Annotated in this window: 55 protein-coding genes (2 of these 55 only partly in view); 41 read left to right on the top strand and 14 right to left on the bottom strand. The window is 63.4% G+C overall.

Features of this window, described 5'->3' with window-relative positions; all coding sequences use genetic code 11:
• Together I6L38_RS17615 and I6L38_RS17610 are read right to left on the bottom strand one after the other, a co-directional pair.
• Window positions 1-108, bottom strand: the beginning of a protein-coding gene (locus I6L38_RS17615; RefSeq protein WP_213344129.1) for an NAD(P)H-dependent oxidoreductase. The gene continues 492 nt to the left of window position 1, outside the view; 108 of the gene's 600 nt are visible here — the first part of the coding sequence; the start codon lies at window positions 106-108; its stop codon lies beyond the left edge, outside the window.
• 56 nt (window positions 109-164) lie between these two features.
• On the bottom strand, window positions 165-1010 hold the full coding sequence (locus tag I6L38_RS17610; RefSeq protein WP_213344128.1) for a LysR family transcriptional regulator: 846 nt from the start codon (window positions 1008-1010) through the stop codon (window positions 165-167).
• A gap of 143 nt (window positions 1011-1153) precedes the next feature.
• On the opposite strand from I6L38_RS17610, the gene I6L38_RS17605 reads away from it, so the two are divergent.
• From I6L38_RS17605 to I6L38_RS17580, 6 genes are all read left to right on the top strand, one after another.
• The gene (locus I6L38_RS17605; protein WP_185450655.1) at window positions 1154-1876 is read left to right on the top strand and encodes an SDR family oxidoreductase; all 723 of its coding nucleotides are present in this window, start codon (window positions 1154-1156) and stop codon (window positions 1874-1876) included.
• Window positions 1877-1963: 87 nt separating this feature from the next.
• Window positions 1964-2287 (top strand): hypothetical protein, encoded by a 324-nt coding sequence (locus I6L38_RS17600; protein ID WP_005308010.1) that lies wholly within the window; start codon window positions 1964-1966, stop codon window positions 2285-2287.
• 47 nt (window positions 2288-2334) lie between these two features.
• Window positions 2335-2766 (top strand): DUF411 domain-containing protein, encoded by a 432-nt coding sequence (locus I6L38_RS17595; RefSeq protein ID WP_005308011.1) that lies wholly within the window; start codon window positions 2335-2337, stop codon window positions 2764-2766.
• A 224-nt stretch (window positions 2767-2990) separates the two neighbouring features.
• Window positions 2991-5144 carry a S9 family peptidase gene (locus I6L38_RS17590; RefSeq protein ID WP_216988793.1) on the top strand — a complete coding sequence of 718 codons (2154 nt, stop codon included), beginning with the start codon at window positions 2991-2993 and terminating at the stop codon, window positions 5142-5144.
• A gap of 415 nt (window positions 5145-5559) precedes the next feature.
• Window positions 5560-6531 (top strand): TAXI family TRAP transporter solute-binding subunit, encoded by a 972-nt coding sequence (locus I6L38_RS17585; protein WP_010635409.1) that lies wholly within the window; start codon window positions 5560-5562, stop codon window positions 6529-6531.
• Window positions 6532-6618: 87 nt separating this feature from the next.
• The gene (locus I6L38_RS17580; RefSeq protein ID WP_043170639.1) at window positions 6619-9180 is read left to right on the top strand and encodes a TRAP transporter permease; all 2562 of its coding nucleotides are present in this window, start codon (window positions 6619-6621) and stop codon (window positions 9178-9180) included.
• A 185-nt stretch (window positions 9181-9365) separates the two neighbouring features.
• Here I6L38_RS17580 and I6L38_RS17575 read toward each other — a convergent pair whose 3' ends face one another.
• Window positions 9366-9506 carry a hypothetical protein gene (locus I6L38_RS17575; RefSeq protein ID WP_010635406.1) on the bottom strand — a complete coding sequence of 47 codons (141 nt, stop codon included), beginning with the start codon at window positions 9504-9506 and terminating at the stop codon, window positions 9366-9368.
• Window positions 9507-9694: 188 nt separating this feature from the next.
• Here I6L38_RS17575 and I6L38_RS17570 point away from each other — a divergent pair, with 188 nt between their 5' ends.
• Window positions 9695-10321 (top strand): lysoplasmalogenase, encoded by a 627-nt coding sequence (locus tag I6L38_RS17570; protein WP_005308018.1) that lies wholly within the window; start codon window positions 9695-9697, stop codon window positions 10319-10321.
• A gap of 62 nt (window positions 10322-10383) precedes the next feature.
• Here the strand turns inward: I6L38_RS17570 and I6L38_RS17565 are convergent, their stop codons facing one another.
• Together I6L38_RS17565 and I6L38_RS17560 are read right to left on the bottom strand one after the other, a co-directional pair.
• Window positions 10384-11937 (bottom strand): DHA2 family efflux MFS transporter permease subunit, encoded by a 1554-nt coding sequence (locus I6L38_RS17565; RefSeq protein WP_017764707.1) that lies wholly within the window; start codon window positions 11935-11937, stop codon window positions 10384-10386.
• On the bottom strand, window positions 11937-12989 hold the full coding sequence (locus tag I6L38_RS17560) for an HlyD family secretion protein (protein WP_005308022.1): 1053 nt from the start codon (window positions 12987-12989) through the stop codon (window positions 11937-11939). The genes I6L38_RS17565 and I6L38_RS17560 overlap by 1 nt, the downstream gene beginning before the upstream one ends.
• A gap of 96 nt (window positions 12990-13085) precedes the next feature.
• Here I6L38_RS17560 and I6L38_RS17555 point away from each other — a divergent pair, with 96 nt between their 5' ends.
• Together I6L38_RS17555 and I6L38_RS17550 are read left to right on the top strand one after the other, a co-directional pair.
• A complete protein-coding gene (locus I6L38_RS17555) occupies window positions 13086-13988 on the top strand; it encodes a LysR family transcriptional regulator (protein ID WP_017785722.1) in 903 nt (300 codons plus the stop codon).
• 56 nt (window positions 13989-14044) lie between these two features.
• A complete protein-coding gene (locus I6L38_RS17550; protein ID WP_005308027.1) occupies window positions 14045-14359 on the top strand; it encodes a DUF2007 domain-containing protein in 315 nt (104 codons plus the stop codon).
• A 14-nt stretch (window positions 14360-14373) separates the two neighbouring features.
• On the opposite strand, the gene I6L38_RS17545 is transcribed toward I6L38_RS17550, so the two are convergent.
• Window positions 14374-15657 carry a dicarboxylate/amino acid:cation symporter gene (locus I6L38_RS17545; protein WP_026141205.1) on the bottom strand — a complete coding sequence of 428 codons (1284 nt, stop codon included), beginning with the start codon at window positions 15655-15657 and terminating at the stop codon, window positions 14374-14376.
• A 208-nt stretch (window positions 15658-15865) separates the two neighbouring features.
• On the opposite strand from I6L38_RS17545, the gene I6L38_RS17540 reads away from it, so the two are divergent.
• Together I6L38_RS17540 and I6L38_RS17535 are read left to right on the top strand one after the other, a co-directional pair.
• Complete coding sequence (locus I6L38_RS17540) at window positions 15866-16111, top strand: YecH family metal-binding protein (RefSeq protein WP_017764705.1); 246 nt, start codon at window positions 15866-15868, stop codon at window positions 16109-16111.
• Window positions 16112-16211: 100 nt separating this feature from the next.
• Window positions 16212-16811 (top strand): YhgN family NAAT transporter, encoded by a 600-nt coding sequence (locus I6L38_RS17535; RefSeq protein WP_010635400.1) that lies wholly within the window; start codon window positions 16212-16214, stop codon window positions 16809-16811.
• A 97-nt stretch (window positions 16812-16908) separates the two neighbouring features.
• On the opposite strand, the gene I6L38_RS17530 is transcribed toward I6L38_RS17535, so the two are convergent.
• On the bottom strand, window positions 16909-17877 hold the full coding sequence (locus I6L38_RS17530; protein ID WP_017764704.1) for a LysR substrate-binding domain-containing protein: 969 nt from the start codon (window positions 17875-17877) through the stop codon (window positions 16909-16911).
• 273 nt (window positions 17878-18150) lie between these two features.
• Between I6L38_RS17530 and tatA the strand changes: the two genes are divergently transcribed.
• From tatA to I6L38_RS17515, 3 genes are all read left to right on the top strand, one after another.
• Complete coding sequence (gene tatA, locus I6L38_RS17525) at window positions 18151-18312, top strand: twin-arginine translocase TatA/TatE family subunit (RefSeq protein ID WP_005308036.1); 162 nt, start codon at window positions 18151-18153, stop codon at window positions 18310-18312.
• Window positions 18313-18326: 14 nt separating this feature from the next.
• Window positions 18327-18629: a YfcZ/YiiS family protein gene (locus tag I6L38_RS17520; protein ID WP_010635398.1), complete on the top strand. Its 303-nt coding sequence runs from the start codon at window positions 18327-18329 to the stop codon at window positions 18627-18629.
• A gap of 213 nt (window positions 18630-18842) precedes the next feature.
• Window positions 18843-20267, top strand: a complete 1425-nt coding sequence (locus I6L38_RS17515) for a lytic transglycosylase F (protein WP_201882163.1) — start codon at window positions 18843-18845, stop codon at window positions 20265-20267.
• A gap of 7 nt (window positions 20268-20274) precedes the next feature.
• On the opposite strand, the gene I6L38_RS17510 is transcribed toward I6L38_RS17515, so the two are convergent.
• Window positions 20275-20421, bottom strand: a complete 147-nt coding sequence (locus I6L38_RS17510; RefSeq protein ID WP_005308040.1) for a hypothetical protein — start codon at window positions 20419-20421, stop codon at window positions 20275-20277.
• Window positions 20422-20498: 77 nt separating this feature from the next.
• On the opposite strand from I6L38_RS17510, the gene I6L38_RS17505 reads away from it, so the two are divergent.
• A complete protein-coding gene (locus tag I6L38_RS17505) occupies window positions 20499-21752 on the top strand; it encodes a phospholipase D family protein (RefSeq protein ID WP_201882161.1) in 1254 nt (417 codons plus the stop codon).
• 476 nt (window positions 21753-22228) lie between these two features.
• Here the strand turns inward: I6L38_RS17505 and I6L38_RS17500 are convergent, their stop codons facing one another.
• Entirely contained in the window at window positions 22229-23347 is a 1119-nt protein-coding gene (locus I6L38_RS17500) for a fatty acid desaturase (protein ID WP_139752476.1), read from the bottom strand.
• A 149-nt stretch (window positions 23348-23496) separates the two neighbouring features.
• Between I6L38_RS17500 and fabR the strand changes: the two genes are divergently transcribed.
• Both fabR and I6L38_RS17490 read left to right on the top strand, forming a co-directional pair.
• Window positions 23497-24117, top strand: coding sequence for an HTH-type transcriptional repressor FabR (fabR, locus tag I6L38_RS17495; RefSeq protein ID WP_005308043.1), 621 nt, complete (start codon window positions 23497-23499; stop codon window positions 24115-24117).
• 20 nt (window positions 24118-24137) lie between these two features.
• A complete protein-coding gene (locus tag I6L38_RS17490) occupies window positions 24138-24503 on the top strand; it encodes a YijD family membrane protein (protein WP_005308044.1) in 366 nt (121 codons plus the stop codon).
• A gap of 38 nt (window positions 24504-24541) precedes the next feature.
• Here I6L38_RS17490 and I6L38_RS17485 read toward each other — a convergent pair whose 3' ends face one another.
• Both I6L38_RS17485 and rsmD read right to left on the bottom strand, forming a co-directional pair.
• Window positions 24542-24853, bottom strand: coding sequence for a DUF1145 domain-containing protein (locus I6L38_RS17485; RefSeq protein ID WP_201882157.1), 312 nt, complete (start codon window positions 24851-24853; stop codon window positions 24542-24544).
• Window positions 24854-24974: 121 nt separating this feature from the next.
• Window positions 24975-25604, bottom strand: coding sequence for a 16S rRNA (guanine(966)-N(2))-methyltransferase RsmD (gene rsmD / locus I6L38_RS17480; RefSeq protein ID WP_201882155.1), 630 nt, complete (start codon window positions 25602-25604; stop codon window positions 24975-24977).
• A 110-nt stretch (window positions 25605-25714) separates the two neighbouring features.
• Between rsmD and ftsY the strand changes: the two genes are divergently transcribed.
• The 10 genes from ftsY (at window position 25715) to hutH (ending at window position 37815) form a co-directional block, all read left to right on the top strand.
• Window positions 25715-27616 (top strand): signal recognition particle-docking protein FtsY, encoded by a 1902-nt coding sequence (gene ftsY / locus I6L38_RS17475; RefSeq protein ID WP_201882152.1) that lies wholly within the window; start codon window positions 25715-25717, stop codon window positions 27614-27616.
• 90 nt (window positions 27617-27706) lie between these two features.
• Window positions 27707-28375: a cell division ATP-binding protein FtsE gene (ftsE, locus tag I6L38_RS17470; RefSeq protein WP_005308049.1), complete on the top strand. Its 669-nt coding sequence runs from the start codon at window positions 27707-27709 to the stop codon at window positions 28373-28375.
• Window positions 28375-29331, top strand: a complete 957-nt coding sequence (gene ftsX, locus I6L38_RS17465) for a permease-like cell division protein FtsX (RefSeq protein ID WP_005308051.1) — start codon at window positions 28375-28377, stop codon at window positions 29329-29331. The genes ftsE and ftsX overlap by 1 nt, the downstream gene beginning before the upstream one ends.
• Before the next feature lie 451 nt (window positions 29332-29782).
• Window positions 29783-30637, top strand: coding sequence for an RNA polymerase sigma factor RpoH (gene rpoH, locus I6L38_RS17460; protein ID WP_005308053.1), 855 nt, complete (start codon window positions 29783-29785; stop codon window positions 30635-30637).
• Window positions 30638-30834: 197 nt separating this feature from the next.
• Complete coding sequence (can, locus tag I6L38_RS17455; protein ID WP_043170644.1) at window positions 30835-31494, top strand: carbonate dehydratase; 660 nt, start codon at window positions 30835-30837, stop codon at window positions 31492-31494.
• 11 nt (window positions 31495-31505) lie between these two features.
• A complete protein-coding gene (hutC, locus tag I6L38_RS17450) occupies window positions 31506-32210 on the top strand; it encodes a histidine utilization repressor (RefSeq protein WP_017783162.1) in 705 nt (234 codons plus the stop codon).
• A gap of 155 nt (window positions 32211-32365) precedes the next feature.
• A complete protein-coding gene (gene hutI, locus I6L38_RS17445) occupies window positions 32366-33601 on the top strand; it encodes an imidazolonepropionase (RefSeq protein WP_005308059.1) in 1236 nt (411 codons plus the stop codon).
• Window positions 33594-34532: a formimidoylglutamase gene (gene hutG, locus I6L38_RS17440; protein WP_216988792.1), complete on the top strand. Its 939-nt coding sequence runs from the start codon at window positions 33594-33596 to the stop codon at window positions 34530-34532. The genes hutI and hutG overlap by 8 nt, the downstream gene beginning before the upstream one ends.
• Window positions 34533-34577: 45 nt before the next feature.
• Complete coding sequence (gene hutU / locus I6L38_RS17435; protein ID WP_216988791.1) at window positions 34578-36281, top strand: urocanate hydratase; 1704 nt, start codon at window positions 34578-34580, stop codon at window positions 36279-36281.
• A 1-nt stretch (window position 36282) separates the two neighbouring features.
• Window positions 36283-37815 carry a histidine ammonia-lyase gene (gene hutH, locus I6L38_RS17430; RefSeq protein ID WP_216988790.1) on the top strand — a complete coding sequence of 511 codons (1533 nt, stop codon included), beginning with the start codon at window positions 36283-36285 and terminating at the stop codon, window positions 37813-37815.
• Between the two features lie 73 nt (window positions 37816-37888).
• Here the strand turns inward: hutH and I6L38_RS17425 are convergent, their stop codons facing one another.
• Both I6L38_RS17425 and I6L38_RS17420 read right to left on the bottom strand, forming a co-directional pair.
• Window positions 37889-38986, bottom strand: coding sequence for a calcium:proton antiporter (locus I6L38_RS17425; protein ID WP_005308064.1), 1098 nt, complete (start codon window positions 38984-38986; stop codon window positions 37889-37891).
• 208 nt (window positions 38987-39194) lie between these two features.
• Window positions 39195-40730, bottom strand: coding sequence for an EAL domain-containing protein (locus I6L38_RS17420; protein WP_216988789.1), 1536 nt, complete (start codon window positions 40728-40730; stop codon window positions 39195-39197).
• A gap of 540 nt (window positions 40731-41270) precedes the next feature.
• On the opposite strand from I6L38_RS17420, the gene I6L38_RS17415 reads away from it, so the two are divergent.
• Window positions 41271-43199, top strand: a complete 1929-nt coding sequence (locus tag I6L38_RS17415; protein ID WP_216988788.1) for an RNase E specificity factor CsrD — start codon at window positions 41271-41273, stop codon at window positions 43197-43199.
• Window positions 43200-43288: 89 nt separating this feature from the next.
• Here I6L38_RS17415 and I6L38_RS17410 read toward each other — a convergent pair whose 3' ends face one another.
• Entirely contained in the window at window positions 43289-44236 is a 948-nt protein-coding gene (locus I6L38_RS17410) for a 1-aminocyclopropane-1-carboxylate deaminase/D-cysteine desulfhydrase (RefSeq protein WP_216988787.1), read from the bottom strand.
• Window positions 44237-44305: 69 nt separating this feature from the next.
• Here I6L38_RS17410 and mshI point away from each other — a divergent pair, with 69 nt between their 5' ends.
• The 13 genes from mshI to I6L38_RS17345 form a co-directional block, all read left to right on the top strand.
• Window positions 44306-45169 carry an MSHA fimbrial biogenesis protein MshI gene (mshI, locus tag I6L38_RS17405; protein WP_201882139.1) on the top strand — a complete coding sequence of 288 codons (864 nt, stop codon included), beginning with the start codon at window positions 44306-44308 and terminating at the stop codon, window positions 45167-45169.
• Window positions 45169-45762: a PilN domain-containing protein gene (locus I6L38_RS17400; RefSeq protein WP_201882136.1), complete on the top strand. Its 594-nt coding sequence runs from the start codon at window positions 45169-45171 to the stop codon at window positions 45760-45762. Before mshI ends, I6L38_RS17400 begins: the two co-directional genes overlap by 1 nt.
• Window positions 45762-46409 carry an MSHA biogenesis protein MshJ gene (locus I6L38_RS17395; RefSeq protein ID WP_201882134.1) on the top strand — a complete coding sequence of 216 codons (648 nt, stop codon included), beginning with the start codon at window positions 45762-45764 and terminating at the stop codon, window positions 46407-46409. Before I6L38_RS17400 ends, I6L38_RS17395 begins: the two co-directional genes overlap by 1 nt.
• Complete coding sequence (locus I6L38_RS17390; RefSeq protein WP_042049241.1) at window positions 46402-46728, top strand: MSHA biogenesis protein MshK; 327 nt, start codon at window positions 46402-46404, stop codon at window positions 46726-46728. The genes I6L38_RS17395 and I6L38_RS17390 overlap by 8 nt, the downstream gene beginning before the upstream one ends.
• A gap of 70 nt (window positions 46729-46798) precedes the next feature.
• Window positions 46799-48529 carry a pilus (MSHA type) biogenesis protein MshL gene (gene mshL / locus I6L38_RS17385; protein WP_099360337.1) on the top strand — a complete coding sequence of 577 codons (1731 nt, stop codon included), beginning with the start codon at window positions 46799-46801 and terminating at the stop codon, window positions 48527-48529.
• Between the two features lie 92 nt (window positions 48530-48621).
• Window positions 48622-49512 carry an MSHA fimbrial biogenesis protein MshM gene (gene mshM, locus I6L38_RS17380; protein ID WP_201882132.1) on the top strand — a complete coding sequence of 297 codons (891 nt, stop codon included), beginning with the start codon at window positions 48622-48624 and terminating at the stop codon, window positions 49510-49512.
• Window positions 49509-50618, top strand: a complete 1110-nt coding sequence (locus tag I6L38_RS17375; RefSeq protein WP_201882130.1) for a tetratricopeptide repeat protein — start codon at window positions 49509-49511, stop codon at window positions 50616-50618. The genes mshM and I6L38_RS17375 overlap by 4 nt, the downstream gene beginning before the upstream one ends.
• Window positions 50619-50650: 32 nt before the next feature.
• Window positions 50651-52360, top strand: a complete 1710-nt coding sequence (mshE, locus tag I6L38_RS17370) for an MSHA fimbrial ATPase MshE (RefSeq protein WP_017778493.1) — start codon at window positions 50651-50653, stop codon at window positions 52358-52360.
• Window positions 52361-52413: 53 nt separating this feature from the next.
• A complete protein-coding gene (gene mshG, locus I6L38_RS17365; RefSeq protein WP_010635376.1) occupies window positions 52414-53634 on the top strand; it encodes an MSHA fimbrial biogenesis protein MshG in 1221 nt (406 codons plus the stop codon).
• Window positions 53635-53753: 119 nt separating this feature from the next.
• On the top strand, window positions 53754-54215 hold the full coding sequence (locus I6L38_RS17360; RefSeq protein WP_216988786.1) for a hypothetical protein: 462 nt from the start codon (window positions 53754-53756) through the stop codon (window positions 54213-54215).
• Between the two features lie 77 nt (window positions 54216-54292).
• Window positions 54293-54964, top strand: coding sequence for an MSHA fimbrial major subunit MshB (gene mshB / locus I6L38_RS17355; protein ID WP_201882126.1), 672 nt, complete (start codon window positions 54293-54295; stop codon window positions 54962-54964).
• Between the two features lie 14 nt (window positions 54965-54978).
• Window positions 54979-55410, top strand: coding sequence for a prepilin-type N-terminal cleavage/methylation domain-containing protein (locus I6L38_RS17350; protein WP_095591860.1), 432 nt, complete (start codon window positions 54979-54981; stop codon window positions 55408-55410).
• Between the two features lie 57 nt (window positions 55411-55467).
• A protein-coding gene (locus I6L38_RS17345) for a prepilin-type N-terminal cleavage/methylation domain-containing protein (protein WP_095591861.1) crosses the window boundary here: on the top strand, window positions 55468-55659 show its 5' end (the start). 306 nt of this gene lie beyond the right edge of the window; 192 of the gene's 498 nt are visible here — the first part of the coding sequence; the start codon lies at window positions 55468-55470; the stop codon falls past the right edge of the window.

Genomic DNA, 55659 nt, shown 5'->3' with positions numbered 1-55659 from the left:
GTCGTGCAGGGTGATGCCCTCCAGCCCGTCGATGGCCTGCAGCAGCTGCTTGTTGGCCCGGGAGCTCTGCAGCGCCGGGTGTGAGAAGATGACCAGAATGCGTTTCATGGGGTCCTGACCTGAAGAGGAGTGGATGCCGGCAAAAGATGCATTGCGCAGCGACGTTAGCAAGAAGCGCAGTGGCCCGCCAGCTCCGGGATCAGCTCGCGCAGCGCCGGATTGAGGGTCTGGTGGGCGGGATAGCAGAGGCCGATGCGCCGGAACATCCGGGGCCCGCTCACGGGCACGGTGCACAGCCCCGCCTCGTCCTCCACCAGCCCGTCCGGCAGGAAGCTGATGCCGATCCCGGCCAGTACCAGCGCCATCACCAGCCCCTTGCTCTCTGCCTTGGCCACCAGATTGAGGGTGAGCCGATCACAGGCCAGCAGGCCTATGGTCTGCTGATGGGCCTCGCAGGGTGGGCACTCAATAAAATCATAATGTTGTAGCTCGGCCAGTTCGAGTTGCCGGCGGCCGGCGAGGGGATGGTCGCGGCGCACGCACAAGACATAATCCTCCTCCCACAGCGGCAGAAAGATCTCGTCCTCCCGGCGCAGAGCATCCAGGGTCAGCCGACAGTCGGCAGGCGTTCCGTAATCGGAGAGGGTGAGATCCAGCTCGGGCAGCACCGCCTGCACCTGCTGCAGCAATCCCGCCAGCCGGCGCCGGCTCAGGTCCGGCATGATGGCAAGATTGAGCCGCGCACGCGTCGCCTTCTGGCGAAACAGCTCGGGCAGCCGGCGCGCTTCCTCCACCAGCTTGACCGCGTGGGGATAGAGGTAGTGGGCCGGATCCTTCGCCTCCACCCCCTTCTTGCCCCGAATGAACAGGCTGTCACCCAGGGTCTCTTCCAGCTGACGCAGCCCCGCCGAGAGGGAGGGCTGGCTGACGTGGCAGCGTTCGGCCGCCGCCGTGATGTTCTTCTCTTCATAGATGGCGATGAAGAAGCGCAGCAGTCTCAGATCCAGCATAAGCCCAACCATAGTTTTTTCAGATGATAACCAGCGGAAAACAATATTTATCACTGATGGATGCAGTGACTATAGTGATCCCGTTCCGTGCTGGCCAGCCGCTTGTTTGCTCAAACCGACTCTTGAATCAGAAGGAAAACATCATGTCCAAGCCTCTCGTCGTGATCACCGGTGCCTCCGCCGGGATCGGTGCCGCCATCGCCAGCGCCTTCTCGGCCGCCGGCCATCCGCTGCTGCTGCTGGCCCGCCGGGTCGAGCCCATGCAGGCGCTGGGCCTGCCCGATACCCTCTGCATCGGGGTCGACGTGACCGACACCGCCGCCATGAAGGCCGCCATCCAGCAGGCCGAGGCGCAATTCGGTCCGGTCGGCTGCCTGGTCAACAATGCCGGCGTCATGCTGCTGGGCCAGGCCGACGTGCAGGACCCGGCCGAGTGGCAGCAGATGCTCAACATCAACGTGATGGGGGTGTTGAACGGTGTTCACGCCGTGCTGGCCGGGATGAAGGCGCGCCGCAGCGGCACCATCATCAACATCAGCTCCATCGCCGGTCGCAAGACCTTCCCGAACCATGCCGCCTACTGCGCCACCAAGTTCGCGGTGCACGCCCTGACCGAGAACATCCGGGAAGAGGTGGCCGATGTCGGCGTGCGGATGGTGACCATAGCCCCAGGCGCGGTGGAGACCGAGCTGCTCAGCCATACCACGGACGAGAGCATCAAGGCGGGCTACCACGACTGGAAGGATCAGATGGGCGGTGTCATCGCACCCGAGGTGATCGCCGAGGCCGTGCTCTATGCATGGAACCAGCCGGCCAATGTCTGCGTGCGCGAGATCGTGCTGGCGGCCACCCGTCAGCAACCTTGATGTAGGCTGACTGGAAGAGGGGGAGGGCTTGACCCTCCCCCTGGGCCAGGGGTTACCATAGGCCACCTTTCGTCAATGAGTCGTCTCATGGTTCTGACCCGTCGCCAACTCGCTCGCGCCCGCCGCTGGCTCCCCCTGTGGAGTCTGCTGATGGTGCTGATGTCGTTTGGCAGCAGGGCGGCGACCGATCTCTGTACCCTGACGCCTCATTGCAGCCAGAGCGAACGCACCCTGGAAAAAGCCATGCCCTGCGGCAGCTTCACCTCGGCGCTCGCCATGACGGTGCTCAGCAGTGACAGCTTGACGGTTGCCATGCTGGAGCCCGACGCCCCGGATTTCATCTCCCCTTCCCAGTTCATGCCGGATGTCCCGACCGACCGGCTGGAGCGTCCTCCCCGCACCCTGGCTTGAATCTGACCCCCGTTCCCGGGCATGTTTCATTCAATCTGAGGTGAGTTATGTACAAATCCCTGCTACTGGCCGTGCTGGCCGGTACCGTCAGCTTTTCTGCTCTCGCGGCCGAGAAGATGACCGTCTACAAATCCAAGTACTGCGGCTGCTGCCAGGCCTGGAACAAGCACATGGAAGAGAATGGCTTCGAGCTCGAGGTCATCGAAACCGAACAGCTTGCACCGGTCAAACAGCAGTACGGCATCACTCCGCAGCTGGCCTCCTGCCACACCGGCGTGGTCAACGGCTATGTGATCGAGGGACACGTGCCCGCCGCCGATGTGCAGAAACTGCTCAAGGAAAAACCGGCGATCCGCGGCCTGACCATTCCGGGCATGCCCCAGAGTGCGCCGGGCATGGATATTCCGGGTCAGCCCTATCAGGTGCTGAGCATCAGCAATGAGGGCGCGACCAGGGTCTGGTCGAGCTACCCCGGCTGATGAAGGCTGGCCGTGAGCAGACACACTTCCATCATGTGAGGCACACCTGAGCGAGCCCGTGTCGCTCACGGTCAGGTATGGGGGCCGCCATCGCGAGATGGCGGCCCTTTTACATCCCGGCGCGGGAGAACTTGCAACTGAAGGCGACAAGGGGCAGATTGGTCCCCTGTCCAAGGAGCCAAGGCTCAGGTCCGCCAACCCTTTTAAAGCGCAAAGGATGCGACATGTTCACCTTTTCCCGAGGGCTTCTGCTGCTGGCTTGCCTGGCCGCCGTTCCCTGTTCATATGCCAATGATGAGTCCGCCATGCCCACACGCGACACCCAGATCCAGCCTCCCGTGGCCGCCAAACACCCCCATACCCTGAAAAAACACGGGGATACCCGGGTCGACAACTACTACTGGCTGCGCGATGACGAGCGCCAGAAACCCGAGGTGCTGGCCTACCTGGAGGCTGAAAACGCCTACACCGACGCCATGCTCAAACCGGTCAAGCCGCTGCGTGACCAGCTCTATCAGGAGATGGTGGCCCGTATTCCCCAGCAGGACGAGTCGGTGCCCTATGTGAAGAACGGCTATCGCTACCAGACCCGCTACGAGCCGGGCAAGGAGTACGCCATCTATTCACGCAGCAAGCTGGGTGAAGAGGCTACAAGCCTGCTGCTGGACGGCAACCAGCGCGCCGAGGGCCACGAGTTCTACGCCCTGGGGGCGCTCGAGGTGAGCCGCAACAACCGCTGGCTGGCGGTGGCGGAAGATTTCCTCTCCCGCCGCCAGTACCAGATCCAGTTCTTCGATCTGGAGAGCGGCAAGTGGGCCGCCGACACGCTTCCGAATACCTCCGGCAATCTGGTGTGGGCCAACGACAGCAAGACGGTGTTCTACGTGCGCAAGCACCCCAAGACCCTGCTGCCCTACCAGGTCTATCGCCACGAACTGGGTACGGATCCCGCCAAGGATACCCTGGTCTACGAGGAGAAGGACGACACCTTCTATGTGAGCCTCTATGCCACCACCTCGGAAGATTTCATCGTCATCGCCCTCTCCAGCACCACTACCGGCGAGGCGCGCCTCATCGATGCCAACGTGCCGACCCAGGCGCCGCGGCTGTTCCTGCCGCGCCAGGTGGATCACGAGTACAGCCTGGATCACTACCGCGGCCGCTTCTATGTGCGCTCCAACAAGGACGGCAAGAACTTCGGCCTGTACGAGACCAAAGAGAGCCCGGTGGAGCGCTGGAAGGCGGTGATCGCCCCCAATCCGGATGTGCTGCTGGAGAGCTATGCCCTGTTCAAGGAGTGGCTGGTGCTGGAGGAGCGCAGCCAGGGGCTGACCCGGTTGCGCCAGGTCAACTGGCAGAGCGGCGAGCAGAAGGAGATCGCCTTCGACGACCCGGCCTATGTCACCTGGCTTGCCTACAACCCGGAGCCGGACACCAGCGCCCTGCGCTATGGCTACTCCTCCATGACCACGCCGTCTTCCACCTACGAGCTCGACCTGAACAGCGGCAAGCGCACCCTGCTCAAGCAGCAGCCGGTGGCGGGCTTCAAGGCCGATCAATATGCCAGCGAGCGGCTCTGGATCACAGCCCGTGACGGCGTGGCCGTGCCGGTGTCGCTGGTCTATCGCAAGGACCAGTTCAAGAAAGAGGGGACCGGCGCAGGCACCAATCCGCTGCTGGTCTACGGCTATGGCTCCTATGGCGCCAGCATGGATCCGGACTTCAGCAGCGCCAGGCTGAGCCTGCTGGATCGCGGCTTCGTCTACGCCATCGCCCACATCCGTGGTGGCGAGGAGCTGGGCCGCCACTGGTATGAGGATGGCAAGCTGCTGAAGAAGCAGAACACCTTCAACGACTTCATCGACGTGACCGAGGCGCTGGTGGCGCAGGGCTATGGTGCCAGGGATCAGGTCTACGCCATGGGCGGCAGCGCCGGCGGCCTGCTGATGGGGGCCGTCATCAACCAGGCGCCCCAGCTCTATCGCGGCGTGGTGGCCCAGGTGCCCTTCGTCGACGTGGTCACCACCATGCTGGACGAGTCCATCCCCCTCACCACAGGCGAGTACGACGAGTGGGGCAATCCGAACCAGAAGCGCTACTACGACTACATGAAGGCCTACAGCCCCTACGATCAGGTCAAGGCACAGGCCTACCCGAATCTGCTGGTCACCACCGGGTTGCACGATTCCCAGGTGCAGTATTGGGAGCCGGCCAAGTGGGTGGCCAAGCTGCGCGAGCTGAAGACGGATGATAACAAGTTGTTGCTGAGTACCGACATGGACGCCGGCCACGGCGGCAAGTCGGGCCGCTTCAAGGCCTACGAGGATATTGCGCTGGAGTTTGCGTTTATCCTGGATCTGGCCAAGCCAAAAGCATAAGTCACCAAGGTTGCAGCCCTTGCCAGACAAGGGCTGCAAAAGAATCTCCTTTCCCTCTTCCCGCCTGCCGTCCGGTAGCACAACCAATTAATCTTCGATCGGCAAATTAATGATCGGCTTCAAATTTCTGGCGACCGATATCCTTCATTTTGTGTTTTTGTTTGATTTATGTTGGCGCCGTGTGCTTAATCGATGCCGTTATAACTCTTTAATTGGCCCCCTCGGTGCCAATTATCTCTGGTTGGCATGAAGCCGACTGTCTCACCACAGGATGCTGGTGGCTTTTTGGGGAACGCTGGTCGTTCACCCATTTCCTCATCGCGAGGTCACGGACGACCGCCGACGCAGCACGGCGGTTTGTCTTGCATTCGCCCGTGGAACGGGCGAGCTGAATCAATCAAAAAGGATGAACAACATGAAAGGATTATCCCTGGCGTGTGCCTTGTCGGCAGCTCTGGTCGGTGTCTCGTTTGGTGGTCCGGTACAGGCGCAGGAGCGCTTCGTGACCATAGGTACTGGCGGTCAGACCGGTGTCTACTACGTGGCGGGCCAGTCCATCTGCCGCTTCCTCAACCGCGGCGCCGCCGATCACCAGATCAAGTGCAACGCCCCGGCCAGTGGCGGCGGTGTTGCCAACGTCAACGGCATCCGCTCCGGCGAGTTCAACTTCGGCATCATGCAGTCCGACCACCAGTACAAGGCGATGAAGGGCGTCGAGCCGTTCAAGGCCGAGGGTCCGATGGATGACATCCGCGCCGTCTTCTCCCTGCAGAGCGAAGTGTTCACCATCCTGGCCCGCAAGGACGCCAAGATTGCCGGCTTCGACGATCTGAAGGGCAAGCGCGTCAACATCGGCAACCCGGGCTCCGGCCAGCGCGACACCTTCGAAGAGATCATGGCCGTCAAGGGCTGGGACAAGTCCGTGTTCAGTCTGGTCTCCGAGCTCAAACCCGCCGAGCAGGCCTCTGCCCTGGGTGACAACAACATCGACGCCATGAGCTACTTCGTTGGCCACCCCAACGGTGCCATCCAGGAAGCCTCCACTACCACCGACACCGTGCTGGTGCCGGTGACCGGCCCCGAGATCGACAAGTTGCTGGCCGAGAAGAGCTACTACAGCAAGGCCGAGATCCCGGGTGGTCTGTACAAGGGCAGCCCGAACCCGACCCCGTCCATCGGTGGCAAGGCCGTACTCTCCACCAGCGCCAAGGCCGATCCGGAAGTGGTCTACCAGCTGGTCAAGTCCGTGTTCGACAACCTGGATCGCTTCAAGCGCCTGCACCCGGCCTTCGCCGACCTGAAGGAAGCCGACATGATCAAGGTGGGTCTCTCCGCCCCGCTGCATGAAGGCGCGGTGCGCTACTACAAGGAACGTGGCTGGATGTAATCCGGTTGCGGTTTCGGATGTGCCCCAGACTCGCTCCTCCCTCGGGGGGGCGAGTCTCATTTATTGCAGTACCAACAGAGCCACACTATGCAGCAAACACAACAACAAGAGGCGCTCTCGGCCGAGGAGCTGATCGCCCAGGATGTGGGAGCCCGCCTGCCGGTGGGCACCATGAGCTGGATCATCGCGGGTCTTGCGCTGATCTGGTCCCTGTTCCAGCTCTGGATCGCTTCGCCGCTGCCGTTCTCTCTCGGCATCGGTGTTCTCAACGACACTGAAACACGCTCGATTCACCTGGCTTTCGCCATCCTGCTTGCCTATCTGGTGTTCCCGGCCATGCGCAGCTCGCCGCGCGACCGGGTGCCGCTCGGTGACATCGCCCTTGGCCTCATCGGCGCCGCCGTCGCCAGCTACCTGTTCATCATGTATGAGCAGCTGGCCCAGCGCCCCGGCAACCTGACCACCATGGACTTCGTGGTCGCCTGTATCGGCATTCCGCTGCTGCTGGAAGCCGCCCGCCGTGCCCTCGGCCCGGCCCTGGCGGTGATCGCCATCGTCTTCCTGGCCTATAGCCTGGCCGGCCCCTGGATGCCCTCCCTGCTGGCCCACCGTGGGGTGAGCCTGCATGCGCTGGCCAACCACCAGTGGATCACCACCGAAGGGGTGTTCGGCATTGCCCTCGGGGTCTCCACCAGCTTCGTCTTCCTGTTCGTGTTGTTTGGCGCCCTGCTCGAGCGTGCCGGTGCGGGCCACTACTTCATCCAGCTCGCCTTCAGCCTGCTCGGCCACCTGCGCGGCGGCCCGGCCAAGGCAGCCGTGGTGGCCTCGGCCCTAACCGGCGTCATCTCCGGCTCCTCCATCGCCAACGTGGTGACCACGGGCACCTTCACCATCCCCATGATGAAACGGGTCGGCTTCTCCAAGGAGAAGGCCGGCGCGGTGGAAGTGGCCTCCTCGGTCAACGGCCAGATCATGCCCCCGGTCATGGGAGCCGCCGCCTTCCTGATGGTGGAGTACGTTGGCATCCCCTACGTCGACATCATCAAGCACGCCTTCCTGCCGGCGGCCATCTCCTACATCGCCCTGCTCTACATAGTGCACCTCGAGGCGCTCAAGCTCGGCATGCAGCCCATCGGCAACCGTCAGCCGCGCCCCTGGCTGCGCCGCCTGACCGGCTTCGCCTTCGGTGCCGCTCTCATCAGCGGCCTCTCCATGGCGGTCTACTATGGCCTGGGTTGGCTCAAGCCGGCGCTGGGCGACTACGCCCTGCCGGGGATCAGCGTGCTGCTGGCCGCCGCCTACCTGGGACTGCTGAAGATCGCCGCCAGCAACGAGCCGTTGCCGTCGGAAGATCCGGACAAGCCGCTGGACGAGCTGCCGGAAACCCGCGCCGTGCTGCTCTCCGGCCTGCACTTCCTGCTGCCGGTGGTGGTACTGGTGTGGTGTCTGATGGTGGAGCGACTCTCCCCGGGCCTGTCGGCCTTCTGGGGCTCGGTGATGCTGATCATCATACTGCTGACCCAGCGCCCGCTGCTGAACTGGCTGCGCACCGATGGCAAGCATGACTACGGCAGCTTCACCGACGGCGTGGTGGATCTGCGCGAGGGGCTGATCGCCGGTGCCCGCAACATGATCGGCATCGGCATCGCCACCGCCACTGCCGGCATCATAGTCGGGGCCGTCTCCCAGACCGGCGTCGGCCTGGTGCTGGCGGATCTGGTGGAGTTCCTCTCCATGGGCAACCTGCTGCTGATGCTGCTGCTGACCGCCCTGCTGAGCCTGATCCTCGGCATGGGCTTGCCCACCACCGCCAACTACATAGTGGTGTCGAGCCTGCTGGCGCCGGTGATCGTCACCCTGGGGCAGCAGAACGGCCTCATCGTGCCGCTCATCGCCGTGCACCTGTTCGTCTTCTACTTCGGCATCATGGCCGACGTGACCCCGCCGGTGGGGCTGGCCTCGTTCGCCGCGGCTGCCGTCTCCAAGGGCGACCCCATCAAGACCGGGATCACGGCGTTCTACTACAGCCTGCGCACCGCGGCACTGCCGTTCCTGTTCATCTTCAACACCGACCTGCTGCTCATCAACGTGGACTTCGCCCACGGCGTGCTGATCTTCATCGTGGCCACCATCGCCATGCTGATCTTCGCCGCCGCCACCCAGGGCTACTTCCTGGTGAAGAGCCGCTGGTACGAGAGCGTGCTGCTGCTGCTGGTGGCCTTCACCCTGTTCCGTCCCGGCTTCTGGATGGACATGCTGCACGACCCGTATCGCGACGCCGCGCCAGCCGAGCTGGCCCAGACCATGGGCCAGGTGGAGGCCGAGAGCACCCTGCGCCTGCGGATGGAAGGGGAAGATGCGGTGGGCAAGCTGCGCCGCTTCACCGTGCTGCTGCCGGTGCCGGATGGCGCGAGCGGTGAGGATCGTCTGGCCAAGCTGGGGATCCAGACCTATGAGCAGGACGGCAAGATCCTGATCGACAGCGTCACCTTCGGCAGCCAGGCCGCCGAGCTGGGGCTGGAGATGGATCAGCAGATCCTGAGCGTCAAGGCGCCCACCGAGCGCTGGCCCAAGGAGCTGATGTGGCTGCCGGGCTTCCTGCTATTCGGTGCCGTGATCTGGCTGCAGCGGCGCCGTCAGGCACGCTGATCCCGCACCCAATAAAAACGGCGCCACGATGGCGCCGTTTTTATTTACCCCGTGTGGGGTTATTCCTGCGGAGCTTGCTTTATGCGGCAGGTTGAAAGGCTGTTGCTTCACCTAGCTTAGTTCCGGCTGCTCTCAGACCTATTCAACGCGGCACATCATGATATCTATACGGGCCGCGGGAGGGCTTATTCTTGCGGATCCTGCTCCTGCAGCAGGCTCAGGGTCTGTTGCTCCACCTGGCTCAATCCCAGCTGTTCGCAGGCTTGCTCAAAGCTGATTCCCAAGTGGCACATCATGATATCGATGGCGGGCAGATAGTTTCTCATTGCTTCTTCCATGGTGATCCTCCGAACCCGTTCCTTATGCCCGAACCGGGTGGACGGGACAATTAGACTTTAGGCGTAGGGTGCTCGTTTGCTGAGCGCCTCTGCCACTGGCCGGGGGAATTTGTTACTCTCCCTGTCAGCAAGAAGATGTTGCCGTATGACTGCGAGCGACACGTGAGGAGCAGGGCATGTTATTGAGTTTCTTGATCATCGCATCGGGCTGGTGGCACATTCGTGCGGCCTACGGCTCAGACTCCCGTCAGTTCTACATCAGCAAGCCGCTGACTATGCTGCTCATCATAGCGCTGGCGTTCGGCTATCAGGGCTATGACCACGACGGCTCCCATGCCTGGATCCTGCTTGGTCTCTGCCTGTCGCTGGCCGGCGACGTGCTGCTGATGCTGCCGAGCGACCGCTTCATCCAGGGGCTGGCGGCATTTCTTGTCGCGCACCTCTGCTACATCGTTGGCTTCGCCCAGGGGCCGCTGGTGCTGAACCTGGTGGATGGCCTGCTGTTGCTGCTGGTGGCCGGCATGGTGTTCGGCCTGCTGTGGGGCAAGCTCGGGGAGATGAAGATCCCCGTCTTCTGCTACATGCTGGTGATCATCGGCATGGCCTGGGTGGCCGCCGGTGCCTGGCACGCCTCCCTCACCGCCGGCAGCGCCGCCGCCCTGGTGGGGGCGCTGATGTTCCTCTTCTCCGACAGCATGCTGGCGCTGGATCGCTTCCGTCGCCCCTTTCCCCATGCCACCGCCTGGGTGATGAGCAGCTACTTCGCCGCCCAGTTCCTGATCGCCGCCTCGCTGGCGGGTTGACCGGCGGGCCGCAATAAAAAACGGGCCTGCCGGCCCGTTTTGCTACTCCCTTCTCACTCTTTTCACGCCTCGACCGGTTCGGCATCCGGCGCCCTCGGGGCCGGCTGCTTGAGCAGCAGCATCAGGGCGCTGGCGATCAGCAGGAAGATACCCATCACGAAGAACACCTGGTTGTAGGCCATGATGGCCGCCTCGCGGCTGATGGTGTTCGACAGCATGGCCTGAGCCTGCAGACGGGCCAGCTCGGGGCCGGAGCCCTGGGCCATCATGCTCTGGGCCAGCTGCAGCAGATAGGCCTGTCCCTCTATGCTGGTGGCGGCCAGGGTACTGCCGATCTGGCTGACGTGGGTGCGGGTATCGTTGTCGATCAGGGTGGCTATGATGGCGATGCCGAATGCTCCCCCCAGGTTGCGCAGCACGTTGAGCAGGGTGGAGGAGGAGGGGATCTCGTCCGGCGTCAGGCTGGCGGTCGCCACCAGGGAGAGCGGCACCATGATGAAGGGCTGCCCCAGCGCCCGCACGATGAGCGACTGGATCAGCTGGGGGCCGGCGTAATCCGCACTCATGTTCATGTTCATGAAGCAGCTGACGGCGAACACCAGAAAGCCGAAGCTCACCAGATAGCGCGGGTCTATCTTGTGGGTCAATTTGGGCACCAGTGGCAGCACCAGCAGCTGGGGCAATCCCATCCACATCAGCACCTCGCCGATTTCCAGCGCGTTGTAGTTGTGGATCTGGGTCATGTAGAGCGGCAGCACATAGATGGAGCCCATCAACGCCATGCCGAGCACCAGGTAGGCGAAGCAGGCCAGCGCGAAGCGCGGGTTGTGCAGCAGCCGCAGGTTGACCAGCGGGTGGCGGCGCAGCAGCTGACTGATGACGAAGAACACCAGCGCCACCACCGAGATGACGGTGAGCCGCACGATGAAGCTGGAACCGAACCAGTCCTCCCGGTTGCCCTCTTCCAGCACCACTTCCAACAGGCCCAGCCCCACCGCCATGGTAAGGATGCCGATGAGATCCACCCGCTTGATCACCTCCCAGTCCACCGGCTTCTTGTCCAGCCCGTGGGCCAGCATGGCCATCACCAGCAGTCCCGGCGGCACGTTCAGGTAGAAGATGTAGTGCCAGGACATCTGTTCGGTCAGCCAGCCGCCCAGGGTCGGGCCGATGGCGGGGGCGAAGGTGGCGCACAGGCCGAACAGCGCCATGCCGGTGGCCCGCTTGTGCAGCGGCAGCAGACTGACGATGAGGGAGAAGGCCATCGGGATCAGCGCCCCGCCGGTGAAGCCCTGCAGCGCCCGAAAGACGATCATGCTGGTGAGGTTCCAGCTGAACGAGCAGAGCACGGAGGCGACGATGAAGGCGCCTGTGGTCCACAGCAGGTAGCGCCGCACACTCAAGCCCCGGCTCAGCCAGCCGCTCAACGGGATGGCGATCATCTCCGCCACCAGATAGGAGGTGGAGATCCAGGAGCTCTCGCTCAGGGTGGCCGACAGGGCCCCCTGAATGTCCTTCAGGGAGGCGTTGGTGATCTGGATGTCGAGGATGGCCATGAAGGCGCCGATGAGGCCCCCCATGACCGCGATCCAGTTGCGGCGTGGTATGGCGTCCATCAGTTGGCGGCGACCACGGGATCAGGGCTGCGGGTATCGACGATCACCTCGGTGGAGAGGCCAGGCAGCAGCTTGCCCGCCAGCGCGCCCGGATCCGGAATGCGGATCTTCACCGGTACTCGCTGCACGATCTTGGTGAAGTTGCCGGTGGCGTTCTCCGGCGGCAGCAGGGCGAACTTGGCGCCGGTGGCCGGCGCCAGGCTGTCGATGATCCCCTCGACCGGCTGATCCGGGTAGGCATCCAGGATCACCTCCACCTTCTGGCCGGGCTGCATGTGGAGCAGCTGGGTCTCCTTGAAGTTGGCCTCGACCCACACCTGCTGCAGCGGCACCAGGCTGGCCACCTGCATGCCGGACTGGACGTAGAGCCCCGCCCGCAGACTGCGCTTGCCAATGATGCCGTCGGCCGGGGCCCGCAGCTCGGTATAGGCCAGCTCCAGCTTGGCCTGTTCCAGCTGGGCGGCGCTCAATGCCAGCTTGGCCTGGTTCTGCTTGGCCTCGGCATCCAGCACCAGCAGCCGCTCGCGGGCGGCCTGCAGGGCCGCTTTGGCCTCCTGCTCCTGGGCCTGATTGACCTGCAGGCCGGCACGCACCTCGTCCAGGCTGTCCTGCGAACTGTAGTGGCGCTGGTTGAGCTGGCTGACGCGGCGCACCTGCTGCTGGGCCCGCACCTGTTCGGCATTGGCCGAGCTGACCTTGGCTTCCGCCTGGCGAATGAGGCTCAGCTGCTGGGTGCGGGTGGCGGCGAGATTTTCCGCCGTCGCCTGGTTGAGGCGCAGGTCGGCTTCGGCCTCGGCCACCTTGGTCTTGTACTCCCGGTCGTCGAGGCGGGCGATGAGCTGGCCGGCCTTCACCGGCTGGTTGTCGGTCACCAGCACTTCGCTGATGTAGCCGGAGAGCTTGGAGCCGATGCCGGTCACCTCGCTTTGCAGGTAGGCGTTGTCGGTACTCTCGAAGTAGCGGCCGTGCAGATACCAGTAACCGGCAAACAGCAGGCCGAGCAGGGCCAGTATCATGGCGGCCAGCAGGGGGATCTTCTTGTGTTGACTCATGTGGGGGATTCCTGAACTTAAGAGAGGCAGGCTAACACTGGCCAACTGTTTCGATTAGTATCCATTTATGAGATATACAGTTTCACTGGTGCAACAATGGATCTGAACGCTGCATTGATTCTAGTGCGGATCGTCGACAAGGGGTCCTTCACGGCGGCCGCCCAGGAGCTGGGCATGACCAAGGCGACGGTGAGCCGGCGCATCGCCGAGCTGGAGCAGCGTCTCGGCGTGCGGCTGCTCTACCGTTCGACCCGCCAGCTCACCCTCACCGAGGCCGGCGAGCAGTACTATCTGCGCTGCAGCAAGGCGGTAGACGAGCTGGCCCAGGCCGAGCTGATGGTGAGCGCCAGCCAGCAGGAGGTGACCGGCACCCTCAAGCTGGCAGTGCCCATCGAGGCAGGGCAGCTGGTGGTAGGCAGGCTGGTGGCGGAGTTTCTGCAGGCCTATCCCGGTCTGCAGGTGGAACTGGAGCTGACCAATCGCATCGTGGATCCCATCAACGAGGGGCTGGATGCGATCGTGCGGATCGGCGACATGAGCGACTCGAACCTGGCGGCGCGGCGGCTGTGGAGCAACGCCCGCCTGATCTGTGCCAGCCCGGCGTACCTGGCGCGCAGCCCCGCCATCACTCATCCCGAGGATCTGGTGCAACATGAACGGGTGGCGGTGACCAGCGGCTTTCTGGCCTCGCACTGGTGCTTCGAGCGGGATGACAAGGAGGTGCTGGTTGACCCTCCCTCCCGCTTTCGGGTTAATAATATAACCTGTGCCCGAGAGGCGGCGAAGGCAGGGCTGGGGCTCGCCTCTCTGCCCGCCATGCTCTGCCACGATGAGCTGGCGAGCGGGACCTTGGTGTCCGTGCTGCCCGAGTGGCAGCAGCCTCGGGTGCCGATTTACCTGTTGTTTCCGGAGCGGCGGCTGATGCCGCGAAAATTGCGGGTGTTCATCGATTTCATCGTGGCCAAGGGGGCCGACTACGGCATAGACACCCTGCTGTAGCCGGCCAGAGCCGGTGCCGTGGGAACGGCATCGTGGGGGGATCTGAGGGGGAAGACATGGATCACTGGATCAATCTGTATCGGGCTTCCCATTCGCTGGAGGCCCACGCCCTGAAAGGGGCGCTGGAAGTGGAAGGGGTGCCGGTGCGGCTCAATGGCGAGGCGCTGTCGGGCGCCCTGGGCGAACTGCCGGTGGACATGCTGCAGGTGACCCTGATGGTGCGCGAGCAGGATCGCAGCAAGGCGGGACGGGTCATCGAACGCTATCAGCAGCGTCAGGGCAACGGCTGGCTGTGCGGCCAGTGCGGGGAGGAGAACGGCGCCAACTTCGATGTCTGCTGGCGCTGCCACCACGATCCCCACGAAAATTAATCGCTCGCCCTGCCTCAGCGCAGGGTGAAGTCGATGTCCTCCCCTGCGCTGGCGTCGTGATAGGTCGCCAGATCCAGCTCCCGCTCGCTGCGGGCAATCAACACGGAAACCAGGATATCGCCGGAGACGTTGACCGTGGTGCGCGCCATGTCGAGGATCCGGTCGATCCCGGCGATCAGTGCCACTCCCTCCAGCGGCAGTCCCACTGCGGTCAGGGTCAGCGTCAGCAGCATCAGTCCGGTGCCCGGCGTGCCCGCTGTGCCGATACTGGCCAGGGTGGCGATGCTGATGATGGTCAGGTAATCCACCAGGTGCAGATCCACCCCGAAGGCCTGAGCCACGAACAGGGCGGTCACCCCCTGATAGAGGGCGGTACCGTCCATGTTGATGGTGGCGCCGATGGGCAGCACCTTGGCGGTGATGGCGGGGGAGACCCCGAGCCGGCGCTCGGCGCAGGCCAGGCTGATGGGCAGGGTGCTGTTGCTGGAGCTGCTGGTGAAGGCCACAGCCTGGGCATCGACGATGCTCTTGAAGTAGTGCAGCGGATTGAGGCGGGCCAGCAGGATCAGCAGGCTGCTGTAGACGCCGAGTACGTGCAGCAGGCAGCCGAGGTAGACGGCGCCGATCACCTTGAGCAGCGGCAGCAGCAGGCTCATGCCGTACTTGCCGGTCATCCAGGCCATCAGGGCGCAGACACCGTAAGGGGCCAGCGCCATTACCATCTGGGTCAGCTTGAACATCCCCTCCGCCAACGAGGTGAAGAAGAGGATGGCGGGGCGGCCGCGCCGACCGGTGGCGTTGAGGGCGAGGGCGAGGGCCACCGCGAACACGATCACCTGCAGGATCTTGCCGTCCACCATGGCCTGCACCGGGTTGCGCGGCACCAGGTGGCTCAGCACGCTGGCCAGGGTGGGGGACTCCGCCATGCCGACCCGTTCATAGGGTCCCATATTGGCGCCCATGCCGGGTTCCAGCAGCCAGCCCATCATCAGGCCGATGCAGATGGCGACGGCGGTGGAACAGAGGTAGAGGCCGATGGCTTTGCCGGCGATGCGGTCTAGGGCCTTGCCCTTGAGCAGCGAAGTGAGGCCGGCGATGACCGAACAGAAGATGAGAGGCACCATCAGCATCTGGATGGTGTTGACGAACAGCACGCCGATGGGTTTGAGCAGCAATGCCTGTTCGCTGAAAGCGGCGCCGAGCCCGATCCCCGTCAGCATGCCGAGCAGGGTCTTCAACCAGAGCGGACGGCGGGTCCAGATCCGCCAGGGTTTGAAAGCCAGTCCATGGAACAGCATGACGCCAATGTCCTTATATTCGGTCTGCGGTGGCAAAAAGGGGCGTTAGTGTAGCCATCCCCTGCTCAGGTTGCCACATTATCGACAAAGCCGTGACCATCACCAGTGCGGGGGCAGGGAAATCGGCAATTTGTTGGCCTATATCAAGGTCGTCGGCAGTGGGGCAGGATTTAATAGGCATCAAATATGTCTATTCAAGAGGTTTGCAATGACTCAATCGGTACACGGCCACGAAGTGATGGAGATGATGCTGGCGCAGGGCGGCCAGTTCACCCGGGCCAGCCTCAAGCAGGCCATCGACGCACGCTTCGGGGCGGATGCCCGTTTCCACACCTGCAGCGCCAGCGAGATGGATGCCGAGGCCCTGATCGACTTCCTGGCCAAACGCGGCAAGTTCATCGAATCGGAGCAGGGTTTCCAGACCCGCGCCGACAAGATCTGCAACCACGGTTGATCCCCGCCGGCGAGCGCCTGCCGCGCTCGCCGAATCCCGCCGCCTTTGTTATATTCGCCCTCTTTCCCCTCCTCTGTTGAAGGCTTGGCCTGGGCGTTGTATGGATACTTTCTCCGCTGCCGTCATGTTGTTTCTGATCATGGATCCGCTGGGCAACCTGCCGGTCTTTCTGTCGATCCTCCGTCATATCGATCCCAAGCGACGCCGCAAGGTGATGATGCGGGAGCTGCTGTTCTCGCTGGTGATCATGATGGCCTTCCTGTTCGTCGGTCAGCAGATCCTCAATTTCCTCAATCTGCGCCAGGAGGCGGTCAGCATCGCCGGCGGCATCATACTGTTCCTCATCGCCATCAAGATGATCTTCCCGAGTGAAGGGGGGGTGACCGGGCTGGCCGCGGGGGAGGAGCCCTTCCTGGTGCCCATGGCGATCCCCATGATTGCCGGCCCCTCGATCCTGGCATCCTTGCTGCTGCTGGCCAACCAGGAGCCGACCCGGATGGCGGACTGGTCGCTGGCCCTGCTGATGGCCTGGGGCGCCAGCGCCGTGATCCTGATGTTCTACGAGGTCTTCAACAAGCTGCTGGGTGAGCGAGGACTCACCGCGGTGGAGCGGCTGATGGGTATGCTGCTGGTGATGATCTCGGTGCAGATGCTGCTCGACGGGGTGCACCACTACCTGGCGGTGACCGGTCAGAACTGACTGGCTAACAGGAAAGACGCGGGGCTCGATGAGCCCCGTTTTTTTGCCTGTGATCCGGCGTGGTGACCGTCAGGGTCTTGCGGCCCTGTGCCGACAATCAGGCCGGTTCGGCCGCTGTTGGCTCCAGCTTGCCCATGATGAGGGCCAGCAGGGTCTCCCGCAGCCAGCGGTGGCCAGGATCTTCTTCGTGGCGCTGATGCCAGATCAGCAGGTGGGAGATGCTGTCCAGCGCGATGGGCAGCGGCAGCGGTACCAGCGGGTAGACCTGGGTGGCATGGCGGGCGTAGAGCCGGGAGAGGGTCACTATCATGTCCGAGTGCATGCCCATCCGCAGCGCCGCCTCGAAGGAGGGGACGGTCGCCTCGATGCGGCGGTAGAGATCCTGCTCCGCCAGCTTGTGATCCAGCATCCAGCGGTCGCGCCCCTCGCAATAGGTCTGCACGTGGGGATAGGCCAGGTAGCGGGTGAGATCCCATTCGGGTTCGTGCAGGGCCGGGTGGTCGTGCTGCACCAGGCAGGTCAGATCGTCGATGGCGAGCAGCCGCTGACAGATGGCGTTGGGCAGGGTATCGAGCCGAAAGTCCGAGTTGATGCAGTTCTCCCGCACCGTGAAGGCGATGTCCACCTGGCCCTGGCTCATCTCGGTCAGGCTGTTCTCGGTCCACTCCTCGTAGCGCAGCCGGATGCCGGGGGCCTGCCGTTTCAGCTCGCTCAGGTAGAGCGGCGCGAACAGGGTGAAGGCGCTGTCCATGCTGGCGATGACGAACTCCCGCTCGGTGGTGGTCGGGTCAAAATCCGGCGGCTGGATCAGGTTGTCCAGCGACAGCAGGATCGGCTGCAGTTGCTGCTGCAGGCTGAGGGCGCGTGCGGTGGGCTCCAGCCCGTAGGCCGAGCGCACGAACAGGGGATCGTCGAAGGTTTCCCGCAGTCGGCCGAGGGCCTTGCTGACGGCAGACTGGCTCAGATGCAGGCGACGGGCCGCCCGGCTGCCGTTTCGTTCCTCCAGCAAAACTTGCAGGATTATCAATAGATTGAGGTCGATACGCCCCAGCTGTTCCAGCAACATGATATGAATCCTCTTCAATTCTTAGATGAATTTATACCATTTGTTTTCATATCTAGGCGAACTTATGCTCGAAACGTCTCTCGCCTTCAATGGCGGCTGGTACAGGATGTAGTGGTTGAGGGGACAAGTAGCATCAAGCAATACGGCGGCCTTTGGGTCGCCGTATTTTTTGGTGATTTATTTGCAAACTTGCGCCTGTCTTGATTTTGCCCAACAATCTTTGCGCCTTCTTTTGATACAAACGATCGGTATCTATCAGTCAGGAGTATCCCTATGGGACTCGGTGGAATTCATATCTGGCATTTGTTGATCCTGCTCGTCGTCGTGGTCGTGGTGTTTGGCAGCAAACGCCTGGCCGGCGCCGGGGAAGATCTGGGCACCGCCATCAGGGATTTTCGTAAAGCCTTGCGTGACGATGAATCACAGCCGAAATAAGTGGGAGTTGAATGATGTCCGTAGAAGATAAAGTGGAATTGAACGAGACCTGTGACAGCTGCGGCTGCTTCGCCGAAATTGGCACCATCATCGGCGAGGGTGATGATGTGATGGAGCTGGTGATCGAGGCCGCCGAAGAGGCCGACGCCCGCGCCAAGCTGGCCGCCTACGAGGCGCTGGCCAAGCAGGTCACCGCCGAAGCCAAGAGCAGCAGCGAACTGAGCCAGGGCGCCAACGGCGTGATCCTGAAAGCCCGTCTGCAATTCACCTGCACCGCCGAAAAACTCATTTTCGAGATGCGTGCCCGCTCTATCTGAGCCCCCTGAAAACACGGCAGGCTTGCCTGCCGTGCTGACCCTTCTGCTGTGGGTCTGCGTTCTATAGTTAGTTATCCCACAGACGGTTTTGCCCGACGCGAGTCGGCCAACAGAAGGCGATCTCATCATGGTTCAGCGCAGGCTCTTCGCCACCCCTCTCCACGTCGCTCATCACCTCTTTGACCTGCCCGGACAGCCACTGGCGGTGACGCCATGAGGCGGCGCTGGCTCTGGAGCCTGCTCATTCTGTGGGCGCTGCCGCTGCTGGCGGCGGATCTCAAACCGCAGCGGCTGCCCCAGCCAGGGGATCTCGCCAGCATATTGCAAAAGAAAGAGCTGAGGGCCCTGGTGGTCTATGAGCGGGGTTTCTTCTTCCTCGACAAGGGGACCCAGCACGGCATTCTGGTCAACCAGCTGCAGGGATTCGAGCGCTGGCTGAACCAGACCTATCTGGCCAAGGAGAAGATCAAGCTCAAGATCATCTACATCCCGGTGCGCCAGGACAAGCTGCTGGACTACCTCGCCGAAGGGCGGGGCGATCTGGTGGCCGCCAACATGACGGTGACGCCGACCCGGCGCGAACAGGTGACCTTCTCCAACCCGGTGATCGCCCCCATCGAAGAGTGGGTGGTGAGCCAGCACAGCCTGCCGACCTTCAACCGCATTACCCAGCTCTCAGGCCGGCGGGTCTGGGTGCGGGCCAGCTCCAGCTATTACGAGAGCCTGCGCCAGCTCAACTGGCTGTTTCGCGAGCTGGGGCTGCCCCCCGTCTATATCGAAACCGTGCCTGAATACCTGCAGGACGGGGATCTGCTGGAGATGGTGGCGGCCGGCATCATACCGCTCACCGTGACCGACAGCTTCAAGGGGCGGATCTGGCTCGGCATGATCAGCGGGCTGCGAGCCCACAAGTTGATCCCGCTGCGGGACAACGGCCGTAGCGCCTGGGCCCTGCGCAACAACAGCCCCGAGTTGCTCAAGGCGGTCAACGATTATCTGGCCGATGCAGGCAAGCGCACTCTTTACAGCGACATGGCCCTGCGCCGCCTGCTGGCTCGCAACGACCAGATGAGCAACATACTGGCGCCGGATCCGCTGGGCCGGTTGTCGACCATCCGCAAGGTGCTGGAGCAGCAGGCCGACAAGTACCGGCTGGACTGGCTGATGCTGGCGGCGCTGGCCTACAAGGAGTCTGGCCTCAATGCCAATATCCGTTCCGAACGGGGGGCGGTGGGGATCATGCAGCTGTTGCCGAGTACCGGCAACGAAGTGGGCATTCGCGGCGCTCGCCTCGCCAGCCTGGAGGGTAACGTGGAGGCGGCCTGCCGCTACATGCGGTTGATCCTCGACACCTATTTCAACGATCCCAAGCTGGACGTGCTCAACCGCCACCTGTTTGCACTGGCGGCCTACAATGCCGGCCCGAACCGGGTGCAGGCGCTCAGGGCCAAGGCCGAGGCCGCCGGGCTGGATCCCGACGTCTGGTTCGGCAACGTGGAGCAGCTGGTGGCCAACGAGGTGGGGCAGGGTCCCATCAACTATGTCAGCACCATCTACAAGTACTATGTGGCCTACCGCTTCAGTCTACCCCAGCTGGAGGGCAAGGCGGCCGCCATCGAGGCGGTGGCCCAGCCCTGACGTCCTGCTAGTGCGATGGGGCGGGCGAGGTGAAAGGCTGCCAGGCCTGATCCCTGTGTTGCAGATACCAGGGGGTCAGCTGGCCGCTCGGCGAGGGATCCGGCTCACTGGCCTGCGGTCTGTGACTGATGGCGGGGCGATCCGTGAGTTCCATGGTAAATTCCTTCATCCTGTTGCTACGAGGCCCTTAGCCAGCGTTATGCCATTTCCTCATGACAGGCGGATGACGCCATGATCCCCGCTGAATTCGCCCTGATCGACCAGCCCGAGCTGGCGCTCAAGCTGCGCTGTCAGCTGATCCGCGGCGCCAGAAGCCGGATCCAGGCCCAGTACTACAGCTGGGAGGAGGACAGCAGCGGCAAGCTGCTGCTGTCGGAACTGCTGCATGCCGCCAAACGCGGGGTGCGGGTGCAACTGCTCATCGATGACCTCTATGCCGGCGACAACCGCTTCCTGGAGATGGTGGCCCACCAGCCGGGCATCGAGGTACGTCTGTTCAATCCCTTCTGGTTGCGCGGCTGGCGGCCACTGACCCTGCTGCTGGAAGGGCTGCTCAGCTTTCGCCGCATCAATCACCGCATGCACAACAAGCTGCTGCTGGTGGATGGCAGCCAGGCGGTGATCGGGGGTCGCAATATCGGGGATCGTTACTTCGGACTCGGCGGTGCCCCCCAGTTCGTCGATCTGGATCTTGCCTGCCGCGGCCCGCTCTGCCAGCGGGTCGAGCAGGGGTTCGATCAATTCTGGCGCAGCCGCTGGAGCCACCCGATCCGCCGTCTGTTGCGCCGCCCGCTGCAACGGGCCGAGGTGCAGGTGGTGAACGACTTCCTGCTGACCCTGAACGAGCCGCAGATCTCGGCCGTCTATGACCTGCCCGCCAGCCTGTTCGATCCCGAGCCGATCCCTCTGTGCTGGCATGCCGGGCGGGCCGAGGTGTGGTTTGACCGCCCCGGCAAGGGGTTGGTATCCCGGCCCACCACGGCGCGACTGCTCTGGCGCAAACTGGCCGACAATCAGGGCACATTGCGCCTGGTCACCCCCTATCTCATCCTGACCCGAGGTCTGCGCCGCCGACTCAGGCAGCAGCGTCAAGCGGGGGTGACCATCGACATCCTGACCAACTCCCTGGCCAGCACGGATGTGCCGCTGGTGTACGGCGCCTACCGTCGTCACCGCCCCTGGCTGATACGCCAGGGCATAGCGCTGTCGGAGCTGGAGGGGGCATCTCTCAGCCTGCACGCCAAGCTGATCCTGGTGGGGGAGGAGGAGGCGCTGCTCGGCAGCTTCAATCTGGATCCGCGCTCCCTGCTGCTCAACACCGAGCTGGTGTTGCATCTGGCCTGCCCCGCGCTGTGCGCCGAGTTGCAGCAGTGGCTGACGACCTGGCAGCAGCGTTCATCCCACTCGGTGGCTGCCCCGCCCTCGACCCTGCGCCGCCTGCTGGCCAGGGTCAGCGACTGGTTGCCGTTGCAGCGCTGGTTGTGAGTGGATCACGGCTTGTGCGAGATCTCGCAAAGCCTTGTGCGCCTTCGAGGATAACGTTTGCCATCCAATGGCGATGGGGTGATTTATCGTATTGTTTTTAATCAGATTGTTTTCTGGTTGAAGTTGGATGAGCGGCAGATGCTTGCATAGATGACCGAATATATCGGTTTTTTATTTTATTTATCTGCGTAATATTTCAACTGCAAGGACAACACGGCGGCTTGCCGTCGTGCGGAAGAGGGTCGTGAAGGGAATCGGCCGACTGGATCGCTCCAGCCGGAGCCTGCTTCAGATGGGTAGCGGAAACTCAGGAAGCAGGAGAGGAACCCGACGGGACCGGATTCCAATATGGAACATGCTATTTGCGAGGGGGTGACATGCGAGTGTCACCCCATTTTTTATGGCCTGCTGGCTGGGCTGAACAAAAAGACCGCCGATTGGCGGTCTTTTTGTTTGTGTAGTCTGACGGTCTATGGTCAGGCGATGCCTGCCAACAGGCGGCTCCAGTTGCGCTTGGCCACGGTGAAGGCATCGTGCAGGCTGCGATACTCCAGCTGCAGTTTCAGCTGGTCATAACGGGCCAGTGCCTTGCGCTTGCGCTGCTCCAGCAGGCGTTTGCGGCTGGCGTAGTAGTGCTGCAGCTGCTGGCTCAGCTTGTCGTACTCCTCCTGCAGCAGCGCCTGCCACAGCTCCCTGTCGTCCTGTCTGTGCAGCCTGGCCTGGGCCCGTTTCAGCTGCATCTCCAGCCTGGCCTGCTCGATCCGCTCTTCCGGGCAGGCGCGCAGATCCCGTGCCAGCCCGCACCAGGCGGCACTACGGATCAGCCACTTGGTGGGATCGTACTGCCACCAGCGGATGCCGTTGCGATAGTCGTTCTCGAACAGGTGGTGGAAGTTGTGGTAGCCCTCGCCGAAGGTGAAGAAGGCCAGGATGCCGTTGTCCCGCGCGCTGTTGCGGTCGGTGAAGGGCTGGCTGCCCCAGATGTGGGCCAGGGAGTTGATGAAGAAGGTGGTGTGATGGGTCATCACCATGCGCAGCACACCGGCCAGCAGCAGCATGCCGAGCAGATCGCCGTGGACGAGCCCCAGCAGCAGCGGGATGCCGATGTTGGTGGCCAGGGTCAGCGCCAGATAGTGCTTGTGCTGGAAGGCGACCACGGGGTTGTTCTGCAGATCCCGCACGTTGCTGTAGTCGTGGTAGATGTCGCGCTGATATTCCCGCAGCATCCAGCCGATGTGGGAGAACCAGAAGCCGCGGCCCGCACTGTAAGGATCCTTCTGGTTGTCATCCACGTGGCGGTGGTGGCGACGATGATCGGAAGACCAGTGCAGCGCCGAGTTTTGCAGGGCGAGGGCACCGCCGATGGCGAAGATCCACTGCAGGATCGGGTGCGCCTTGTAGGCCTTGTGCGACCAGAGCCGGTGGTAGCCGGCGGTGATGGAGATGCCGCAATAGCAGAACAGCAGCAGGAAGCTGCCCCACTGCCAGAGGTCATAGCCATGGGTCATGCCGTACCAGGGCACGGCGATCAGTGCGGTCAGCCCGGAGAGGGCGAACAGCAGGGTGTTGGTCATGATGATCGGGGGGCGTTCCATCTCACTCGGTTCCTTTCAGCGAACAGCTGTGCGCTATTTTCCATGCAGCCGGAATTGGGGTCAATGGTAAAAAAGTAGGAGACAAACCTGATCCTGGCGCAGCCTTCGGGTTATCATTTGGCCTCGATAACCTGAAGGTGACTGTTTTCGTGGGTATTCGCGCGCAACAAAAAGAAAAAACCCGGCGTACTCTGATCGAGGCGGCGTTCAGCCAACTGTGCGCCAATCGCAGCTTTTCCAACCTCAGTCTGCGGGAAGTGGCGCGGGAGGCCGGCATTGCGCCCACCTCCTTCTATCGTCATTTTCGCGACATGGAGGAGCTGGGTCTGACCCTGGTGGATGAAGGCGGCCTGACCTTGCGCCAGTTGATGCGCCAGGCTCGTCAGCGCATTGCGGGTGGCGGCAGCGTCATCAGCACCTCGGTACAGACGTTCATGGAGTTCGTCGAGAACAACCCGAACATCTTCCGGCTGCTGCTGCGCGAGCGCTCCGGCACCTCTGCTGCATTTCGCCAGGCGGTGGCGCGGGAGATCCAGCATTTCATCGCCGAGCTGACCGACTACCTCGAAGCCACCACGGGGGCGCCGCGGGAAGAGGCCTACATCCAGGCCGAGGCCATGGTGACCATCGTCTTCAGTGCCGGTGCCGACGCCCTCGACATGACCAGCGAGGAGTGCCGGGCCCTGTCCGATCGCACCATCCGTCAGCTGCGCATGATCGCCATGGGCGCCGAGGTCCAGAACCAGAAGCGCCGTGAACCTCTCTCTTAAGTCAAAGGATGGACAGCTCCATGCATGACCAGAACACGATTCCGAAGAAACCCCTGCTGCTGGCCCTGCTCATCGGCATCTGTGGCGATGCCTCCCTGACGGTCTTGTCAGAGTCTGCGGTGCCCTTCTCCTTCTTCCCGATGATCGCCTTCGTGCTGGCCGCCTATCAGCTCTACCAGCACTACCGTCATGTCTCGCTGGAGGGCAACACCCCGGTCTGCATGCTGCTCAGCTTCTTCATCGGCGTGTTCGGCCATTCGGCGCTGGTCAAGGTGCAGTACCCAGAGCTTGGCAGCAACTTCTTCTCGCTGATCATGATGTTGCTGCTGCTGGCCGTGCTCTCCATCAAGCTCGGTATCAGCGTGGGGAAAAAAGAGAAGGAGTGACCAGCACTCCTTCCATCACCACCATGACAAAGCCGGGATCACCCGGCTTTGTTGTCTTCGCCGCGCCGCTTGGCATCGACGATGGCTTGCAGCCTGGCGCGGATCTCAACCATGCCGAATACCCCGAACACCAGCACCTGGGTGAACTCGAGCCGGCTCACCGCGAAGTAGGGCTTGCAGGCTGCCTTGACCATGCTGGCCTGCACCCAGTGCATCAGGATCACGATCACGCCGCACACCGGCAGGAAGCCGTTGAGCTTGCCCGGCAGCGGGGCGAACAGGCTGACCAGCACGCCGAACCAGAAGAACAGGATCAGACCCATCGCCAACAGATTAAACACCCGCTTCATCGTTTACCTCCCGCACACAGTGTTGATAGCAGACCAGATTTGATCGGCCTGTTTGTCCTTGAGTTGTTGTCCAGATTGACGGGGAGGAGCTCTGTGCCCATCTTCCCCTGCCATCCGGTTGTTAAACCGCAGCGTCATTCTTGATCTCCCGCAGATAGAGCTGGTAGCAGACTTGACCTGCCTGTTTGTCCTTGAGCAGTTGCCAGCTGGCCGGCAGCGGCAGATCGGCCATCTCCTTCTCTCGCTCCAGATAGACGAGGGCGTCCGGCGCCAGCCAGCCGCGCTGCTCCAGCAGCTCGCACACCTGGGGCAGCAACTCGCGGCGAAAGGGGGGGTCGAGAAACACCAGGTCGAACGGCGTGGCCGGCCCCTGCAGCCAGCTGACGGCATCGGCCTGGATCACCTGACCCTGGCTGCTGCCGAGGGTGGTCAGGTTCTTCTTGATCTGCTCGGCGGCGCCCCTGTCCATCTCGATCAGGGTGACCTGCTCGGCGTAACGCGACAGCGCCTCCAGCCCCAGCCCGCCGCTGCCGGCGAACAGATCCAGGCAGCGGGTGCCGCGTACATGGGGAGCCAGCCAGTTGAAGATGGTCTCCTTGACGCGATCCGTGGTGGGTCTGAGTCCTTCCACATCCCTGACCGGCAGTTTGCGGCCTCGCCACTGGCCGCTGATGATTCTTACAAAGCCCGATTTCCCCTGCGGGGTTGGGCTCTTGCTCGGGCCGTTACGGCTGGATTTCACTCTGGGCATCGCGTTTCGTCGTCAGAAAATAAAGTGATAGTATAAGGCGGTTCATTTTTATGCCGACCCGCCGAGGGACGGCTATCTTAGCAGTCAGCCTTTGATGTGAGTATTTTTAGATGGCAAAAGGTTTGTTTTCCTGGCTGGGTTTCGGCCGCAAGAAAGAAGAGGCTGAGGCTGTCCAACCACAGACACCGCAAGCCACCCCGACTACCGTTGAGTCCGAAGTAGCGGCTCACCCGGATCCCGTTTCCGAGACGACTGTTTCCGATAGTACGCCGGCCGTCGCTGCTGAAGTGCCCGCCAGCGCACAGAATTCCGTTTTGCACGATGATTGCTGCCCGCCTGCCGAGCTGGACGACCATGGTCCGCTGGTGGTGGAGGAGTGTGCCTCCGATCTGGAGCCGGTGATCGTCAATGAAGCCCTGATCGCGGAAGAGGAGCGCGCAGCTGCCGAAGCTGCCCGGGTTGCGGCCGACCTCAAGGCAGCGGAAGAGGCCCGCCTTGCCGCTGCTGCTCAGGCTGCCGAAGAGGCTTGCCTTGCTGCCGAGGCCCGCGCGGCAGAAGAGGCTCGCGTTGCCGCCGAAGCCCGCGCCGCAGAAGAGGCCCGTCTTGCCGCCGAAGCCCGCGCAGCGGAAGAGGCCCGTATCGCAGCCGAAGCTCGCGCGGCAGAAGAGGCTCGCGTTGCTGCCGAAGCCCGCGCAGCGGAAGAGGCTCGTCTTGCTGCCGAGGCCCGTGCCGCAGAAGAGGCTCGCGTTGCCGCCGAGGCCCGCGCTGCCGAAGAGGCTCGCCTTGCTGCCGAAGCCCGTGCCGCAGAAGAGGCTCGTCTTGCCGCCGAAGCCCGCGCAGCAGAAGAGGCCCGTATTGCCGCTGAAGCTCGCGCCGCAGAAGAGGCCCGTATTGCCGCTGAAGCTCGCGCCGCAGAAGAGGCCCGTATCGCAGCCGAAGCTCAGGCTGCCGAGGAGGCCCGGATCGCCAAAGAGGCCCAGCGAGCGGAAGATTTGCGCCTGGTGGCCGAGATGGAGGCTGAGGCCGCCGCGCTGGCCGCACTGCCACTGGCAGCCAAGGTGGACGACGACACCCAGGACAAGCCGCAGCGGGAGGGCTTCTTCGCCCGCCTCAAGCGCAGCCTGGTGCGCACCAAGGAGAATATCGGTTCCGGCTTCTTCGGCCTGTTCCGTGGCAAGAAGATCGACGACGAGCTGTTCGAGGAGCTGGAGACCCAGCTGCTGACTGCGGATCTCGGCGTCGACACCACCACCCGCATCATCGAGGGGCTGGTGCAGCACGCGGATCGCAAGCAGCTCAAGGATGCCGAGGCGCTCTACGGCCTGCTCAAGCAGGACATGGGCGAGATGCTGGCCAAGGTCGAGCAGCCGCTGGTGATCGACACCAGCAAGAAACCTTACGTGATCCTGATGGTGGGCGTGAACGGGGTCGGCAAGACCACCACCATCGGCAAGCTGGCCAAGCAGTTCCAGGCCGAGGGCAAGAGCGTGATGCTGGCCGCTGGCGATACCTTCCGCGCCGCCGCCGTCGAGCAGCTGCAGGTGTGGGGTCAGCGCAACAACATTCCGGTGATTGCCCAGCACACCGGCGCCGACTCCGCCTCCGTCATCTATGATGCCATCGAGGCAGCTCGCTCGCGCGGGGCCGACGTGCTGATCGCCGATACCGCCGGCCGCCTGCAGAACAAGAGCAACCTGATGGAAGAGCTCAAGAAGGTGGTGCGGGTGATGAAGAAGCTGGACGATGCGGCCCCCCACGAAATCATGCTGACCCTGGACGCAGGCACCGGCCAGAACGCCCTTAGCCAGGCCAAGCTGTTCAGCGAGGCGGTGGGCCTGACCGGCATCACCCTCACCAAGCTGGATGGCACCGCCAAGGGCGGCGTCATCTTCGCGGTGGCCGACAAGTTCCAGATCCCGATCCGCTACATCGGGGTGGGCGAGGGGATCGACGATCTGCGTCCGTTCGTGGCCAACGACTTCATCGAGGCGCTTTTCAGTCGCGAGGAGTGAGTGTCTTCGCGATGAGCAAGCTCGGGCGCCGTGAGTTGAGCGCCCCCTGCCCCGACCCAGGTCGGGGCTTGTCACTGTCAGGGAACCGTTATGATCCGTTTTGACAAGGTCAGCAAGGTTTACAGCGGCGGCCATCAGGCGCTGCAGAAGGTCAGTTTTCATCTGCGCAAGGGGGAGATGGCCTTTCTGACCGGGCACTCGGGCGCAGGCAAGAGTACCCTCCTCAAACTCATCAGCGTAATGGAACGGCCGACCGACGGCCGTGTCTTCTTTCATGGCGACGACGTCAGCCACATCAAGCGGGGGGAGATCCCCTATGTGCGCCGCCAGATCGGCATGATCTTTCAGGATCACCGCCTGCTGATGGACAGAACCGTGTTCGACAACGTGGCGCTGCCGCTGGTGATCGACGGCTACAGCCATGGGGACATCAACAAGCGGGTGGCCGCGGCGCTCGACAAGGTGGGGCTGCTCGGCAAGGAGCGCTACCAGCCGCGCATGCTCTCCGGCGGTGAACAGCAGCGGGTCGGTATCGCCCGCGCCATCGTCAACAAGCCGCCGCTGCTGCTGGCGGATGAGCCGACCGGCAACCTGGATCCCCAGCTCTCCATGGACATCATGCGGCTGTTCGAGGAGTTCAACCGCTTCGGCGTCTCCGTGCTGATTGCCACCCACGATCTGGGGCTGATCGCCCGCATGCGCTATCGCACCCTGACCCTCAAGGCGGGTCGCATGTATTCGTCCGGGGAGGAGCTCTGATGGCCATTCGTGCGCGTCACAAACAGCCGCCGCTGCGGCGTTTCATGATGTACTGGGTTGACCACGCCCGCCAGGCCTTTGCCAGTCTGGGGGAGCTGTGGCGCAATCCGCTCGCCTCCCTGATGACGCTGGCGGTGCTGGGGGTCAGCCTGGCGCTGCCCTCCTGCTTCCACGTGCTGCTGAAAAACGCCGAGGTGGTGGAGGGGAGCTGGCAGACCAGTTCCCAGATCTCCCTCTACCTGCGCAAGGATCTGCCCGAGCAGAACATCCTCGACATGAAGCAGCGGATCCTGCTCTACCCTGAGGTGGAGTCGGTCACCTACATGAGCCGGGATGAGGCGCTCAAGGAGTTTCGCGAGATCTCCGGCTTTGGCGATGCGCTCGACTACCTCGACAGCAACCCACTGCCGCCGGTGCTGAGCGTGATCCCGGATCCGCGCTGGCAGAACCCGGAAGGGGCGGCCGAGCTGCTCAACAAATTGAGCAATGAAGACGGGGTCGAGCAGGGCAAGCTGGATCTGCAGTGGCTGACCCGGTTGCAGGGGATCATGAACCTGCTGCGCCACACCATCACCGGCATCGCCGTGTTGCTGCTCTCCGCGGTATTGCTGATCGTCGGCAACACCCTGCGCCTGAATATCCTCAACCAGCGCTCCGAGATCGAAGTGCTCAAGCTGGTGGGGGCGACCGATGCCTTCATCCATCGTCCCTTCCTTTATACCGGCATCTGGTTCGGGGTCATTGGCGGCATGCTGGCCTGGTGGCTGACCGAGGTGATGGTGATCTGGAGCGAAGGGGTGGTGAAGGAGCTGGCGGGTCTCTACAACAGCAACTTCAGGCTGGTGGGCATGGGAGCGGTGGACGGGATCAACCTGATCCTGCTAGGGGCCCTGCTGGGTCTGATCGCCTCCTGGTTTTCGGTCCATCGCCACATTCGCGACATCGAACCGTCCTGATTAATTTATCAGCGTTTCAAAGCGCTGGATTTTGCGACCTGGATCAAGTAAAAGAGTGGCCGTTTCTGGCACGGCCACCGTTCTGGGAGTAATCTGGATAGCACCAGTCTTCAGGATCTTCTCTGGATCCTGTGAACCTTCTGATTTATAAGCAGTCTACAATTGCGAAGAATTTATACGGGTGTGGCCCCTATGCCTTGCTCGTCTGACTTGGCAAGCATGTGAAGGTTGCGAGCTCCGCAACAATGGACTTAGCATGCTACTTTTCGGGGGTCCTTCATTGTGACCCCCTTTTTTTGACTGTTCATTCATGATTCATCCTGCCGGCCTAAGATGATTCCGGTTCAGACATGCCAGTCATGTTTGATGCAGGCCGCAGAATGGCGTCCGGTCAGTAGACAGGCCCTCTCAGGGTGTTAGACTGATTCGATTGAAAAGTAAGAGGTAGAACATGGGAACTTCATTGCAGCGCACTATGGCTCTGATTCCGCAAGGTAGTCTGGAAGGCTATATCCAGGCAGTAAACTCGATTCCGGTGCTGAGCGCAGAGGAAGAGCGTGAGCTGGCTGAGCGTTTGCAGCAGGAAGGCGATCTCGAGGCTGCCCGTCAGCTGGTTATGTCGCACCTGCGTTTTGTCGTTCATGTCGCCAAGAGTTATGCCGGTTACGGTCTGCCCCAGGCAGATCTGGTGCAGGAAGGCAACATAGGCCTGATGAAGGCGGTCAAGCGCTTTGACCCGAGCGTCGGCGTGCGTCTGGTCTCCTTCGCGGTGCACTGGATCAAGGCTGAAATTCACGAATACGTGCTGCGCAACTGGCGCATGGTCAAGGTGGCAACCACCAAGGCCCAGCGCAAGCTCTTCTTCAACCTGCGCAAATCCAAGAAACGTCTCGGCTGGCTGAACCACGAAGAGGTGCAGGCCGTGGCTGCCGACCTCGGCGTCTCCGCCGCCGACGTCACCGAGATGGAAGCGCGCATGAGCAACTACGATCAGGCGTTCGATCTGGTCGGTGATGAGGACGAAGAAGGCGGTTTCGCGCCGGTCCACTATCTGGAGGACAAATCCTCCGATCTGGCGGCCACCATCGAGAACGACAACTGGGACGATCATGCAACCCGTCGTCTGAGCTCGGCCCTGGCCACCCTGGATGAGCGCAGCCAGCACATCATCCGTGCCCGCTGGCTCGACGACGACAGCAAGACCACCCTGCAGGAGCTGGCCGATACCTACGGCGTCTCCGCCGAGCGGGTGCGTCAGCTTGAGAAGAATGCCCTCAAGAAGCTGAAGGATGCGATGGAAGCATAATCCTGTGCGCCGGGCGGGTTCGTCAGTTTGAGTAGCACGCGCCCAGGCAGCTGAAAGATACGATGGAGGCCTGAGCCTCCTGATGAAAACAGGGCCTGATGGCCCTGTTTTTGTTTGGCGGGGATCTGGTCGGCCTTGCCTTGGTTACCCTTGTGTATGGTATGTTGCCGCCACTGCCACAGTAGGGAGAGCAGATAGTGAAACTCTTGAACGACCTGTTTACCAACAACCGCGAGTGGGCGGAACGGATCAAGGCCGAGGATCCCGAATTCTTTGCTACCCTCTCCGCCCAGCAGGCCCCCGAATACCTCTGGATCGGCTGCTCCGACAGCCGGGTACCCGCCAACCAGCTGATGGGGCTGCTGCCGGGGGACGTGTTCGTCCACCGCAACGTTGCCAACCTGGTGGTACACACCGACTTCAACTGCCTCTCGGTGCTGCAATACGCGGTCGAGGTGCTCAAGGTGAAGCACATCATCGTCTGCGGCCATTACGGCTGCGGCGGCGTCAAGGCGGCGATGCAGAACCAGGAGCTGGGGCTCATCGACAACTGGCTGCGCAACATCAAGGATGTCTACTTCAAGTATCGCGAGCAGCTGGATGCCATCGAGGATGAGCACGAGCGCTTCGACTACCTGTGCGAGCTGAACGTGGCCGAGCAGGTGGCCAACGTCTGCCACACCACCATCATCCAGAACGCCTGGCGCAAGGGGCAGGAGCTGGCGGTACACGGCTGGATCTACGGCATCAAGGACGGTCTGCTGCACGATCTCGATCTCTGCATCAGCGGGCCTGAGCAGATCCCGGACGTCTATCGTGCCTGGCCGGACATGCGTCCGCTCCACCGCCGTCGCTGAGGAGCATTCCGTTGGCACCGGCCCTCTATCTGCAGATCAAGCAGCACATCCTGGACGGGATCCGCGAACGCCACTATCAGGCGGGTGACCGGATCCCGACCGAGGCCGCCCTGTGCGAGCAGTTCACCGTGAGCCGGATGACGGTCAACAAGGCGCTGCGCGAACTGGTGGCCGAGGGCTGGCTGGTGCGCACCGCCGGCTCCGGCAGTTTCGTGGCGGACCGGCGCACCGAGTCGCCGCTGCTGGCCATTCGCAACATCGCCGACGAGATTGCCGAGCGGGGCAGCGAGTACAGCGGCCGGGTGATCCGGCTGCAACGCCAGGCCGCCGACGAGAAGGTGGCGGTGCAGCTGGGGCTGCGGGTCGGGGCGCCCATCTTTCACAGCCTCATCGTCCATCAGGCCGACGGTGAGCCGCTGCAACTGGAGGAGCGCTTCGTCGATGCCGAGCGGCTGCCGGAGTATGGCGAGCAGGATTTTGCCAGCCAGACCCCCAACCGTTATCTGATGGAGGTCTGCCCCCTCTCCGAGATGGAACACGTGGTGGAGGCGGTGCTGCCGAGCGCCGGCGAAGCCGGCTTGCTGCAGGTACGGGTCGACACCCCCTGCCTGTTGCTGCATCGGCGTACCTGGTCCGACGGTTATCTGGTCTCCTATGCCCGCCTGCTCTCGCCAGGCTCCCGCTACAAGTTGAGCTCCAAGACCAGTCTCATCTAATTGTATATACATATCATTTTTGACAAAGCCCGCCTCTGGCGGGCTTTTTTGTGTTTAAGCTCTAATGAACACGCTGTTATCAAGATGTGAACTTGATCCTTTCTTTCCCGTCAGAGATCGGATATAAGTTAATGTATATACATTTAGAGGTCGGTATGAACAAGGAACTGTTGAACTGCGAGCGGGTCTGGCTCAACGTGACACCCGCCACCCTGCGCTCCGATCTGGCCGACTACGGTCTGCTGGAGCCCCATGCCCTCGGCGTTCATGAGGGGAGGATCCACGCCCTGGTGCCCATGCAGGATCTCAAGGGCCCCTATCCCGCCCATTGGCAGGACATGAAGGGCAAGCTGGTTACCCCCGGCCTCATCGATTGCCACACTCACCTCATCTTCGCCGGCAGCCGCGCCGAAGAGTTCGAGCTGCGCCAGAAGGGTGTGCCCTATGCGGAGATCGCCCGCAAAGGCGGCGGCATCATCAGCACGGTGCGTGCCACCCGTGCCGCCAGCGAAGATCAGCTGTTTGAGCTGGCGCTGCCACGGATCAAATCGCTGATCCGGGAAGGGGTCACCACGGTGGAGATCAAGTCCGGCTACGGCCTCACCCTGGCAGACGAGCTCAAGATGCTGCGGGTGGCCCGCCGGCTGGGAGAGGCGCTGCCGATCCGGGTCAAGACCACCCTGCTGGCAGCCCATGCAGTGCCGCCGGAGTATCGCGACGATCCCGACTCCTGGGTCGAGACCATCTGTCAGGAGATCATCCCGGCTGCCGCCGAAGCGGGCCTGGCCGATGCGGTGGACGTCTTCTGTGAACACATCGGCTTCTCGCTGGCCCAGACCGAGCAGGTCTATCTGGCGGCGGATCAATATGGTCTGGCGGTGAAGGGGCACATGGATCAGCTCTCCAACCTGGGGGGCAGCACGCTGGCCGCCAACTTCGGCGCCCTCTCGGTGGATCATCTGGAGTACCTGGATCCGGAAGGGGTCCAGGCGCTGGCTCACCGCGGTGTGGTCGCGACCCTGCTGCCCACCGCCTTCTATTTCCTCAAGGAGACCAAGCTGCCGCCGGTCGCCGCCCTGCGCAAGGCGGGGGTGCCGATGGCGGTCTCCTCCGACATCAACCCCGGCACGGCCCCCATCGTCTCCCTGCGGATGGCCATGAATATGGCCTGCACCCTGTTCGGCCTGACCCCGGTGGAGGCCATGGCCGGGGTGACCCGCCACGCCGCCCGGGCACTTGGCGAGCAGGAGCAGCTGGGACAGCTCAGGGTCGGCATGCTGGCGGATTTCCTGGTCTGGAACTGCGGCCATCCGGCCGAACTCAGCTACCTCATCGGCGTCGATCAGCTGGTGAGCCGGGTGGTCAACGGGGAGGAGACCCTGCATGGATAAGATCAACGGGATCGACATGTCGGTCTGGCAGGGGCGTCAGGATCCGGAAGACGGTGAACTGGCCCTGCGCTGGCATGACAGGGTGCGGCCCTGGCAGGGGCGCGGTGAACCCGGCGTGGTACTGCTCGGCTTTGCCTGCGATGAAGGGGTACGCCGCAACAAGGGGCGCGTCGGCGCCGCCAGTGCGCCGCTGGCGGTGCGCAAGCTGCTCGCCAACACGGCCTGGCATCTGGGCCAGCCGGTCTATGATGGCGGCGACGTGCGCTGCGAGGATGGCGATCTCGACGCCGCCCACGAGCGGCTGGCCGAGCGGGTGGCCGCTGCCCTCGAGCAGGGCCAGTTCCCGCTGGTGCTGGGGGGCGGCCACGAGGTGGCCTTCGGCAGCTGGAGCGGCCTCAACCGTCATCTGGGCGGCCGTGGCAGGGTGGGCATCATCAACTTCGACGCTCACTTCGACCTGCGCATGAAGCAGGAGCAGGCGAGTTCCGGCACCCCCTTCTTCCAGATTGCCGAGCAGTGCGTCGCCCAGGGCTCGCCTTTTACCTACGCCTGCCTCGGGGTGGCCGAGACCGCCAACACCGCGGCCCTGTTTGCCCGTGCCGAGGCGCTGGGGGTGTGGCACGTGCTGGACGAGGCGATGACGCCGACCGAGCTGCCAGTCTTGCTCAACGGGCTGGATGCCTTTATCGCCCGCTGTGACCACCTCTATTTGACCATCGATCTGGACGTGCTGCCCGCCGCCGTGATGCCGGGGGTGAGCGCCCCTGCCGCCCGCGGCGTGGAGCTGGCGGTCATCGAACCCCTGATCGCCCATATCCGGGCCAGCGGCAAGCTCAGGCTCGCCGATCTGGCCGAGTACAACCCGAATCTGGATCAGGACAACCGCAGCGCCCGCGTGGTCGCGCGCCTGGTCCACCAGTTGACCAAGTAGCGGCGCACCGCGCCGCCTGACCGTATCGCTAAACAAGGAGTGTCTATGTCTGTACAACACCAGGATCCCCGCCACGATCCGAGCCGGATCATCCGTGCTCCCCACGGTACCCAGCTGACTGCCAAGAGCTGGCTCACCGAGGCGCCCCTGCGGATGCTGATGAACAACCTGGATCCGGAAGTGGCCGAGCATCCCCAGTCCCTGGTGGTGTACGGCGGCATCGGTCGCGCCGCCCGCAACTGGGCCTGCTACGACAAGATCGTCGAGGTGCTGACCCGTCTGGAGGAGAACGAGACCCTGCTGGTGCAATCCGGCAAGCCGGTCGGCGTGTTCCAGACCCACAAGGACGCACCGCGGGTGCTGATCGCCAACTCCAACCTGGTGCCGCACTGGGCCAACTGGGAGCACTTCAACGAGCTCGACAAGAAGGGCCTGATGATGTACGGCCAGATGACCGCCGGCTCTTGGATCTACATCGGTACTCAGGGGATCGTGCAGGGCACCTACGAGACCTTCTTCGCCGTGGCGAACCAGCACTTCAACGGCGAGCCCAAGGGCCGCTGGATCCTGACCGGGGGCCTGGGTGGCATGGGCGGTGCCCAGCCCCTGGCCGCCACCATGGCCGGCTTCTCCATGATCGCCGTGGAGTGCGATGAGACCCGCATCGATTTCCGCCTCAAGACCCGCTACGTCGACAAGAAGGCCTACAGCCTGGATGAGGCGCTGGCCATGGTCGAGGCAGCCAAGCAGAGCGGCACCGCCGTCTCCGTCGGCCTGCTCGGCAACGCCGCCGACGTCTTCGCCGAGCTGGTGGCCCGCGGCATCACGCCGGACGTGGTGACCGACCAGACCTCTGCCCACGATCCCATCCACGGCTACCTGCCTCAGGGCTGGAGCGTGGCCCAGTGGCGTGACCTGCAGAAGAGCGCGCCGCAAGAGGTCAATGTGGCCGCCCGCCGCTCCATGGCTCGCCAGGTGGAAGCCATGCTGACCCTGCAGGCCCGCGGCGCTGCCACGCTCGATTACGGCAACAACATCCGCCAGATGGCGCTGGAAGAGGGCGTCAAGAATGCCTTCGACTTCCCCGGCTTCGTCCCGGCCTACATCCGTCCGCTGTTCTGCCAGGGGATAGGTCCGTTCCGCTGGGTGGCGCTCTCCGGCGACCCGGAAGACATCTACAAGACCGATCAGAAGGTGAAGGAGCTGATCCCGGACGATCCCCACCTGCACAACTGGCTCGACATGGCCCGTGAGCGCATCGCCTTCCAGGGCCTGCCGGCGCGGATCTGCTGGGTCGGCGTCAAGGATCGGGTACGCCTGGGCCTGGCCTTCAACGAGATGGTGAAGAACGGCGAGCTGAAGGCTCCGGTCGTCATCGGTCGCGATCACCTGGATTCCGGCTCGGTGGCGAGCCCGAACCGCGAGACCGAGTCCATGATGGACGGCTCCGACGCCGTCTCCGACTGGCCGCTGCTCAACGCCCTGCTCAACACCGCGGGCGGCGCGACCTGGGTCTCCCTGCACCACGGTGGCGGGGTCGGCATGGGCTTCTCCCAGCACTCCGGCGTGGTGATTGTCTGTGACGGCACCGACGACGCCGCCCAGCGGGTCGGCCGCGTGCTGCGCAACGACCCGGGCACCGGGGTGATGCGTCACGCCGATGCCGGCTACGAGATTGCCATCAACTGTGCCCACGAGGCGAAACTGGATCTGCCGATGCTGGACGCAGCCGGCAAAGGGGTGAAATAAGATGTTCGAACTCAATCTGCAACCGGGCAAGCTCTGCCTCAACACCCTGCGCCGCGTCAGCCGCGAGCCGGTACACGTCAGCCTGGATCCGTCCGCCATGCCGGGGATCCACGCCTCCGCCGCCGTGGTCACCAAGGTGATCGAGCAAAACCGGGTGGTGTATGGCATCAACACCGGCTTCGGCCTCCTGGCCAACACCCGCATTCCGGTAGAGCAGCTGGACGAGCTGCAGCGCTCCATCGTGCTCTCCCATGCCGCCGGTATCGGCGAGTACATGGATGACGCCACCGTGCGGCTGATGATGGTGCTCAAACTCAACTCCCTGGCCCGTGGTTTCTCCGGCATCCGGCTGGTGGTGCTGGAGGCCCTGATGCGCCTCATCAACGCCGAGGTGTATCCGGTGGTGCCGAAGAAGGGCTCCGTCGGCGCCTCCGGCGACCTGGCGCCGCTGGCCCACATGAGCTGCCTGCTCATCGGTGAAGGCAAGGCGCGCCACAAGGGCGAGCTGATCGACGCCTCCACTGCCCTCAAGATTGCAGGCCTGGAGTCCATCGCGCTGGCACCGAAAGAGGGACTGGCCCTGCTCAACGGCACCCAGGCGAGCACCGCCTTCGCGCTGGAAGGGCTGTTCCACGCCGAGGATCTCTACGCCGGCGCCATCACCATAGGGGCCATGAGCGTGGAGGCGGCCCTCGGCAGCCGCCGTCCGTTCGATGCCCGCATCCACGCGGTGCGCGGCCAGCGCGGCCAGATCGACGCGGCTGCCTGCTACCGCCACCTGCTGGTGGATGGCAGCGAGATCGGCATGTCCCACCACAACTGCGAGAAGGTGCAGGATCCTTACTCCCTGCGCTGCCAACCGCAGGTGATGGGCGCCTGCCTGACCCAGATCCGTCAGGCGGCCGAGGTGCTGGTGTGCGAGGCCAACGCGGTCTCCGACAACCCGCTGGTGTTTGCCGAGGATGAGGAGATCATCTCAGGTGGCAACTTCCACGCCGAGCCGGTGGCCTTCGCCGCCGACAACCTGGCGCTGGCCATCGCCGAGATCGGCTCCCTGTCTGAGCGTCGCATGGCGCTGCTCATCGACTCGCGGATGTCCGGTCTGCCGGCCTTCCTGGTCAACAACGGCGGCGTGAACTCCGGCTTCATGATCGCCCAGGTCACCTCGGCGGCGCTCGCCTCCGAGAACAAGACCTTGGCGCACCCGGCCTCGGTGGACAGCCTGCCCACCTCGGCCAACCAGGAGGATCACGTCTCCATGGCCACCTTCGCCGGCCGCCGGCTGGCGGACATGGCCGAGAACACCCGCGGCATCCTGGCGGTGGAGCTGCTGGCCGCTGCCCAGGGGCTCGACTTCCGCGCGCCGCTGCGCAGCACAGAGCTCATCGAGCTGGCCAAGGGCCGGCTGCGGGAAGAGGTCAGCTTCTACGACAAGGACAGGTACTTCGCGCCGGACATCGAGGCCGCCGCCGCCCTGCTGGGTCGTGCCAGCTACAACGACCTGATCCCGGCCGGCGTGCTGCCGAGCCTTTAAGCGGCCACCCAGCCCATAACAAAAGACCGCCCATCGGGCGGTCTTTTCGTTGCTGGGGTTGATGATTCAGCGGTTATTCGTGCTCGAACATCAGGAACAGATAGACCACGAACAACACCAGATGGGTAGCCCCGTGCAGCGCATTGGTGCGGCCGCTGCTGAAGGTCACCTTGCACACCATAAGGGTGGTGATAAGCAGCACCATGTCGGCGGCGGAGAGGCCCAGGCGCACCTCCTGCCCCAGCATGGCGCCGATGAACAGCACCGCCGGTACTGTGAGGGCGATGGTGGCCAGCACAGAGCCGAAGTAGAGGTTCATGGCCCGCTGCAGCTGGTTGTTGAAGGCCGCCTTGATGGCGCCGACCGCCTCGGGAGCCAGCACGATACAGGCGACGATGAAGCCCCCCAGCGCCGGCGGCGCCGCCAGCACCTTGACCCCGTGGTTGATGGGAATGGCGAGGGTCTTGGCCAGCAGGATCACCACCACCAGGTAGGCGAGCAGCAACAGGGTGTGGTAGACGTTGCTCTGCAGCGGGCCGTGGTGTTCTTCGTAATCCTCGTGATCGCTGTCGATGAAGAAGTGGCTGTGGCTGCGGGTCTGGATCAGCAGGAAGACGCCGTAGAGCAGCACAGAGATGATGATCAGCATCCAGGACATGGCGCTCGACATGCTGCCGATGTTGCCCCCTTCGGTGAAGTTGGGCAGCACCAGACAGAGCAGCGCCAGCGGAATGATGGCCACCAGATAGGATTTGACCCCGTCCAGATTGAAGCTCTGGGTGTGGTAGCGCCAGCCGCCAAACAGCAGGGTGAAGCCCACCAGGCCGTTGGTCACCAGCATCACCACCGCAAACATGGTGTCGCGGGCCATCACCGGATTGGGTTCGCCGGTCAGCATGACCGAGGAGATCATCACCACCTCCAGCGAGATGACCGACAGGGTCAGGATCAGGGTGCCGAAGGGTTCGCCCAGCTTGATGGCGAGGGCATCGGAGTGGCGCACCACCGAGAAGATGGCCCAGGTGACGATGGCAAGCAGCACAGCCGACACCGGAAGATAGATCCCGAGCGGAGTTGTCTCTGTCAGCAGGTCGCTACCGAGCGTCTTGAAGAAGAGCAGGGTGAGCAGGCCGACGGGCAGGGCAATCTCTTGCCGGATAAATGACTTCATAGGCAGTGGTTCTCATCTCGGGGCGGCGTGAGCCGACGGGTATGGAGCAGGATGGCACGTCACCGCAGTGACGGCCCTGCCAATGATAAAGGCTGTTGTCCGCGCAAGGAAAAAACATTTTGTTGCAAGATATGAGGGGAGCCGCATCAGCACCCGCTGCCAGCACAGAGTCGTGTTCGCCTGTGCGATCGAGAGGGCAGAGGCTGGCTCAGCGCTCGCCCCCGTGGTTCTGGTACCAGGCCAGCAGCCAGATCTTCAGCTTGGTCAGGGCCATGGGCGGGGCATAGACGTAACCCTGGATCAGGTGCACGCCGTGCTGGTCGAGATATTCCACCTGATCCTGGCGTTCGACCCCCTCGGCGATCATCTCCATGCCCGACTCGCGGCCAAAGGCGATGGTGGCATCCAGCACGCTGCGCTTGAGATCGTCTGTGCCTATGGTGTCGACGAACATCTTGTCGATCTTGATCTGGCGGATGCCGAGTCGCTGCAGGTAGGCGAAGCCGCCGTAACCGGTGCCGAAGTCATCCAGCTTGAAGTGGTAGCCCCGCTGCTGCAGGGCGCCGATCTCGGCGCTCGCCGTCTCGATGTCGGTGATGGGCTTGCGCTCGGTCAGCTCGAAGGTGAGCTGGGCGGGAGAGGGCCAGCCGTGGCGCAGCAGCAGATTGCGCAGGTGCGGTTGTTCCAGGTGAGAGGCCACTATGTTGACACTGACCCACTGGCCGGGGATGAGCTTGGGCAGGTCGGCGATGACTTTTTCCAGCAGCTGACTGGTCATGGGCAGGATCAGCTCCTGCTCTTCTGCATAGTCGATGAAGGCCCCCGGCGGGATCAGGCCGCCGCCCCGCTGCCAGCGCAGCAGCGCCTCGAATCCCACCACCTGCTGGCTGCGGCTGTCCACCACGGGTTGGTAGAAGGGGACGAACTCCCGCCGCGCCAGTCCGGCCTGCAACAATCCCTTGAGAGAGCGCCGGTAGTTGCGCAGCCCCCAGTAGGCCGCGACCAGCAGGGCCCCGATGGCGGCGCCGCACCAGAGCCCGTAGTAGCGGGCCTGCTGCAGGGCGTACTGCTCGAGCGCCCGGCCCGCCCACAGGGTCTGCCGGATCTGCTCGTGGGGATCGAGAAAACTGAGGCTGAGGCTTTGACTGCCTGCCTCCTCCTTGATGGCGCTGTCGCCGCGGGGGAAGGTCGGGCTGGAGCCCCCCGGTTGCAGCTGGCTGAATTCGAGGTAGAAGCAGTTGGCGCAGGGATATTGCAGCAGGGCGTGGCTCCAGCTGTTGCTCAGCACCCAGTAGACTATGTTGCCGCCGCTGCGGTAGTAGGCGACTATCTCCTGTTCGGTGTTGAAGCGGGCCTGGGTGGCCGCGATCCCGAAAGCATCCTGATTGGGGTAGGGGGGCAGCTCGGCCAGGGTGAAGGGCAGATCCATCCCCAGGCTGGAACAGCCGCCACCGGAGGCGAGCAGCAGCCCCTGAATGCGGATGTGTTCGTTGTAAAAACGGGGGGCCCGCAGCAATGCCATGTCCTGCTCGCCGCAGTCAAAATGGAACTGCACCAGCTGGTTGCGGATGCTCTCGTCCAGTACCTGATGGCGCTCCACCAGGGCGGCCTTGATCTCCTCTTTCTTCTTCTGCAGCAGCTGGTGGGCCAGGGTGCCGCCGAGCAGCTGGCTGAGGGGCAGACTGGCCAGCAGCGGCAGGCAGAACAGCAACAGAGTGAGCCAGAGTGGGGAGATAGTTCGCAAGGGGCACCTGCCTGATGGGCGAATAGGATGCATATGAGTGGCATCATCATAGTGCATTAGCTGCATCGATTTGAGCGGAGGCGATCACACTTGTGTCGTAGATTTATAATCTGCTGATAAATAATGGTTTTATAAAATCGGCTGCTGAAGATTCAATCGCTGACCTGTCATAAATGACAATTGTCCAGCTTATCTGAAGTGGCTAGAGTAGCCGTGCGGTTTGACTCACCGTGTGTTCAATACTCCTGTATCTGTTTTTTTGTCAGTAGCACAGAGTGTTAGTTTTGATATGAGTGTTTCTTTTGGTCCCCTCTGCGGGACCATTTTTCTGCCTGTCATTCGGCCCTGAGCCGTGCCCCCTTTCTCTTCCTTGATCCTCCTTTTTTGGCTGCCACCCTGTCCGGGGCTTGGTGTTCTCGCACCTGTTTGGGTATGCTCGCCCGCTTAATTCCAGAAGCGGGATCTTCGTCCATAGGCGCGCTTCAAGGTTGGCTGATACGATGAAGCCACATGGAAGTTGTCGGGCATACGGAAAGGTACATGAAACTGACCACCCAGCTTGTCTCGTTTATTACCCTGTGCGTCATCGCGGCCATGGCCATGGTGCTGCTTGGCGGGGTGTTCAGCTTTCGCGAGCTGGGCATGGAGCTGCAGCAGAAGAAGGTCAACTCCCTGGTGGAGATCATCGACAAGCAGCTGGAGATCGCCGACGATCATCAGGATCTCACCCGCTGGCTGCCGACCCTGCTGCGCTCGGCCCACGTGGTTGAGCTGGAGATCCGCCAGAACAAGCAGCGGATCTACTGGTTTCGCGACGTGCAGCAGCCGACCGACGAGAGCTTGCTGATCCCCTATCACCAGGCCATTCCCCATCAACCCGACATGCAGGCCGACTTCAAGCTGGAGCGGCCGTTCAAGGAGTTCGAGTACTCCATCAAGGCCATGTCCGGCATCTCCCTCGGCATCTTCATCGTGGTGTTCGGGCTCTGGTACTCCATCCGCTGGCTGCGCTTGCAGTTGCGCGGGGCCGAGCTGCTGGCGGAGCGGGCCCAGCTGATCCTGGACGGCAAACTGACCAAGCTGGCCCACGATCCGGCCGACGAGTGGCCGCAGTCAGCCAGCCAGGCCCTCGACTATCTGCTGGCCGAGCTGGCGGATGCCCGCAAGGAGCGCAGCCGCTTCGACAACTTCATCCGCAGCAACGCCTTCGTCGACAAGCTGACCGGCATCGGCAACCGGCTGTTCTTCGACAACCGGCTGGAGAGCGCCATCATGGAGGCGAGCGTGATGAGTGGCGGCGTGCTGCTGATCGAGCTGGCCGGGCTGGAGGAGCTGGATCCCGAGCTGAACGGCCGCCAGAGCCAGGATCTGCTGATGGAGGCGAGCGCCTCCATTGCCGCCTTCGTGCGCAAGCACAGCGGTGCCCTGCAGGCGCGCTATGCCGGTCAGGTGTTTGCGGTGCTGCTGCCCAACATGTCGGAGAGCGAGATGGTGGATGCCGCCGGCCAGCTGCACAAGAGTCTGCAGCGGCTGCACTGGCCCGAGGCGGTCAATGCCGACACCGCCGTCTATCTGGGGGCGGTCTGCTATCAGGCCGAGGACTCCTTGCTCAAGGTGCAGGAGGAGGCGGAGCTGGCGCTCAAGAGCGCGCAGCTGCAGGGCCACACCGGCTGGTTCCTCTACGAGAAGCAGCTGGACGAGGAGCAGAGCAGCAAGGGTACGGTGCGCTGGCGCACCCTTATCGGCCGGCGCATCGAGGAGCACGGCATCGACTTCTACGTGCAGCCGGTGCAGCAGGAGCGGGGTCAGGTGGTGCTGCAGCAGGATCTGCTGATCCGGATCCACGACGAGCAGGGACGGGAGCTGCAGGCTGGCGTCTTCATGCCGATGGCGGAGAAGGCGGGGCTGCTGCTGCCGCTGGATCGGCTGGTGGCACAGCAGACCCTCGCCCTGTTGCGTCAGCGCTCCGAGCAGAGCTGCCCCATCAGCCTGACTCTCTGCGCCCAGAGCCTGCTGCACCGGGAGTTCCAGCGCTGGCTGTTCTTCGATCTGTTCCAACTGCCGCGCAGCACCAACGAGCGGCTGATCCTGCAACTCTCCGAGGCCCAGGTGACCCGCCACTACGAGGCGCTCAAGCGGCCGCTGCGGGCACTGCGCATGCTGGGCTGCCAGCTGGCCATCGATCATGCCGGCCAGGACGTGGTGAGCACCCAGTACATCAAGGAGTTTGAGATCAACTTCCTCAAGCTGCACCCCAGCCTGGTGCGCGAGATCCACACCCGCCAGGTCAACCAGATGGCGGTACGCAGCCTGGTGGGGGGCTGTGCCAATACCCGCACCCGGGTTATCGCCGTGGGGGTGGAGAGCGGCGACGAGTGGAAGATGCTGCGCCACCTCGGGGTGCACGCCGGGCAGGGCCCCTGGTTCGCCGAGCCACAGCGGCTGGTGCTGGAACCGGCCGGCGCCTGACGGAGGCAAGAGAGGGTCGCTTGGGCGACCCTTTCTTTTTTTGTGGTCAAGAGCGGTGGTTCAGCGCCTGCGCCGCGCCCGACCGTCCGTCACAGGCGCCCCTGCTCTCTCAGCCCCGCCAGCCCCTGCATGCCGCCGGTGTGGATGAAGACGATCTTGCTGCCGCGCGGGATGCGGCCGGCCGCCAGTTCACGAAACAGCCCCCACATCGCCTTGCCGCTGTAGATGGGTTCGAGTGGCAGACCCGTCTCGGTGCTGAAGGACAGCACCCACTGCCAGAGCGCCGGAGTGAATTTGGCATAGCCGCCGTCGTGGTGATCCAGCGCGATCCGCCAGCCGGGCGTGTCGGCAGCGGCCGGATGGAGGCGGCGCACCTCGTCGGCGATGAAGCTCCCCCCCTTGAGCACGGCGATGGCGAGGATCTGTTCCGGCTCCCGCTTGCCGGCGATGAGCCCGGCCAGGGTGCCGCCGCTGGCACAGGGCAGCACCCAGAGATCCGGCGAGAAGGGTACCTCGTCGACCAGCTCGGCCACCCCGGGGATGGCCAGCGGGCTGCTGCCCCCCTCCGGCACTATCAGGGTCTCTTCATCCTGGAATTGGTCCAGCCAGGCTGGATCCTGCCGCCGCCGGTAGCTCTGGCGGTCGACAAAAATGAGATCCATGCCCCAGCCTTTCGCCGCGCTCAGGGTAGCGTTGCTGACGGCCTCCGGTTCCCCGCGTATGATGCCGGTAGTACGCAGGCCAGATTGGCACCCGGCCGCCGCCAGGGCATGGATATGATTGGAGTAGGCGCCGCCAAACGAGAGCAGATGGCGCTTACCTTGCTCCTCGGCATACCGCAGGTGGTACTTGAGCTTGCGCCACTTGTTGCCCGAGATGGCGGGGTGGATCAGATCGTCCCGTTTGCACCAGAGCTGGACATCATGGGCGTTCAACAGCGGGTGCGAGACAGCGTGCAGCGGCGAGGGCAGCAGGGCCGGTTGCAACGGCAACGACAAGCCGGATTGGGGCTGGGGTGGCAATGAGTAATCCGTCATTTATCTGGAGGCTAATGCTCTGTTTATGCTAAGGTTTAATCCATTTTTGGCGGCCAGGTGCGGGTTTCAATGAAACAACTTTTCAGACGTTCGACCCCGGGCGGGCAGGTGGGACTCCTGTTGGCCGGCGATCGGATCATGCTGGCTTCGCTTGGCAACCCACCCATCTTCGCCACCCGCGCCATCAACGGCCCGCAAGAGTGGTCTCAGGCCATGGGCGAGCTGTTCAGCCGCCACGGCCTCGCCAAGTCTAAGGTGCGAGTCGCCCTCGCGGCCAGCCTTTATCAACAGGTCCAGATCGACAAGCCGGCGGTGCCCGATGCCGAAATGGTCGGCGCCCTGCCCTGGGCGGTCAAGGATTACGTCAACGAGCCCGTGCTGCAGCTCGCCATGGATTATGTGGACCTGCCCACCCCGCCCGCTGGCCGGCCGCGCATCAACGTGATCTGCGTGCCCAAGGCCCGGGTGCAGCAGCTGGCGGATGCGGTCAATCAGGTGGCGACCCTGGAGGCCATCGTCAGCGACGAGTTGGCGATGACCGCCCTCTACGAGCCGGATCAGACGGTACGCATGCTGCTGTGGCAGCCGAAGGGGCAGGATCTGCAGTTGTTGGTGTTCCATCAGGGGGGGCTCTGCTTCTCCCGTCAGCTGCGTGGTTTCACGGCCCTCGCCGGCGAGCACGAGCCGGACGCCATGCTGCTCGACTCGCTGGCGCTGGAGATCCAGCGCTCCCTCGATTACCTGGCGGGCCAGCTCAAGCTGCCGGAACTCGGCCAGATGCAGCTCGCCATCGCCTCGCCCTTCATCGGCACCCTGGTGCGGCACATGGAGCAGACCTTCGGCTTTGCCGTCTCCGCCATGGCCAACAAGGCGATCCTGTCTGGAGTCGAATATCTCTCGGCCTATGCAGCGGCTCTGGGGGAGGATGCCTGATGAAACGTCAGATCAACCTCTATGGCGCCGAGTTTCGGCCCAGACGGCAGTGGGCCAGCCTCAACCAGATGGCGCTGGTGTGGGGCGCTTGCGTGCTGGCGCTGCTGTGCGCCGCCGCCGTCATCGGCTGGCAGCAGCACGGGGTCGAGCGCGAGCTGGCCCAGCTGCGGGCTGAACTGGAGGTCAAACGCGGCGAGGCGCAGCGGCTGGATGCCGAGCTGGCCCGTCACCAGGCCGATGGCCTGCTGCAGCAACAGCTTGCCACCAGGCAGGAGGAGCTGACAGCCAAGCAGGGCCTGATCAGGCAGCTGGGCAGCCTGGCGCTGCAAAAATCCAGGGGCTATGCCGGGCTGATGGCCGATCTCTCCCGCATCCGGGATCCGCAGCTCTCCTTGCAGCGGATCGAGATCGCCGACGGGCGTGTCAACCTGTCCGGTTTCGCCGGCCGCAGCCAGGACGTGCCGGCCTGGGTCAACCGTTTCAAGCAGACCCCCAGTCTGGCTGGCAAGCAGTTTGGTGAATTGACCTTGAGCCGTGACAAGGAGGGCCGGCTGGCCTTCCAGCTCAGCGGCATCGAACGGGAGAAGCCCTGATGAGCCTGAAAGCGCAGTGGCAGGCCTGGGCAGACAAGCTGGCCGCCCTCAGCCAGCGTGAGCGGGTACTGATCATGCTGACCGGCGTGGTGCTGGTCGGTGCCATCTCCACCTATGGTTGGCTGGATGCCGCCGTGGTGCGGCTGGAGCAGGATCGGCTGGCGCTGAGCTCTGCCCAGCGGGATCTGGAGGTCATGGATCTCGAGAACCAGGGCAAGCAGGCCAGGCTGGCGCGGGATCCGGATCAAAACGTGCGCACCCAGCTGGCTGGCGTGGATGAGGAGATCGGCAAACTGGATGCGGCGCTCAAGGCCCAGACGGTGGATCTGATCCAGGCCCACGAGATGCCGGAAGTGCTGGAGGCGCTGCTGTCGCGCTCCGCCAATCTGCACATGGTGGCGCTCACTTCGCTGGCGCCCGAGCCGCTGATGGCGGGCGAGCAGCGCATCAACCTGTTCAAGCACGGCATCCGCCTCAAGCTGGAGGGCGGCTATTTCGACGTCTACCAGTACCTCAAGGCGCTGGAGGCGCTGCCGCGCCACTTCTACTGGAAGCAGTTTGACTATCAGGTGCAGGAGCACCCCAAGGCCGTGGTGGAGATGGAGATCTACACCCTCAGCACCAGCAAGGAGTTCATTCGTGGCTAGATGGTTTCCTCTGTGGGCGTGTCTGTTCACCCTGCTGGCCCAGGCGCAGACCGAGGTGTTGCAGGATCCCACCGCTCCCTTGAGCGGCGTCACCAGTGGCGCCAGTGCGACCGGTTCCCGCGAGGCCGGTCTGCCCAGGCTGCAGAGCATCATGCTGGGCAACGGCCCGGCACTGGCGGTGCTCAACGGCAACAGTTATCGGGTCGGCCAGCAGGTCGAGGGCTATCGTGTGGTGGCCATCAGTGCAGATGCCGTGGTGCTGGAGAAGGGGGGCAAGCGCCAGTCGCTGACCCTGTTTGCCAGCAAAATCCGCATCTGAACGCGCTCCGTCCGGGATGGGCGGGGCCAGGTTTGTCGAGTTTAATTGCAAGTCAGGGCGCACTAATTACATGAAAAAACATCATCTCTGCCTGATTTCCGTGGCCGTGCTGACGGCAGGCTGTACCAGCTACCGTCACCCAGAACCCGTGCAGGCCAAGGACGCGCTTCGGCATGCCATGACCGAGCAGAGCAAGGCCGGCGCATTGACCAGCGTACCCAAGTCGGTACAGAGCGAACTGCTGCAACTGAACCGCCCGCCCCAGGCCATCAGCATGCCGGAGCCCAGGCTGCGCATCGCCGCGCACGACGTGGATGCGGTGGAATTTTTCGGCTCTCTGTTCAAGGGCTCCCGCTACAGCGTGGCGGTGCACCCCGGGGTGGCCGGCCAGATCTCGGTCGAGCTCAAGGACGTGACCCTGACCGAAGTGCTGGCGGTGGTGGGTGACATGTACGGCTTCGATGTGCAGCGCAAGGGCAACGTGTTTCACGTCTACCCGGCCGGGTTGCGTACCGAGACCATTCCGGTCAACTACCTGATGATGTCCCGGCGCGGCCTCTCCCGCACCTCGGTCAGCACCGGCGGGGTGGCCTCTAACGACAGCAACAGCAGCAATAACAACAACTTCGATAACGCCAACGGCAGTACCAACAACAACACCAGCAACCGCTCCTCCAATGGCGGCTCGGGCAGTGACGGCAACGGCACCCGCATCGAGACCGACACCAACAGCGACTACTGGACCGATCTGCGCGATACCCTGCAGACCCTGATCGGCAGCGGCGACGGCCGCGCCGTCATCACCAGCCCGCAGGCGGGTCTGGTCACCGTCCGGGCCTATCCGAAGGAGCTCAAGGCGGTGCGCGAGTTCCTCAACCAGTCTGAGAGTCATCTCAAGCGCCAGGTGGTGCTGGAGGCGCGGATCCTGGAGGTGGCCCTCAGCGAAGGCTACGAGCAGGGGGTGGACTGGAGCGGATTGACGGCCAGCTGGGATGGCAACAAGGGTATTCCGACGGTGGCTCAGCCCATCCTGACTGCTCCGGGCAGCGACCCTGCGTACAAGCTGTTGAACGGTGCCGGTTCGCTGGGAACCAGCCTGGTGGGCGCAACAAACCCGATTTTCAAGGCAATTGGTGGTGGTGCCGGTTTTACCATCACGGATGGCAACTTCAACGTGGCGGTCAACCTGCTCAAGACCCAGGGGGATGTGAATACCCTCTCCAGCCCGCGGGTGACGGCGACCAACAACCAGAAGGCGGTGATCAAGGTGGGGACCGACGAGTATTTCGTCACCAACGCCTCCACCACGACCACCACCTCAGGGACATCGGCACCGATAGTCACGCCCAATGTAGAGCTGACCCCCTTCTTCTCCGGCATCGCGCTGGATGTGACGCCGCAGATCGACGAAGAGGGCAAGGTGCTGCTGCATATCCACCCCTCCGTCATCGACACCGAAGAGCAGAAGAAAACCATCGATGTCGGCACGGCGGATCCCTTGGTCCTGCCGCTGGCCAGGAGCTCGATCCGCGAGTCCGATACCGTGGTGCAGGCCAACAACGGCGACATCATCGTCATCGGTGGCCTGATGAAGACCGACAAGCAGGAGATCGTCAGCAAGGTGCCGCTGCTGGGGGACATCCCCTGGGTCGGCGAGGCCTTCACCAACCGGCGCGAAAGCACCAAGAAGGTGGAGCTGGTGATCCTGCTCAAACCGACCGTGGTGGAGAAGGACACCTGGCAGAACGAACTGCAGCGCTCCTCCGAACTGCTCGACAAATGGTATCCCCCCAAGGGTTGATGGCATGAACGCGTATCAGGCTCTGTCCCCTGGTCTGGTGCTGCCGGGTGGTCTGTTGCAGACCACCCGGCCTTGGCGTGGGAGCTGACGACATGTACCTGAACCACTTCGGGCTGCAGGAGGCCCCCTTCGGCCTCACTCCCAACACCGGTTTCTATTACGGGCTGCCCCCGCACGAGGAGGCGCTGCAGGTGCTCAACTGGGCGCTGGCACAGGGGGAGGGCTTCATCAAGGTGACCGGCGAGGTCGGCACCGGCAAGACCCTGCTCTGCCGCAAGCTGCTGAGCGAGCTGGGATCCGAGGAGCAGCCGGTGCGTCTGGCCTGGCTGCCCAACCCCCATCTCACGCCGGCCGAGCTGCGCATCGCCCTGGCGCTGGAGCTGGGGTTGCCGGTGCGGGATCAGAGCGAGCTGGATCTGACCGACCGCATCCATCGCCACCTTATCAGCCTGCATCGGCAGGGGAGCCGGGTGGTGGTGCTGATCGACGAGGCGCAGGCGCTGCCGGACGAGACGCTGGAAGCAATCCGGCTGTTTGGCAACCTGGAGACCGAGTCGAGCAAGCTGCTGCAGATCGTGCTGTTCGGCCAGCCCGAGCTGGATAGCCGGTTGGCCAAGCCCCATCTGCGCCAGCTGCGCCAGCGGATCGGCTTCTCCTACTGCCTGCGGCCGCTGCGGTTCGACGAAACCCGCGCCTATCTGGAGCACAGATTGCACATCTCCGGTTATCGCGGGGCCCCGCTGTTTGGTGGGGCGGCCCTGCGCCAGCTGTGGCGCGCCTCGCGCGGCATCCCGCGGCTCATCAACATACTGGCACAGAAGTGCCTGATGCTGGCCTACGGTCAGGGGGCGCGCCAGATCGACGGCCGGCTGGTGCGACTGGCCGTGCGCGACACCGATGACGCTCGCCGCCTGCTGTCGCGGCGCTGGTGGCCGCTGCTGTTGCTGCTGGGCTGCGCCCTCGCCTATGGAGTCTGGCAATGAGCGTGATCAATCAGATGCTCAAGGATCTGGAACAGCGCCAGCAGGGGGGCGAGGGAGCCGTCTATGTGCCGCCCGTCCGCCAGCAGGGCTGGTGGATGTTGCTGCTGACCCTGATCTGCGGGCTGGCCCTCGGCATTCTGGGCTGGCGTACCTGGATCTACTGGCAGCAGAGCCAGCGGGTCGCTGAAGTTCGTCAGTTGCAGGCGGCTGGCGAGCCCACACCGGACGCCGTTGCCCACGCCGTGCCCGCCCTTGTGCCGGCCAGTGCAGAACAGGAACCGGTGGATCAGGTGGTGGCGCTGCCGACCCCGCGCCAGCTTGCCCCATCGCCGGCCGCCGAACCGAGACAGGCGCCGGCTGCGCAGGAAGAGGCTGTCGCCGACGAGGCAGACGTAGCGGCCGTCGACGAGGAGGGGCCGAGCGACGAGGAGCTGCAACCCGACCTCTATGCCGAACTGGCGGCGGAGCAGGAGGCCCCCGCGGCCGCGCCGCGCAAGCCCGGCATCCTCAAGATAGAGACGGTCAACCTCTCCGAGGCCGAGCTGGCCACCCTGGCCGAGCGCAAGGCCACCACCGCCATGGCCAAGGGCCAGCTGCGCGATGCCCAGGACAACTACTATCAGGTGCTGGCCCACGATCCCCGCAATCAGGGGGCGCGCGAGCAGCTGGCGGGTCTGCTCTACGGCGAGGGGCGGTTGAGCGAGGCGAGCCAGTTGCTGGAGGAGGGGCTCAGGCTCGATCCGGGGCAGGCGGATTTTCGGCTGTTGCTGGCGCGGCTCGCCATCAGTGGCGGTGATCAGCGCAAGGCGCTGGATTGGCTGACCGGCTACCGACCGGATCTCGCCAGCAATCTGGACTATTACGCCACCTGGGCCGGGCTCAGCCAGGAGCTGGGCCAGCACACCGAGGCGGCGGATCTCTATGTGAAATTGTTGCGCCAGCAGCCGGATCAAGGCCGCTGGTGGCTCGGGCTCGGCGTGGCCGAGGATGGGCAGGGCCACAGCCAGCGGGCGCTGGACGCTTATCGCAATGCCCAGTTGCACGGCAACCTGGGCGAGGCCTCGACCAGCTGGCTTGAACAGCGTATTGCCCAGCTCGCCCCCTGACGGGTGGCCGGGATCACTTTTTTGGAGTTTGCATGGCACAACCCAGACTGAAAATGCGCCTCGGCGACCTGCTGGTACAAGAGCAGATCATCTCGGATGATCAGCTGCAGCTCGCCCTGCAGCAGCAGCGTCAGACCGGCCGCAAGCTGGGCACCACCCTGATCGATCTCGGCTTCATCAGCGAGGTGCAGCTGCTGCAGTTCCTCGCCCGCCAGCTGGACGTGCCCTTCTTCGATCTCAACAACCTCACCATAGATGCGTCGGCGGTGCCGCTGCTGCCGGAAGTGCAGGCGCGCCGCTACCGGGCGCTGGCGGTCAACCTCACCGACAACAGGGTGACGGTGGCCATGTCGGATCCGGCGGACCTGAGCGCCCTCGACGCCATCGCCGCCCTGCTCAGTCCCCGCGAGATGGTGCTGGCGGTGGCCCGGGAAGGGCAGCTGCTGGAGTATTTCGACCGCCTCTATCGCCGCACCCGCGAAATAGAGAGCTTCGCCGAGCAGCTGCACGAGGAGTATCAGGACGCCGGCTTCGAGCTCGGCTCCAGCAACCTGGGGGCCGGCGACGAGGGGGAGGCGACGGTGGCCAAGCTGCTGCGCTCCCTGTTCGAGGACGCGGTGCAGGTGGGGGCCTCCGACATTCACATCGAGCCGGACGAGAAGGTGCTGCGCATTCGCCAGCGCATCGACGGTATCCTGCACGAGAACATATTGAGCGAGGTGCGCATCGCCCAGGCGCTGGTGCTGCGGCTCAAGCTGGTGGCCGGGCTCGACATCTCCGAGAAGCGGTTGCCGCAGGATGGCCGCTTCAACATGAAGGTGCGCGGCCGCGACGTGGATGTGCGGATGTCGACCATGCCGGTGCAGTACGGCGAGTCCGTGGTGATGCGGCTGCTGGACCAATCCTCCGGCATCCTGTCGCTGACCGAGACCGGCATGCCGCCGGAGATCCTGACCCGCTTCCGGCGCCAGCTCAAACGGCCCCACGGCATGATCCTGGTGACGGGCCCCACCGGCAGCGGCAAGACCACCACCCTCTACGGCGCTCTCTCCGAGCTCAACCAGGCCAGCCAGAAGATCATCACGGTGGAAGATCCGGTGGAATACCGGCTGCCCAGGGTCAATCAGGTGCAGGTCAATCCCAAGATCGGGCTTACCTTCTCCCACGTGCTGCGCTCCACCCTGCGCCAGGACCCAGACATATTGCTGGTGGGGGAGATGCGGGACAACGAAACGGTGGAGATCGGCCTGCGCGGTGCCATCACTGGCCACCTGGTGCTGACCACGTTGCACACCAACGACGCCGTCACCAGCGCCCTGCGCCTCATCGACATGGGGGCGCCCGGCTATCTGGTGGCGAGTGCGCTGCGGGCCGTGGTGGCCCAGCGGCTGGTGCGGCGGGTGTGCGAGCACTGCGTGGAGGAGAAGGCGCCGGACGAGGGGCAGGCCACCTGGCTGACCGTGCTCTCCGGCGAAGCGCCGGGGGCACACGTCTACCACAAGGGACGCGGCTGCCAGAGCTGCAACTTCACCGGCTACGCCGGCCGGATCGGGGTGTATGAGTTGCTGGAGCTGGATCAGCCCATGATGGATGCCCTGCGCCGCAACGACGCCGAAGGGTTTGCCAGGGCGGCGCGGGAGCACGAGCACTACCGACCCCTGGCCCTGACGGCGCTCGACTATGCCCGCCAGGGGATCACCTCGGTGGACGAGGTGCTGAGACTGGCCGAGGATCTGGGGTAAGTGATGACCAACTTCATCGGCAGTGAACGGGGCCGGCTGGCGCGAGGCACACCATGAGCAGCTTTGCCTACAAGGGGCGCGACAGCCAGGGCAATGCCGTCAGCGGCGTGGTGGACGCGGCCAACGAGATGGCCGCGGCCGAGCAGCTGATGCGTCGCGGCGTGATGCCGACCGAGTTGAAACCCGGCAAGGCGAAGGCGGCCGCCCTCGACTGGTCCCTGTTGCTGGAGCGGGGCGTGCGGCTGGACGAGCTGGTGGTGTTCAGCCGCCAGATGTATGCCCTGACCCGGGCCGGCATCCCCATCCTGCGCGCCATCGCCGGGCTGGAGGAGAGTGCCCACAGCAAGCCGCTCAAGCGGGCGCTGCACGCGCTGGGGGAGGATCTGGGCAACGGCCGGCCGCTGTCGAGTTCGATGCAGGCTCACCCCAGGGTGTTCAGCAGCCTGTTCGTGGCCATCATCCACGTGGGGGAGAACACGGGTCAGCTGGAAGAGGCGTTCTTGCAACTGGCCAACTATTTCGAGCTGGAGCTGGAAACCCGCAAGCGGATCAAGACCGCCATGCGCTACCCCAGCTTCGTGCTGATTGCCATCGGCATCGCCATGGTGATCCTCAACATCATGGTGATCCCGGTCTTTGCCGGCATGTTCGCCAAATTTGGCGTCGAGCTGCCGCTGGCGACCCGGATCCTGCTCGCTACCTCCCACTTCTTCGTGCACTACTGGTGGGTGATGCTCGGCGTGCTGCTGGCCATGGTGTTTGGCTGGCGGCACTGGGTCAGCACGGTCAAGGGCAAGCTGACCTGGCACAGATGGCAGCTCAAGTTGCCGATCGTCGGCACCATCATAGAGCGCTCCCTGCTGGCCCGCTTCGCCCGCAGCTTCTCCATGATGCTCAAGGCCGGGGTGCCGCTCAACACGGCGCTGAGCCTGGTGGCCGACGCGGTGGACAACGCGCACATGGCGGGGCGGATCCGCGACATGCGGGCCGGCATCGAGCGGGGCGAGAGCCTGCTGCGTACCGCCGGGGCCAGCGGCCTGTTTACCCCGCTGGTGATGCAGATGATCGCGGTGGGGGAAGAGACCGGCCAGGTCGATGATCTGCTGCACGAGGCGGCCGAGTATTACGAACGGGAGGTGGATTATGACCTCAAGAGCCTCACCGCCCGGATCGAGCCGATCCTGATCGGGATCGTGGCGGTCATGGTGTTGATCCTGGCGCTGGGTATCTTTACGCCGATGTGGGACATGATGCGGGCCGTACGCGGCAAATAGCCGGTATCTTTACCGTCACTGCGGGGCATGGTGTGCGCCGTACGCGGCAAATAGCCGGTCAACGAGGCGGGATATGATGCGGGCGGTGTGGATAAGCGGCAGAGCGTGGAGCGAGACGGGTGAGTCGACAGTCACAACAGGATGAGCACTGGCTGGGAGGCTATCGGCGACTGGCCGCGGTGATCCTGTTGCTGATCATGGTGGCGACCCTGGCCCGGAGCTATCTTGTCCATCGGGAGGAGGCGCTGGCAGTCAGCCTGACCCTGCTGGGGGAGCAGTTTGCCGAGCGAGCCCAGCGCCTGCACGGACTCTGGCTCGAGCAGCGACGACCGGCCCTGTTGCACGTCGACGGGGTGGCCTGGCAGTTTGATGCGCAGGGCTGGCCGCTGGGTAGCGGTGACCCGCTGACTCCCTCCGAGCATTGCCGCTGGCTGTGGGATCGGCTCATCGGCGCAACGGCCTCGACCCAGCCGCCGGTGCAGGCCCTGGCGAGCCTGGATGGCACCGGATGTGAGTTCGGCTTGGAACCTAATTGGCTGATTTATCACTTTTCTGACGGCAGAGTGCTGGAAAAGCCCTGAATGAGGCTTTTTTTGCGAGCCAGCTAAATGATTTTTTTGTATCTACATGAAATAATGTGGGTTATTACGGAGGGTTCATGACAACAACGCGACTGGTTCCAAAATATGCCGGTGTGGCGAGCCCCCATCGGGCAGCGGGTTTCTCGTTGATCGAACTGGTGATCGTCATCGTCATCCTGGGGATCCTGGCGGTGACGGCCTTGCCCCGTTTTCTCGATGTGACCGACGAGGCCAAGAAGGCCAGCGTGGAGGGGGTCTCCGGCGGGTTTGCTACTGGCGTATCGCTGGTGCGGGCCCAGTGGGAGGCCGAAGGGCGTGCCAAGCAGGACAGCCTCAATACCGTGCTCTATGACGGCTCCCGCTTCTACCTGACCACGCCGACCGATACCCAGGTCAGCAATGGCGAGCTGTCGCCCGGCTATCCCATGGATACTTCGGCGGGCGGTGGCATCGACGTGGATCCGGCCAACCTGACGGCCCCGCGCTGTCTCAAGATTTGGGAGGGTCTGCTGCAGAACCCGCCCAAGGCTACCACCAGCTTCAGCGAGGTGCGTAGTAGTGGCAATGACCTGAAATACTATGTCAGTGTGACCAATAACGGCCTGGACTCGGTCTGCCGCTACTATCTGGTCAATAGTTTGAGTAAGGGTAGTGATGGCAAGTATCAGGATCCGCAAGGCAGTACTGATGCATTCATGAGTTTCAGTTACCGTCCGGCTTCCGGTCAGGTGACCACCAACATTAATTGACAGAGGAAAACAAGATGAAAAAACAGGCGGGTTTTACCCTGATCGAACTGGTCATCGTGATCATCATTCTGGGTATCCTGGCAGTGACCGCAGCACCCAAGTTCCTGAATCTGCAGGATGATGCTCGCAAGGCTGCTGCTGATGGTGTGAAGGCATCCTTGCAAAGTGCGGCCAACCTGGTTTACAGCAAAGCTGCAATTCAGGGTATCGAAAAGTCTTCTGCTGCTGTATCTGTTGCGGGAACTACTGTTAAGGCTAAGTTTGGCTATCCGACAGCAGATACCATTGCAAGCGTAGTTACCTTAGATGGATGGGATGAAGTATCTGCATCCAAAGGGACCTTCAAGCCAGATGCTGCAGGCAATAACGCTAATTGCCAAGTCAAATACAATGAGGCATCAGAGAGTGCTCCCTTTAGTGTTGATGTCAGTGGTTGTGGTAACTGATTGTTTGAGAAGGCGAGGCTTCGGCCTCGCTTTCTCTTTTCCCTGAAGAGAATCCCCATGCCTGCAACCAAGGGCTTTACCCTGATTGAACTGGTACTGGTGATCCTGTTGCTAGGGATTCTAGCCGCCTTTGCCGTGCCCAAATGGCTGGGCAAAGGCGGCGTTGAAACCCAAACCCTGCGTGATGAGCTGCTGACCCGGCTGCGGTTGGTGCAGACCATCAACATGCATGAACCCGCCGACCGCTGT

Source organism: Aeromonas sp. FDAARGOS 1408 (assembly GCF_019048665.1).
GTDB classification, from domain to species: domain Bacteria; phylum Pseudomonadota; class Gammaproteobacteria; order Enterobacterales; family Aeromonadaceae; genus Aeromonas; species Aeromonas dhakensis.
The sequence above is the reverse complement of the archived record's forward strand: the minus strand, read 5'-3'. Positions and strand labels throughout refer to the sequence as shown.

Excerpts from the sequence above, each read along its gene's own strand:
- I6L38_RS17610 (WP_213344128.1), bottom strand. The coding sequence starts at position 1,010 with ATGCTGGATCTGAGACTGCTGCGCTTCTTCATCGCCATCTATGAAGAG.
- I6L38_RS17605 (WP_185450655.1), top strand. The coding sequence starts at position 1,154 with ATGTCCAAGCCTCTCGTCGTGATCACCGGTGCCTCCGCCGGGATCGGT.
- I6L38_RS17600 (WP_005308010.1), top strand. The coding sequence starts at position 1,964 with ATGGTTCTGACCCGTCGCCAACTCGCTCGCGCCCGCCGCTGGCTCCCC.
- I6L38_RS17595 (WP_005308011.1), top strand. The coding sequence starts at position 2,335 with ATGTACAAATCCCTGCTACTGGCCGTGCTGGCCGGTACCGTCAGCTTT.
- I6L38_RS17590 (WP_216988793.1), top strand. The coding sequence starts at position 2,991 with ATGTTCACCTTTTCCCGAGGGCTTCTGCTGCTGGCTTGCCTGGCCGCC.
- I6L38_RS17585 (WP_010635409.1), top strand. The coding sequence starts at position 5,560 with ATGAAAGGATTATCCCTGGCGTGTGCCTTGTCGGCAGCTCTGGTCGGT.
- I6L38_RS17580 (WP_043170639.1), top strand. The coding sequence starts at position 6,619 with ATGCAGCAAACACAACAACAAGAGGCGCTCTCGGCCGAGGAGCTGATC.
- I6L38_RS17575 (WP_010635406.1), bottom strand. The coding sequence starts at position 9,506 with ATGAGAAACTATCTGCCCGCCATCGATATCATGATGTGCCACTTGGGA.
- I6L38_RS17570 (WP_005308018.1), top strand. The coding sequence starts at position 9,695 with ATGTTATTGAGTTTCTTGATCATCGCATCGGGCTGGTGGCACATTCGT.
- I6L38_RS17565 (WP_017764707.1), bottom strand. The coding sequence starts at position 11,937 with ATGGACGCCATACCACGCCGCAACTGGATCGCGGTCATGGGGGGCCTC.
- I6L38_RS17560 (WP_005308022.1), bottom strand. The coding sequence starts at position 12,989 with ATGAGTCAACACAAGAAGATCCCCCTGCTGGCCGCCATGATACTGGCC.
- I6L38_RS17555 (WP_017785722.1), top strand. The coding sequence starts at position 13,086 with ATGGATCTGAACGCTGCATTGATTCTAGTGCGGATCGTCGACAAGGGG.
- I6L38_RS17550 (WP_005308027.1), top strand. The coding sequence starts at position 14,045 with ATGGATCACTGGATCAATCTGTATCGGGCTTCCCATTCGCTGGAGGCC.
- I6L38_RS17545 (WP_026141205.1), bottom strand. The coding sequence starts at position 15,657 with ATGCTGTTCCATGGACTGGCTTTCAAACCCTGGCGGATCTGGACCCGC.
- I6L38_RS17540 (WP_017764705.1), top strand. The coding sequence starts at position 15,866 with ATGACTCAATCGGTACACGGCCACGAAGTGATGGAGATGATGCTGGCG.
- I6L38_RS17535 (WP_010635400.1), top strand. The coding sequence starts at position 16,212 with ATGGATACTTTCTCCGCTGCCGTCATGTTGTTTCTGATCATGGATCCG.
- I6L38_RS17530 (WP_017764704.1), bottom strand. The coding sequence starts at position 17,877 with ATGTTGCTGGAACAGCTGGGGCGTATCGACCTCAATCTATTGATAATC.
- tatA (WP_005308036.1), top strand. The coding sequence starts at position 18,151 with ATGGGACTCGGTGGAATTCATATCTGGCATTTGTTGATCCTGCTCGTC.
- I6L38_RS17520 (WP_010635398.1), top strand. The coding sequence starts at position 18,327 with ATGTCCGTAGAAGATAAAGTGGAATTGAACGAGACCTGTGACAGCTGC.
- I6L38_RS17515 (WP_201882163.1), top strand. The coding sequence starts at position 18,843 with ATGAGGCGGCGCTGGCTCTGGAGCCTGCTCATTCTGTGGGCGCTGCCG.
- I6L38_RS17510 (WP_005308040.1), bottom strand. The coding sequence starts at position 20,421 with ATGGAACTCACGGATCGCCCCGCCATCAGTCACAGACCGCAGGCCAGT.
- I6L38_RS17505 (WP_201882161.1), top strand. The coding sequence starts at position 20,499 with ATGATCCCCGCTGAATTCGCCCTGATCGACCAGCCCGAGCTGGCGCTC.
- I6L38_RS17500 (WP_139752476.1), bottom strand. The coding sequence starts at position 23,347 with ATGGAACGCCCCCCGATCATCATGACCAACACCCTGCTGTTCGCCCTC.
- I6L38_RS17490 (WP_005308044.1), top strand. The coding sequence starts at position 24,138 with ATGCATGACCAGAACACGATTCCGAAGAAACCCCTGCTGCTGGCCCTG.
- I6L38_RS17485 (WP_201882157.1), bottom strand. The coding sequence starts at position 24,853 with ATGAAGCGGGTGTTTAATCTGTTGGCGATGGGTCTGATCCTGTTCTTC.
- rsmD (WP_201882155.1), bottom strand. The coding sequence starts at position 25,604 with ATGCCCAGAGTGAAATCCAGCCGTAACGGCCCGAGCAAGAGCCCAACC.
- ftsY (WP_201882152.1), top strand. The coding sequence starts at position 25,715 with ATGGCAAAAGGTTTGTTTTCCTGGCTGGGTTTCGGCCGCAAGAAAGAA.
- ftsE (WP_005308049.1), top strand. The coding sequence starts at position 27,707 with ATGATCCGTTTTGACAAGGTCAGCAAGGTTTACAGCGGCGGCCATCAG.
- ftsX (WP_005308051.1), top strand. The coding sequence starts at position 28,375 with ATGGCCATTCGTGCGCGTCACAAACAGCCGCCGCTGCGGCGTTTCATG.
- rpoH (WP_005308053.1), top strand. The coding sequence starts at position 29,783 with ATGGGAACTTCATTGCAGCGCACTATGGCTCTGATTCCGCAAGGTAGT.
- hutI (WP_005308059.1), top strand. The coding sequence starts at position 32,366 with ATGAACAAGGAACTGTTGAACTGCGAGCGGGTCTGGCTCAACGTGACA.
- hutG (WP_216988792.1), top strand. The coding sequence starts at position 33,594 with ATGGATAAGATCAACGGGATCGACATGTCGGTCTGGCAGGGGCGTCAG.
- hutU (WP_216988791.1), top strand. The coding sequence starts at position 34,578 with ATGTCTGTACAACACCAGGATCCCCGCCACGATCCGAGCCGGATCATC.
- hutH (WP_216988790.1), top strand. The coding sequence starts at position 36,283 with ATGTTCGAACTCAATCTGCAACCGGGCAAGCTCTGCCTCAACACCCTG.
- I6L38_RS17425 (WP_005308064.1), bottom strand. The coding sequence starts at position 38,986 with ATGAAGTCATTTATCCGGCAAGAGATTGCCCTGCCCGTCGGCCTGCTC.
- I6L38_RS17415 (WP_216988788.1), top strand. The coding sequence starts at position 41,271 with ATGAAACTGACCACCCAGCTTGTCTCGTTTATTACCCTGTGCGTCATC.
- I6L38_RS17410 (WP_216988787.1), bottom strand. The coding sequence starts at position 44,236 with ATGACGGATTACTCATTGCCACCCCAGCCCCAATCCGGCTTGTCGTTG.
- mshI (WP_201882139.1), top strand. The coding sequence starts at position 44,306 with ATGAAACAACTTTTCAGACGTTCGACCCCGGGCGGGCAGGTGGGACTC.
- I6L38_RS17400 (WP_201882136.1), top strand. The coding sequence starts at position 45,169 with ATGAAACGTCAGATCAACCTCTATGGCGCCGAGTTTCGGCCCAGACGG.
- I6L38_RS17395 (WP_201882134.1), top strand. The coding sequence starts at position 45,762 with ATGAGCCTGAAAGCGCAGTGGCAGGCCTGGGCAGACAAGCTGGCCGCC.
- mshL (WP_099360337.1), top strand. The coding sequence starts at position 46,799 with ATGAAAAAACATCATCTCTGCCTGATTTCCGTGGCCGTGCTGACGGCA.
- mshM (WP_201882132.1), top strand. The coding sequence starts at position 48,622 with ATGTACCTGAACCACTTCGGGCTGCAGGAGGCCCCCTTCGGCCTCACT.
- I6L38_RS17375 (WP_201882130.1), top strand. The coding sequence starts at position 49,509 with ATGAGCGTGATCAATCAGATGCTCAAGGATCTGGAACAGCGCCAGCAG.
- mshE (WP_017778493.1), top strand. The coding sequence starts at position 50,651 with ATGGCACAACCCAGACTGAAAATGCGCCTCGGCGACCTGCTGGTACAA.
- mshG (WP_010635376.1), top strand. The coding sequence starts at position 52,414 with ATGAGCAGCTTTGCCTACAAGGGGCGCGACAGCCAGGGCAATGCCGTC.
- mshB (WP_201882126.1), top strand. The coding sequence starts at position 54,293 with ATGACAACAACGCGACTGGTTCCAAAATATGCCGGTGTGGCGAGCCCC.
- I6L38_RS17350 (WP_095591860.1), top strand. The coding sequence starts at position 54,979 with ATGAAAAAACAGGCGGGTTTTACCCTGATCGAACTGGTCATCGTGATC.